Source organism: Roseibium aggregatum, assembly GCF_017309185.1.
Taxonomy (GTDB): domain Bacteria; phylum Pseudomonadota; class Alphaproteobacteria; order Rhizobiales; family Stappiaceae; genus Roseibium; species Roseibium aggregatum_B.
Window position 1 is genome coordinate 344628 of the sequence record NZ_JAEKJZ010000004.1, and the last position, 57671, is coordinate 402298.

49 protein-coding genes, 1 tRNA gene and 1 riboswitch (2 of these 51 cut by a window edge) are annotated in these 57671 nt (G+C 61.8%); of the genes, 29 read left to right on the forward strand and 21 right to left on the reverse strand.

What is annotated here, in order from left to right:
* The 4 genes from glmM to serA all read left to right on the forward strand — a co-directional run.
* Positions 1 to 500, forward strand: the end of a protein-coding gene (glmM, locus tag JF539_RS19270; RefSeq protein ID WP_207142332.1) for a phosphoglucosamine mutase. Its footprint begins 844 nt before the window's first position; only the last 500 of its 1344 coding nucleotides appear in the window; its start codon lies beyond the left edge, outside the window; its stop codon occupies positions 498 to 500.
* Positions 501 to 951: 451 nt separating this feature from the next.
* On the forward strand, positions 952 to 1746 hold the full coding sequence (locus tag JF539_RS19275; protein ID WP_207142333.1) for an outer membrane protein: 795 nt from the start codon (positions 952 to 954) through the stop codon (positions 1744 to 1746).
* A 155-nt stretch (positions 1747 to 1901) separates the two neighbouring features.
* Entirely contained in the window at positions 1902 to 3080 is a 1179-nt protein-coding gene (locus tag JF539_RS19280; RefSeq protein WP_207142334.1) for a phosphoserine transaminase, read from the forward strand.
* Positions 3081 to 3420: 340 nt separating this feature from the next.
* Positions 3421 to 5007, forward strand: coding sequence for a phosphoglycerate dehydrogenase (gene serA / locus JF539_RS19285; protein WP_207142335.1), 1587 nt, complete (start codon positions 3421 to 3423; stop codon positions 5005 to 5007).
* A gap of 161 nt (positions 5008 to 5168) precedes the next feature.
* On the opposite strand, the gene JF539_RS19290 is transcribed toward serA, so the two are convergent.
* The gene (locus JF539_RS19290) at positions 5169 to 6065 is read right to left on the reverse strand and encodes a DMT family transporter (RefSeq protein ID WP_207142336.1); all 897 of its coding nucleotides are present in this window, start codon (positions 6063 to 6065) and stop codon (positions 5169 to 5171) included.
* Between the two features lie 155 nt (positions 6066 to 6220).
* Between JF539_RS19290 and JF539_RS19295 the strand changes: the two genes are divergently transcribed.
* From JF539_RS19295 to JF539_RS19315, 5 genes are all read left to right on the forward strand, one after another.
* Positions 6221 to 7510, forward strand: coding sequence for an MFS transporter (locus JF539_RS19295; protein ID WP_207142337.1), 1290 nt, complete (start codon positions 6221 to 6223; stop codon positions 7508 to 7510).
* Positions 7511 to 7689: 179 nt separating this feature from the next.
* A complete protein-coding gene (locus JF539_RS19300; protein WP_207142338.1) occupies positions 7690 to 8982 on the forward strand; it encodes an adenylosuccinate synthase in 1293 nt (430 codons plus the stop codon).
* A gap of 261 nt (positions 8983 to 9243) precedes the next feature.
* Positions 9244 to 11031, forward strand: coding sequence for a hypothetical protein (locus tag JF539_RS19305; protein WP_207142339.1), 1788 nt, complete (start codon positions 9244 to 9246; stop codon positions 11029 to 11031).
* 78 nt (positions 11032 to 11109) lie between these two features.
* Positions 11110 to 11216, forward strand: a riboswitch (TPP riboswitch).
* Positions 11217 to 11360: 144 nt separating this feature from the next.
* Positions 11361 to 12116: an ABC transporter permease gene (locus JF539_RS19310; RefSeq protein WP_207142340.1), complete on the forward strand. Its 756-nt coding sequence runs from the start codon at positions 11361 to 11363 to the stop codon at positions 12114 to 12116.
* Positions 12117 to 12139: 23 nt separating this feature from the next.
* Positions 12140 to 13081 carry an ABC transporter substrate-binding protein gene (locus JF539_RS19315; RefSeq protein ID WP_207142341.1) on the forward strand — a complete coding sequence of 314 codons (942 nt, stop codon included), beginning with the start codon at positions 12140 to 12142 and terminating at the stop codon, positions 13079 to 13081.
* 7 nt (positions 13082 to 13088) lie between these two features.
* Here JF539_RS19315 and JF539_RS19320 read toward each other — a convergent pair whose 3' ends face one another.
* The gene (locus tag JF539_RS19320) at positions 13089 to 15326 is read right to left on the reverse strand and encodes a CHASE2 domain-containing protein (protein ID WP_207142342.1); all 2238 of its coding nucleotides are present in this window, start codon (positions 15324 to 15326) and stop codon (positions 13089 to 13091) included.
* 337 nt (positions 15327 to 15663) lie between these two features.
* Between JF539_RS19320 and ppk2 the strand changes: the two genes are divergently transcribed.
* Positions 15664 to 16674, forward strand: coding sequence for a polyphosphate kinase 2 (ppk2, locus tag JF539_RS19325; RefSeq protein WP_207142343.1), 1011 nt, complete (start codon positions 15664 to 15666; stop codon positions 16672 to 16674).
* Between the two features lie 258 nt (positions 16675 to 16932).
* Here ppk2 and JF539_RS19330 read toward each other — a convergent pair whose 3' ends face one another.
* Positions 16933 to 17940, reverse strand: a complete 1008-nt coding sequence (locus JF539_RS19330; protein WP_207142344.1) for a hypothetical protein — start codon at positions 17938 to 17940, stop codon at positions 16933 to 16935.
* A 786-nt stretch (positions 17941 to 18726) separates the two neighbouring features.
* On the opposite strand from JF539_RS19330, the gene JF539_RS19335 reads away from it, so the two are divergent.
* A complete protein-coding gene (locus tag JF539_RS19335) occupies positions 18727 to 20232 on the forward strand; it encodes a caspase family protein (protein ID WP_207142345.1) in 1506 nt (501 codons plus the stop codon).
* Positions 20233 to 20485: 253 nt separating this feature from the next.
* Here JF539_RS19335 and rpoH read toward each other — a convergent pair whose 3' ends face one another.
* Positions 20486 to 21370, reverse strand: a complete 885-nt coding sequence (gene rpoH / locus JF539_RS19340; RefSeq protein ID WP_207142346.1) for an RNA polymerase sigma factor RpoH — start codon at positions 21368 to 21370, stop codon at positions 20486 to 20488.
* A gap of 178 nt (positions 21371 to 21548) precedes the next feature.
* The gene (locus JF539_RS19345) at positions 21549 to 22574 is read right to left on the reverse strand and encodes an RluA family pseudouridine synthase (protein ID WP_207142347.1); all 1026 of its coding nucleotides are present in this window, start codon (positions 22572 to 22574) and stop codon (positions 21549 to 21551) included.
* Between JF539_RS19345 and JF539_RS19350 the strand changes: the two genes are divergently transcribed.
* Complete coding sequence (locus JF539_RS19350) at positions 22573 to 22929, forward strand: hypothetical protein (protein ID WP_207142348.1); 357 nt, start codon at positions 22573 to 22575, stop codon at positions 22927 to 22929. The two genes, JF539_RS19345 and JF539_RS19350, sit on opposite strands and share 2 nt — an antisense overlap.
* Before the next feature lie 119 nt (positions 22930 to 23048).
* Positions 23049 to 23124 (forward strand) — tRNA-Glu (locus tag JF539_RS19355).
* 145 nt (positions 23125 to 23269) lie between these two features.
* Here the strand turns inward: JF539_RS19355 and JF539_RS19360 are convergent.
* The 13 genes from JF539_RS19360 to JF539_RS19420 all read right to left on the reverse strand — a co-directional run bounded on the left by JF539_RS19360 (position 23270) and on the right by JF539_RS19420 (position 37251).
* Complete coding sequence (locus JF539_RS19360) at positions 23270 to 24673, reverse strand: FAD-dependent oxidoreductase (RefSeq protein WP_207142349.1); 1404 nt, start codon at positions 24671 to 24673, stop codon at positions 23270 to 23272.
* Between the two features lies 1 nt (position 24674).
* Positions 24675 to 25289: a cysteine hydrolase family protein gene (locus tag JF539_RS19365; protein WP_207142350.1), complete on the reverse strand. Its 615-nt coding sequence runs from the start codon at positions 25287 to 25289 to the stop codon at positions 24675 to 24677.
* The gene (locus JF539_RS19370) at positions 25282 to 27345 is read right to left on the reverse strand and encodes a hydantoinase/oxoprolinase family protein (protein WP_207142351.1); all 2064 of its coding nucleotides are present in this window, start codon (positions 27343 to 27345) and stop codon (positions 25282 to 25284) included. Before JF539_RS19370 ends, JF539_RS19365 begins: the two co-directional genes overlap by 8 nt.
* On the reverse strand, positions 27342 to 29081 hold the full coding sequence (locus tag JF539_RS19375) for a hydantoinase B/oxoprolinase family protein (protein WP_209017452.1): 1740 nt from the start codon (positions 29079 to 29081) through the stop codon (positions 27342 to 27344). Before JF539_RS19375 ends, JF539_RS19370 begins: the two co-directional genes overlap by 4 nt.
* Entirely contained in the window at positions 29078 to 29944 is an 867-nt protein-coding gene (locus JF539_RS19380; protein ID WP_207142353.1) for an isocitrate lyase/PEP mutase family protein, read from the reverse strand. The genes JF539_RS19375 and JF539_RS19380 overlap by 4 nt, the downstream gene beginning before the upstream one ends.
* Positions 29941 to 30447: a 3-isopropylmalate dehydratase gene (locus tag JF539_RS19385; RefSeq protein WP_207142354.1), complete on the reverse strand. Its 507-nt coding sequence runs from the start codon at positions 30445 to 30447 to the stop codon at positions 29941 to 29943. Before JF539_RS19385 ends, JF539_RS19380 begins: the two co-directional genes overlap by 4 nt.
* On the reverse strand, positions 30444 to 31727 hold the full coding sequence (locus tag JF539_RS19390) for a 3-isopropylmalate dehydratase large subunit (RefSeq protein WP_207142355.1): 1284 nt from the start codon (positions 31725 to 31727) through the stop codon (positions 30444 to 30446). Before JF539_RS19390 ends, JF539_RS19385 begins: the two co-directional genes overlap by 4 nt.
* Positions 31724 to 32428 carry an ABC transporter ATP-binding protein gene (locus JF539_RS19395; protein ID WP_207142356.1) on the reverse strand — a complete coding sequence of 235 codons (705 nt, stop codon included), beginning with the start codon at positions 32426 to 32428 and terminating at the stop codon, positions 31724 to 31726. The genes JF539_RS19390 and JF539_RS19395 overlap by 4 nt, the downstream gene beginning before the upstream one ends.
* Positions 32421 to 33167 carry an ABC transporter ATP-binding protein gene (locus JF539_RS19400; protein ID WP_207142357.1) on the reverse strand — a complete coding sequence of 249 codons (747 nt, stop codon included), beginning with the start codon at positions 33165 to 33167 and terminating at the stop codon, positions 32421 to 32423. The genes JF539_RS19395 and JF539_RS19400 overlap by 8 nt, the downstream gene beginning before the upstream one ends.
* A complete protein-coding gene (locus JF539_RS19405; RefSeq protein WP_207142358.1) occupies positions 33160 to 34143 on the reverse strand; it encodes a branched-chain amino acid ABC transporter permease in 984 nt (327 codons plus the stop codon). Before JF539_RS19405 ends, JF539_RS19400 begins: the two co-directional genes overlap by 8 nt.
* A 3-nt stretch (positions 34144 to 34146) precedes the next feature.
* Entirely contained in the window at positions 34147 to 35019 is an 873-nt protein-coding gene (locus JF539_RS19410; protein WP_207142359.1) for a branched-chain amino acid ABC transporter permease, read from the reverse strand.
* An 88-nt stretch (positions 35020 to 35107) separates the two neighbouring features.
* Complete coding sequence (locus tag JF539_RS19415) at positions 35108 to 36340, reverse strand: ABC transporter substrate-binding protein (RefSeq protein WP_207142360.1); 1233 nt, start codon at positions 36338 to 36340, stop codon at positions 35108 to 35110.
* 59 nt (positions 36341 to 36399) lie between these two features.
* Positions 36400 to 37251: a GntR family transcriptional regulator gene (locus JF539_RS19420; protein WP_207142361.1), complete on the reverse strand. Its 852-nt coding sequence runs from the start codon at positions 37249 to 37251 to the stop codon at positions 36400 to 36402.
* Between the two features lie 100 nt (positions 37252 to 37351).
* Here JF539_RS19420 and JF539_RS19425 point away from each other — a divergent pair, with 100 nt between their 5' ends.
* Together JF539_RS19425 and JF539_RS19430 are read left to right on the forward strand one after the other, a co-directional pair.
* Positions 37352 to 37912, forward strand: a complete 561-nt coding sequence (locus JF539_RS19425) for a tautomerase family protein (protein ID WP_207142362.1) — start codon at positions 37352 to 37354, stop codon at positions 37910 to 37912.
* 155 nt (positions 37913 to 38067) lie between these two features.
* Positions 38068 to 38496, forward strand: a complete 429-nt coding sequence (locus JF539_RS19430) for a group II truncated hemoglobin (RefSeq protein ID WP_207142363.1) — start codon at positions 38068 to 38070, stop codon at positions 38494 to 38496.
* Between the two features lie 51 nt (positions 38497 to 38547).
* On the opposite strand, the gene JF539_RS19435 is transcribed toward JF539_RS19430, so the two are convergent.
* Entirely contained in the window at positions 38548 to 39027 is a 480-nt protein-coding gene (locus JF539_RS19435; RefSeq protein ID WP_207142364.1) for an Lrp/AsnC family transcriptional regulator, read from the reverse strand.
* A gap of 142 nt (positions 39028 to 39169) precedes the next feature.
* On the opposite strand from JF539_RS19435, the gene JF539_RS19440 reads away from it, so the two are divergent.
* From JF539_RS19440 to JF539_RS19480, 9 genes are all read left to right on the forward strand, one after another.
* Positions 39170 to 40624, forward strand: a complete 1455-nt coding sequence (locus JF539_RS19440; protein ID WP_328809271.1) for an aminotransferase class V-fold PLP-dependent enzyme — start codon at positions 39170 to 39172, stop codon at positions 40622 to 40624.
* Positions 40625 to 40842: 218 nt separating this feature from the next.
* A complete protein-coding gene (locus tag JF539_RS19445) occupies positions 40843 to 42330 on the forward strand; it encodes an NAD(P)-binding domain-containing protein (protein ID WP_207142366.1) in 1488 nt (495 codons plus the stop codon).
* 2 nt (positions 42331 to 42332) lie between these two features.
* Positions 42333 to 42824 carry a hypothetical protein gene (locus JF539_RS19450; protein ID WP_207142367.1) on the forward strand — a complete coding sequence of 164 codons (492 nt, stop codon included), beginning with the start codon at positions 42333 to 42335 and terminating at the stop codon, positions 42822 to 42824.
* Positions 42821 to 43405: a peroxidase-related enzyme gene (locus tag JF539_RS19455; RefSeq protein WP_207142368.1), complete on the forward strand. Its 585-nt coding sequence runs from the start codon at positions 42821 to 42823 to the stop codon at positions 43403 to 43405. The genes JF539_RS19450 and JF539_RS19455 overlap by 4 nt, the downstream gene beginning before the upstream one ends.
* A 14-nt stretch (positions 43406 to 43419) precedes the next feature.
* Positions 43420 to 44514, forward strand: coding sequence for an NAD/NADP-dependent octopine/nopaline dehydrogenase family protein (locus JF539_RS19460; RefSeq protein ID WP_209017453.1), 1095 nt, complete (start codon positions 43420 to 43422; stop codon positions 44512 to 44514).
* Positions 44515 to 44591: 77 nt separating this feature from the next.
* On the forward strand, positions 44592 to 45698 hold the full coding sequence (locus JF539_RS19465) for an ABC transporter substrate-binding protein (RefSeq protein ID WP_207142370.1): 1107 nt from the start codon (positions 44592 to 44594) through the stop codon (positions 45696 to 45698).
* A gap of 235 nt (positions 45699 to 45933) precedes the next feature.
* Positions 45934 to 46935 (forward strand): ABC transporter permease, encoded by a 1002-nt coding sequence (locus tag JF539_RS19470; RefSeq protein ID WP_207142371.1) that lies wholly within the window; start codon positions 45934 to 45936, stop codon positions 46933 to 46935.
* Complete coding sequence (locus JF539_RS19475; RefSeq protein WP_207142372.1) at positions 46932 to 47717, forward strand: ABC transporter permease; 786 nt, start codon at positions 46932 to 46934, stop codon at positions 47715 to 47717. The genes JF539_RS19470 and JF539_RS19475 overlap by 4 nt, the downstream gene beginning before the upstream one ends.
* 2 nt (positions 47718 to 47719) lie before the next feature.
* Entirely contained in the window at positions 47720 to 48826 is a 1107-nt protein-coding gene (locus JF539_RS19480; RefSeq protein ID WP_207142373.1) for an ABC transporter ATP-binding protein, read from the forward strand.
* A gap of 271 nt (positions 48827 to 49097) precedes the next feature.
* Here JF539_RS19480 and JF539_RS19485 read toward each other — a convergent pair whose 3' ends face one another.
* The gene (locus JF539_RS19485) at positions 49098 to 50576 is read right to left on the reverse strand and encodes an aldehyde dehydrogenase family protein (protein ID WP_207142374.1); all 1479 of its coding nucleotides are present in this window, start codon (positions 50574 to 50576) and stop codon (positions 49098 to 49100) included.
* Position 50577: 1 nt separating this feature from the next.
* Positions 50578 to 51684: a mandelate racemase/muconate lactonizing enzyme family protein gene (locus tag JF539_RS19490; protein ID WP_207142375.1), complete on the reverse strand. Its 1107-nt coding sequence runs from the start codon at positions 51682 to 51684 to the stop codon at positions 50578 to 50580.
* 121 nt (positions 51685 to 51805) lie between these two features.
* On the opposite strand from JF539_RS19490, the gene JF539_RS19495 reads away from it, so the two are divergent.
* From JF539_RS19495 to JF539_RS19515, 5 genes are all read left to right on the forward strand, one after another.
* Positions 51806 to 53281, forward strand: a complete 1476-nt coding sequence (locus tag JF539_RS19495; RefSeq protein ID WP_207142376.1) for a PLP-dependent aminotransferase family protein — start codon at positions 51806 to 51808, stop codon at positions 53279 to 53281.
* A gap of 119 nt (positions 53282 to 53400) precedes the next feature.
* Positions 53401 to 54600 carry a mandelate racemase/muconate lactonizing enzyme family protein gene (locus JF539_RS19500; RefSeq protein ID WP_207142377.1) on the forward strand — a complete coding sequence of 400 codons (1200 nt, stop codon included), beginning with the start codon at positions 53401 to 53403 and terminating at the stop codon, positions 54598 to 54600.
* Between the two features lie 184 nt (positions 54601 to 54784).
* A complete protein-coding gene (locus JF539_RS19505; protein ID WP_207142378.1) occupies positions 54785 to 56101 on the forward strand; it encodes an NAD(P)/FAD-dependent oxidoreductase in 1317 nt (438 codons plus the stop codon).
* A 100-nt stretch (positions 56102 to 56201) separates the two neighbouring features.
* On the forward strand, positions 56202 to 57242 hold the full coding sequence (locus JF539_RS19510; protein ID WP_207142379.1) for an ABC transporter substrate-binding protein: 1041 nt from the start codon (positions 56202 to 56204) through the stop codon (positions 57240 to 57242).
* 181 nt (positions 57243 to 57423) lie between these two features.
* Positions 57424 to 57671, forward strand: the 5' portion of a protein-coding gene (locus JF539_RS19515; protein ID WP_207142380.1) for an ABC transporter ATP-binding protein. The gene runs 841 nt beyond the window's last position; only the first 248 of its 1089 coding nucleotides appear in the window; it begins with the start codon at positions 57424 to 57426; its stop codon lies beyond the right edge, outside the window.

A 57671-nucleotide genomic window follows, 5' to 3' on the forward strand; every position in this document is an offset into this window, starting at 1 on the left:
TCGTCGCGACGGTGATGTCCAACCTGGGACTGGAACGCTATCTTGAAGGCCTCGGCCTCGGGCTGGCGCGCACGAAAGTCGGCGACCGCTATGTGGTCGAGCATATGCGGGCCCATGGCTACAATGTCGGCGGGGAACAATCCGGACACATCGTTCTCTCGGATTTCGCCACCACCGGGGACGGGCTGATCGCGGCGCTACAGGTTCTGGCCTGCGTCAAGGATCAGAACAAGCCGGTTTCCGAAGTCTGCCGCCGGTTCGATCCGGTGCCGCAGATCCTGAAGAATGTGCGCTACAGCGGCGGCAAACCGCTGGAGCTGGATCAGGTCAAGTCGGCCATCGAAGACGGCGAAGCCCGTCTTGGAAAATCCGGCCGGCTCGTGATCAGGCCCTCCGGTACGGAGCCCTTGATCCGCGTCATGGCCGAAGGCGACGACGCCGAACTGGTCAATCAGGTCGTTAACGACATTGCCGGTGTGGTTGCCTCGGCGGCAGCCTGAACATTCAACACATAGCTGTCACGGACCCGAAAGTGGCGGTCGCGCTTGCCGGTTGATCTCATGCGGTCTTCCGGACAGCGTGCCGCCAGGCGATGACGCGTGCGTGGAACGCCGGGCGCGGGAACGGTGGCGGCGGTCTCCGGTTTTCGTATGTATCTGGCCGATCTTGCACTTTTGCGCTTGCGGAATGAAAAACCCGTGACGGACCGGTGCCCGGCCGGAACCTCACCCAGGCGGAGATACCAACCAAGCGGCTGGCCGAAGCCCGGAATACCCCGATGGTTGATTTTAATACATTGTAAACAACTTGCCTTGTTAAGACATTTTTAAGGTAAAAAAACAGGGTTAAAGAACAGAGTTAAGTCAACATTAATGAATCCTCGTCAGTATGCTTTCGAGTTTAACGTGTCCGTATTGGGGAATCGGGCGCTCAAGAAACGAGGACGAAGACATGGACAATTTATTCAAGCGTTTGTCTTTGACCGGCTTTGCTGTTGTGCTTTCCACTGCGGCCATCGCCGCGGATCTGCCCGCTCCGGTCATTGAACACATCCCGGAAGTTCCGGCCGTCGGCGGCTGGTATCTGCGTGGCGACATCGGGTACAAGATCTACAGCACGCCCGACCTGAAGTACGGCACCCTGGACTTTTACGACGAAGAGATGGACGGCACCTTCATGATCGGGGGCGGCGTCGGCTACAAGTTCAACAATCACTTCCGGACCGATTTCACGATCGACTACGAATTCCCGGCTGAAGTCGAAGCGAAAGCCTTCTGCGGAACCTGCGGCACGGCTTATTCGATCGAAAAGGCGGACATCGACGTCTGGACCTTCATGCTGAACGGCTATGTGGATATCGGAACCTGGAACCGGTTCACGCCTTATGTGGGTGCCGGTATCGGGGCGTCCTATGTCACCACCAAGGACATCACCTTCGACAATGGCGGCGGTGTGACGGGCACCTACGGCGGCGACAGCAAGTGGAACTTTGCCTGGGCGCTCATGGCCGGTGCCTCTTATGACATCACGCAGAACTTCGCACTCGACGGCGGCTACCGGTACCTGAATATCGGTGATGCGCATTCCGCGAAATTCGCAACAGGCGGTCAGAACACCCGGATCGAATACGAAGATCTGCAGGCGCATGAGTTCCGCATCGGCGCGCGCTACACCTTCAATTCAACGGCCGCGCCGGCCGGCCCGGTCTATTACGAGCCGCAGGGCCCGATCAGCAGCAACTTCTGATCCAGCTGGGATCCTGGAAATCTCGAAGGCCGGTCGTTCGACCGGCCTTTTTCGTGTGCGCGGCGAATTGATTTGACCGACGCCTCCCAAACTTCTATCCCCATAGGTGGGCCACCCCTCCCCAACGAGGGGCAACTATCTGTGAGGGTAGATACATGACAGATCTCACCGCAAAGCCGGACTTGCGTCCGGCCAATCCCAATTTCTCTTCAGGTCCCTGTTCCAAACGTCCCGGGTGGTCGTTCGACCAGCTCTCCGGCGCGCCGCTCGGCCGGTCGCACCGGGCAAAACCGGGGAAGGCCAAGCTGGCCGAAGCCATCGACCTGACACGCAAGGTTCTCAAGGTTCCGGACGATTACCGCATCGGCATCGTTCCGGCGTCGGATACCGGCGCGGTCGAAATGGCGCTCTGGTCGCTGCTCGGCGCGCGCGGCGTCGACATGCTCGCCTGGGAAAGCTTCGGTTCAGGCTGGGTGACCGACGTTCTGAAGCAGCTCAAGCTGGCGGATGCCCGCGTCCTCGAGGCCCCCTACGGCGCATTGCCGGACCTGAAGGCCGTCGATTTTTCCAATGACGTCGTCTTCACCTGGAACGGCACCACCTCCGGCGTTCGCGTTCCGGACGGGGACTGGATACCGGCCGACCGCGAAGGCCTGACGATCTGCGACGCGACTTCTGCCGCCTTCGCGCAGGATCTGCCTTTCGAGAAACTCGACGTTGTCACCTTCTCCTGGCAGAAGGTGCTGGGTGGGGAGGCCGCCCATGGGGTTCTTATCCTGAGCCCGCGCGCGGTGGAGCGCCTGGAAAGCTACACGCCGGCCTGGCCCCTGCCGAAGATCTTCCGTCTGACGAAGGGCGGCAAACTGATCGAGGGCGTCTTCAAGGGCGAGACCATCAACACGCCGTCCATGCTTTGCGTCGAGGATTATCTCGATGCGCTGAAATGGGCAGACGGTCTCGGCGGTCTGGACGCCCTGCGTGCACGGGCCGACGCCAATCTTCAGGTCCTTGCCGATTGGGTCGGGCAAACCGCGTGGGCGGATTTTCTGGCCGTCGATCCGGCAACCCGGTCGAACACGTCCGTCTGCCTGAAGGTCGTCGATACGGACATCCTTGCCCTTGACGGTGACCGGCAAGCGGCTTTCGCGAAGGCTATCGTGTCGGCTCTGGACGCGGAAGGGGTCGCCTATGACATCGGCGCCTACCGCGACGCGCCGTCCGGCTTGAGGATCTGGGTCGGGGCGACGATTGAGACCGGCGACCTGAAAGCCCTGACCCATTGGCTCGAATGGGCTTTCCGATCCGAAAAAGCGAAACTGCTTCAGGCCGCCTGAGCATTTTCTTCAAAGCCTCGGGCGATAAGTCTGAAGCCTTTGATGTTGAAAAGCAGCTCCCTCGGCAAGGCGCGCCGCGACGCGCGATGCGGTGTAACGGGCAGGCGGCGCAACGCTGCCGATGGGCTGCTTTCCATCACCCGAAGGGCCGGTCTCCCTTGCCCGCTGACGTCGTCGGGTCGTGCTTGTGGTGGGAAACACCACGGCGCGCAATCCGCCTCGTCAGCAGACAAAGCTGATCCGGTCAAAGACTAAAGACTTATCGCTCGAGGCTCTGGACGACACGACACCTCCGGGCGGACATCGCCCGGTCTGAACGCGTATTCAAAGGAGAATGACAATGGCTCCCAAGGTCCTGATTTCGGACAAGCTTTCGCCCGCCGCCGTGCAGATTTTCAAAGACCGCGGCGTGGACGCGGATTTTCTGCCGGATGTCGGCAAGGACAAGCAAAAACTTCTGGACATCATCGGAAACTACGACGGACTGGCGATCCGCTCGGCCACCAAGGTAACCGAAAAGGTCATCGCCGCGGCCGACAATCTGAAAGTGATCGGCCGGGCGGGCATCGGCGTCGACAACGTCGATATTCCAAAGGCGACCGCGCGCGGCATCATCGTGATGAACACGCCTTTCGGAAACGCCATCACCACCGCCGAACACGCACTGTCGCTGATGATGTCTCTGGCCCGGCAGATCCCGGCGGCGGATGCCTCGACGCAGGCCGGTAAATGGGAAAAGTCCCGTTTCATGGGGCGCGAGCTTACCGGCAAGACCCTCGGCCTCATCGGTTGCGGCAATATCGGTTCCATCGTCGCCGACCGGGCGATCGGTCTCAAGATGAAGGTCGTGGCTTTCGATCCTTTCCTGACCCCGGAGCGGGCGGTAGCGCTGGGGATCGAAAAGGTCGATCTCGACGCGCTCCTGAGCCGGTCCGACTTTGTCACGCTGCACACGCCGCTGACCGACAAGACCCGGAACATCATCAGCGCGGATGCTCTTGCCAGGATGAAAACCGGAGCGTTCCTGATCAATTGCGCGCGTGGCGGACTGGCGGATGAGGCGGCGGTCCGCGCCGCGCTCGATGAGGGCAAACTCGGTGGCGCCGCGTTCGACGTGTTTGTCGAGGAGCCGGCGAGAGACAACGTGCTCTTCGGGGCGCCGAATTTCGTTTCAACGCCGCATCTGGGCGCTTCGACCACGGAAGCCCAGGAGAATGTCGCTCTCCAGGTCGCGGAGCAGATGTGCGACTATCTTCTGGAAGGCGCCGTGCACAACGCGCTCAACATGCCGTCGATCTCGGCGGAGGAAGCACCCAAGCTCGCCCCCTTCGTCCAGCTCGCGGAACAACTCGGATCCTTCGCGGGGCAGTTGACGGAAACGGGTATCGAAGGGGTCCGGCTGGAATATGCCGGCGCGGTCGGCGAGATGAACGTCCAGGCGCTGACGGCGGCTGCGTTGACGGGCCTGCTGACGCCGCTTCTGCAGACGGTCAACATGGTCTCCGCACCGATCCTGGCGAAAGACAGGGGGATCAAGGTGGAGGAAGTCCGCCGGGAAAAGGAAGGCGCTTACGAAACCTATATCCGGCTTACCGTCGTCACCGAGCGCCAGGACCGATCGGTTGCCGGCACGGTCTTCGCCGACGGCAAACCCCGGATCATTCAGGTCAAGGGCATCAACATGGAAGCCGAGCTCGGGCCTCACATGCTCTATATCACCAATGAGGACAAGCCGGGTTTCATCGGACATCTCGGCATGGAACTCGGCAACAGCGACGTGAACATCGCGACCTTCAACCTCGGCCGTCTGACACCGGGTGGCGACGCGATCTGCCTGGTCGAGGTGGACGGCGAGGTGCCTGGCGCGGTCATGGCGCGGCTGGAAGCCGTTTCCCATGTGAAACAGGTGAAGGCGCTGCGGTTCTAGAGCCGGTCGCATTTGAACCGCAACCGTGCCCGCGAGCGCAGGCCTCCTCTCTCACGGGTGAGGGGGCCTGGCAGCGCCAGAAGCAGTTGCCTTTTCTGCAAGAGCCAGGGCACCAGGCCATGCCCGTGGTTGCCTCCGCGCTGGTCCCTCTTGCCGAAGGGTCATACCGGTCTTGCACCGATGCGCCGCAGAACACGTCCATCGAGAACCACAAGACCGATCAGCAGCACGGCAAAGCCGCCAAGCTGCAAGGGGCCGAGTTTTTCGCCCAGGATCAGCCAGCCAAAAAATAGCGCGCTGGCAGGCACAATGAGCGTGACCAGAGAGGCATTGGTCGCGCCTGCTTCGCTCAGCAACCTGAAATAGATCAGGTAGGCAAATGCGGTGGCGACCACGCCGAGCGCAACGACGTTCAGCCAGGCCGTCGCGCTTGCATCCCCGAGCGACCAGCCTGAGGAGGTGGCGAGTGCCACGGGCAGCATGATGAGGCTGGATCCCATCAACTGGCCGGTGGCCGCCACTTGCGGGGGCAGGGACTTGAAGCGTCTGGCGAAAGTCGCCGCGCAGGCGTAGGACGTGGCGGCGCCCAGGCAGCAGAGCTGTGCCCAGAGCGGGTCGGTTGCGAGTCCCGAGAGGCTGCCCGACAGCATGATCGCCACACCGGCGACGCCGAGGACCACGCCGGCGACCCGGTGTGCCTGGAGGCTTTCCTGCCGGGTCAACAGGCTTGCCACGATAACGGTAAAGACCGGTGTCGTCGCATTGAGAATGGACGCCAGGCCCGCCCCGATCTGGGTTTGGCCAAGAAACAAAAGCGAAAACGGGACGGCGTTGTTCAGGAAGCCCATCGTCAGAAAAGCGAGGGCATGTTGCGTTTTCAAGTGCCTCAAAAGGCCGCGTAACCGGAGAATGGCAAGAAGCACAAGACAGGCGATGGCCACTCGGAAAAACACCAGGACGAAGGGCGGGATCTCGGCAACGGCGACCTTGGCGAACAGGAAGGCGCCGCCCCAGATGAAGCCAAGCACAATCAGCATGATCCAATTTCGAAGCGGCATCGGCGGTCTCTCGATTTCCGGAAAATCGGGTTAGCACGGGGATGTCGCATTCGATACCCGAAATGCGAGCAAACGCGCCTTGCGCGAATTTTTCAGTCCGGCAAGAGTAGACGCATAGAAACGCCGTCTTTGCGGCAGCAGGAAGTCTTGTTCCCATGCCAAATGCTTTTCCGCCCGCTCAGAGCGCCTCTCTCGCCGGGCGTCTTCCGCCACTTCTGCTGGCGGCCGGCTGTCTGCTCGGCGCCAACGGTCTGGCGATGACCATGATTGCGGTGAGAGCGCGCGCGGAAGGCCTGCCGGATGCGAGTATCGGCCTGCTCGGGTCGTTTTATTACGCCGGCCTGACCGCCGGTGTCCTGGTGACGCCGTTCCTGATCGCCCGAGCCGGGCACAACAGGGTATTCGCCGCACTGGCCTCGATCAGCGCCATCGCGATCCTGGCAATCGCGTTTGCGCCTCCCGGCTGGCCATGGATGGCGGCACGCTTCGTCAGCGGCGCGACCTCCTGCGGAACGGTGATGGTGCTTGAAAGCTGGCTGAACTCCATCGCCAGCAACGCTTCGCGCGGCCGGATCCTGTCGGTCTACAGGATCGTCGATCTGGCGTCCGTCATGGGCGGTCAGTTCATTCTGCCGGTTTTCGGCGCCTCCGGATCGGATATCCTGATGGTTCTCGCCATGTTCTTCTGTTTCGCGCTAGTACCCATCGCGCTGGCGCGGGAAGGTAATCCGCCGGCGCCGCCTACCCGGTTTGTCAATCCGCTGATTTTGTGGCGGGTGTCCCCGGTCGCCATGGTCGGTATTTTCACCATCGGCCTGACCAACGGCGCCTTCCGCATGGTGGGACCGATCTACGCGGAAACCCTGGGCCTCGGTCTGGAGACGGTTGCCGCTTTCATCGCGCTTTGGGTTCTCGCGGGGGCCGTCTTTCAGTATCCGGCCGGCTGGATGTCCGACCGGATCGACCGCCGTCTGGTTCTGATTGTCTTCACGATTGGCGCCGGCCTGGCCTGTCTTTACATCTCGGGGTCCGCATCGCAGTCGGACCTGTTTACCGGCGTCTTTCTGTTTGGCGGCTTTGCCCTGCCGCTTTATTCGCTGTCGGCGGCGCATGCCAACGACCATGCGGGGTCAGACCAGTTCGTCGATGTCGCCGCCGGCATTCTGATGGCGTTCGGGACCGGCGCGGTGATCGGGCCGTTCATCGCCTCGCTTCTGATGGGTCAATTCGGTCCGCAAGCGTTCTTCATCTACACCGCGTCGCTCCATCTGGCGCTGGTTCTCTTCATTGTTGTCAGGATGACGCGACGCGAGGCAGTGCCCGCAAGTCAGCGCCGCCGCTTCGTCTGGTTGCTCAGGACGTCGCCGATGATCAACAGGCTGGCGCGGGGCGAAAAGGCGGAAGAAGCGAAGGCCGCCAAAACAAAGACAAAGACCGGAGTATAATCCTGATGAAAAAAGAAGCGTGGCGGGCCTGATTTTCCGTGCTGAGACTCGCGCGTTCCGGGAAACCTGTCTATAGTCCGCGCCGTTTGCCCCGGCCGCATCGCCGGGGCTTGTCGTGTTGGCGCCCCCGGTCGCGGAACCGGTGGGGCGAAGCTGCTTTCAAGGGAGCAAAGATCTAGATGGCGAATGTGGTTGTTGTCGGTTCGCAGTGGGGGGACGAAGGCAAGGGCAAGATTGTCGACTGGTTGTCGGAACAGGCCGATGTCATCGTAAGATTTCAGGGCGGACACAACGCAGGTCATACGCTGGTCATCGACGGCGTCAGCTACAAGCTTTCCCTCCTGCCGTCCGGCGTCGCGCGTGAAGGCAAACTGTCGATCATCGGCAATGGCGTTGTCCTTGACCCTCATGCTCTTGCCGAGGAAGTGAAGCGGCTGGGAGATCAGGGCGTGGTCGTTACGCCGGAGACATTGCGCGTGGCGGAAAACGTGACGCTGATCCTGTCGCTGCACCGTGAGCTCGACGCGCTCCGGGAAAACTCCAATACCGGCACGCGCATCGGCACAACGAAACGCGGGATCGGGCCGGCTTACGAAGACAAGGTGGGCCGGCGCGCGATCCGCCTCATGGATCTGAAGAACCTCGCCACCCTGCCGGCGAAAATCGACCGTCTGCTGACCCACCACAATGCCTTGCGCCGCGGCCTCGGCCAGGAGGAGATTTCAGCGCAGGCGATTTACGACGAACTGGCGAGCGTTGCCGACAAGGTTCTGCCCTATATGGACAAGGTCTGGTATCTGCTGGACGAGCAGCGGCGCCAGGGAAAACGGATCCTGTTCGAGGGCGCCCAGGGCGCGCTGCTGGACATCGACCACGGGACCTACCCCTTCGTGACCTCTTCCAACACGGTGGCCGGCCAGGCCGCGACCGGCTGTGGTTTGGGACCAGGCTCCATCGACTATGTGCTGGGCATCACCAAGGCCTATACCACCCGTGTCGGCGAAGGTCCGTTTCCGACCGAGCAGCAGAATGAAGTCGGCGAGTTTCTCGGCACGCGCGGGCACGAATTCGGTACGGTCACCGGCCGCCGCCGCCGGTGCGGCTGGTTCGACGCGGTGCTGGTCCGCCAGACGGTCTGCACCTCCGGCATCAACGGGATCGCTCTGACCAAGCTGGATGTTCTGGACGGCCTGGACGAAATCAAGATCTGCATCGGCTACGAGCTGGATGGCGAAAGGATCGATTACCTGCCGGCCTCGCAAGGGGCGCAGGAGCGGGTCAAGCCGATCTATGAAACGCTGCCAGGCTGGAAGGAATCGACCGAAGGCGCCAGAACCTGGGCGGAGCTTCCGGCCCAGGCCATCAAATACGTCCGCCATGTCGAGGAGCTGATCGGGGCGCCGGTCGCCATTTTGTCCACCAGTCCGGAGCGGGACGACACAATTCTTGTGCAGAATCCGTTCCAGGATTGAGATCCTTGGCATTAAAGGAACACTATTAAGACCTAAGAAGGCGCGTTGCGAATCGCTTAGCGGCTCGCTGCGTGCTTTCCGGACACGTCATTGAGGCTTGTCCGATAGATTTGTTGTAGAAAAAGAAAGCTGCAAGCTTCGTATCCGCACGAGATTGAGAAGAAAGAGTACTGATCTTTAAAATCTTGCTATAAGCCAGAGGATGATTTCAATTCTCAAGCCCGACGCGCGGAACCTTGCAGTTGGCCAGTAGGCAGGAAGATGGCTGATTACTATTCAATCCTGAAGAAAACGATCACGTCTTTGCCGGAAAGCAACGGCGCGGCGCGCAGGAGCGTTTACAGCCGCGCCCGCAACGCGATCGTCAATCAGCTCAAGGCCTATGAGCCGCCCTTGTCGCCTTCGGAAATCACCGCGGAGCAACTTCGCCTGGAAGAGGCGATCCGCAAGGTTGAGGCGGAGGCTGCCCGGGAAAGCCTGGGTCTGGGACCCGTGTCCCCCAAACCGCAGTCGGCGCCGCCCGAACCCGCCGCGGCTGAAGAGCCGACCGTTCAGGCCGAGGAGCCGCGTCACCAGGCGCCGGAACCGGAGTATCAGGACGCCGTAGAGACCGCCGCCGCGCCGGTCGAGGAAGAACCGGCGCCGTCTCCGCTCAAGGAAACCCTGTCGGAGGCCAGTGCCCTCGGATCGGCGGCGAACCAGGCCGTTCAGAACGCCAAGGAGGCCGTGGAACCGGAAAGCGGGAACGCGTTCGCGGCATCCCCCCAGACGCGCCAGGAGCCGGCCTTTTCCGCCGCAGCGCCAGAAGGTGACGGCCCTTACGCGGCCGAACCGGAACAAACAGGCGCGGTCGGCTCAGCGGTCGCTTCCGATGAAATCGCCGCGCCGGATCCGGACCGTGCGGGCCGCAAGCCGCGCCGGACCAAGACCAAGAAGCCGTCCGCCGGCGAAGCCTTGCGCGGCGACAGCTCCTCGAGCAAATTTCTGCCGATCGCACTCGCCGGACTTCTGGTACTGGCAATTGTCGCCGCCGCCGCCTATTTCCTGTTGCCGGCAGCGGATCAGATCGCGGTCAACCGGCAGGAAACGCCCGCAACCGGGGAAACGCCCGAGACGCAATCGCGAGCTTCCACACAGCCTGACCGGGTTCTGTCAGGGCAGGATCCGGATGCCGGGGCGGATGACGATCCGGACAGCTCGAAAAATACGGACCGCCTGCTGGACGATGGCAATGACGAGGTTGTCGCGCCGGATGCACGGACGGTGACGACGACCACCATCACGCCGGACGCCTCCGGCGAGGCACCGGAAGCGCAGCCGGCCCCGATTGCAGCGGAGCCTTCGGCAGCGACGGATGTCGAAAATGCGCTGGAGCCCGAAGTCCCGGCGATTGTCGCCGCCGACCCGGCGCAGGCCGCGGACGCGCTGGCGGGACAGGAAGAAAATCTTGCATTGGCGGTGCCCGAGCAGACCCTGCCGGCAGCCCCGGCGGCCGTTTCGTCGTCGGGTGCGCAACGCTCCATTCTCTACGAGGAAGGCGAGGAGGCCGGAGGCTCAGGGACGGCTGCCGAAGGCGCCGTTGTCTGGGAGCTTGACGAGGAAACCACGCTTGACGGCAAGGCGCAGACCGTCCTCAACGCTTCCGTTGAAATCCCCGAGCGGGACGTCAAGGTCGATATCCGGATCAAGCCGAACGAGGATACGTCCCTGCCGGCCAGCCATCTTGTCGAGATCAAGTATGAATTCCCGCAGGAATTCGCGCCCGGCGACGTGGTCAATGTGCCCGGCCTCGTCATGAAGCCGACGGAAGAGGCGCGCGGCGACGCCCTGATCGGCGCGTCGGTCAAAGTCTCTCCGGGCTTTTTCTGGATCGCCTTGTCCAGCCTGCCGAACGAGCGTCAAAGAAATCTGGCCCTGCTGCGCGAGCGTGGCTGGATCGATATTCCGATGCTCTACGAAAACGGCAAGCGCGGCATCCTGACCCTCGAGAAGGGCAGTGTCGGCGCGGATGCGGTGGAGAAAGCGATTTCGTCGTGGCAAGCCGGCTAAACAGTTCGCCGGGGAGCCGCAAAGATATAAGCTGAAAACCAATGCCTTGCCTTTTTTCGAAAGGCAGGGCATTGTCGTTTCCGGTCCGAGGGGTGCTCCTGTGACAGGAGCTGAGATGGTGAAGAGCCGAACCCTTAGAACCTGATCCGGGTCATGCCGGCGAAGGGACGGAAACCTTAGCCTTTTCCCGGATCTCCAATGTCACTTTCGGCGTGTCCGAAGACGGGAGATCCTATGCGTTCGCACCTGCCTTTGCAGCGGTGTCTTTGCTCGAAGAGACACGTTGCCACCGATGAGTCGGCTTATGCGCCCCGTTTTCTGGAGGCGTCATGAAAGCCGCGCTTCGGATCTTCGGGAAATTTCTGGCCGGAACCGCCTCGGTTTTCGGTGTCTGGTGGCTGCTGGTCGTCCTGCTGCAGCCGCCTGCCTATATGCTGCCCGGACCGGTCGAGGTCCTGCGCGGTTTCCCCGACAATGCCGCCTTCCTGCTGCATCATGCCGGCATCACGGCCTATGAGACCGTGCTCGGCTTCGCGCTCGGCGTTTCCTGCGGAGCCTTGCTGGCGATCTCCGTCTGGCTTTTTCCGCTGGCAGGGCGCGTGGTAATGCCGGCGATCCTTGTTTCCCAGGCCCTGCCGGTGTTCGCGATCGCGCCGGTTCTGGTGCTTTGGCTCGGCTTCGGCATCTCGTCCAAGATCGTCATGGCGGTTCTGGTGATCTTCTTCACCGTGACGTCGACGGTCTATGACGGTTTGCGCCGGACCGACGAAGGGCTGATCGATCTGGCCCGGCTCTACGAGGTTCCCCGGCATAGGGAACTCTGGCTGTTCCGTCTGCCCGCCGCCCTGCCGGCGCTGGCATCCGGACTGCGCGTGGCGGCCGTCTTCGCGCCCATCGGCGCGGTGGTCGGCGAGTGGGCCGGCGCCAAGGGCGGGCTTGCCTTCATCATGCTTCAGGCCAATGCGCGCGGAAACGCCGATCTCCTGTTCGCCGCGGTAATCCTGCTGGCCCTCATGGTGCTGGCGATGCGCTACGCCGTCGAATATCTCACCCGCCTGCTCGTGCCCTGGCAGGCCGAAACCTGATGTTTTCATATTGGAGGATGACTATGAAGAAGACGCTCCTGTCGCTTTCCCTTGCCGCCGGCCTGGTGGCCGCAAGTCCGGTTCAAGCCGCCGAGAAACTGACGGTGCTTCTGGACTGGTTCACCAACCCGGATCATGCGCCCGTCATCACTGCCGTGACGAAAGGGTTCTTTGAGGCCGAAGGTCTTGAGGTCGAGCTGGTCGAGCCCGCCGATCCGGCGATGCCGCCGAAGCTTGTGGCGGCCGGGCAGGGCGATATCGCGATCTCCTATCAGCAGACGCTGCACGCGCATGTCGACGAGGGCCTGCCCGTGATGCGGATCGGCACGCTTGTCGAAACGCCGCTGAACTCCCTCATCGTCCTGAAAGATGGACCGATCAAGGAGCTGAGCGATCTGAAGGGCAAGAGTATCGGCTTTTCCGTCTCCGGTTTCGAGGACGCCATGCTTGGCCAGATGCTGCGCTCCGTGGGGCTGACCATGGACGATGTCGAACTGATCAACGTGAACTTCGCTCTGTCGCCGGCGCTGATGTCCGGCCAGGTGGACGGGGTTATCGGCGGCTACCGGAATTTCGAGCTCACCCAGATCGAGCTTGAGGGTAAGGAAGGCAAGGCGTTTTATCCGGAAGAAAACGGCGTGCCGGTCTTCGACGAGCTCATCTATGTGGTCAACAGGGACAAGGTCGACGACCCGCGGTTCAAGAAGTTCCTGGCCGCTATCGAAGCGGCGACGATCTATCTGACCAATCACCCTCAGGAGGCCTGGAGCGCCTTTGTCGAGGCCTATCCGCATCTGAACGACGAGCTGAACAAACGGGCCTGGACGGACACGCTGCCGCGCTTCGCCAAGCGTCCCGCCGCCCTGGACCGCGGCCGCTACCAGCGGTTCGCGGAGTTCCTCGCGGAAGCGGATCTGATCGGCAAGGTCGTGCCGGTGGAGACTTACGCGGTCGAGATCCGGTAAAGCGCTTTCAAAAATGCAGCGTCGTGTCCTGCGCGGCGCTGCGGACGTCTTCTTCCGTCTGCATGTCGTCGAGCATGTCTTCGAAACGGCCGTAAAAGTCCATCAGGGACGGGGCGATGGTCCTGGCCTTTTCCAGGTTCTCCCTGGACTGGCGGATATGACCACCCTTGAGCGCGCGCAGCATGCGCCCGTGAACAATATCCAGCTCCTTGAATTCGCGCGATGACTTGACGGCCTCGTCGCCGATGAGCGCGAACAGTTTCGCCGGTTCGCTCTTGCCTTTCAGCGGGATTTCGCCCGCCTCGAGGAAGGCGAATTCCGGGACCTTGTCGCGGGTGTCCTCGGACACCAGAAGTTCCACGCCGACCGGCTTGCAGCTCGATTCGATGCGCGAGGCGGTGTTCACGGCGTCTCCGATTACGGAATAGTTGAACCGCCGCGCGGAGCCCATGTTTCCGACGCAGGCCTCGCCGCTGTTCAGACCGATGCCGATCCTGACGAACTGGGTTTTCAGTCCTCGGGCCTTGAACCCGAAGGCGTCGCGATCGTTGAGTCCGTCCATGACCTTCAGCATGGTCAGTCCGGCGCGGCAGGCTTTTTTCGCATGGTCCGGGGTCGTCAGCGGCGCGTTCCAGAACGCCATGATACTGTCACCGATATATTTGTCGATCGTTCCGCCTTCCGCCTGGATGGCATCGGACAGCGGCGACAGCAGCGTGTTCAGAAACCTTACCAGGTCCTCGGGCTCCAGCTCTTCCGAAATCGGCGTGAAATCGCGCACGTCCATGAAGAGGATGGTCATGTCGCGGATTTCCCCGCCGAGGGAAAGCTGTTCCGGCGCGTCCTCGAGCCGGGTCACGAGATCGGGTGACAGATACTGGCTGAAAGCCTGACGGACGAAGTGTTTTTCCCGCTCCGTCAGGACATAGAGCAGGGCGGTCGTGGCGGCGAAGACGCAAAAGGAGGCAACGCTCGGGTAGATCGGGTCGACCAGAAGGCCTTCGGTCCAGAAGAGATAGATCGAGCCGCCGACCAGCCCGGCAGCGATCATGGCGCCCAGGATCGCGGTGACGATGCCGCCAGTGGCGGGCAGCGCCAGAATGACGAAGGCGCCGACGGCGAAGGTCGCGATGATCTCCAGCCCGTCCGCCCAGTCGGGCCGCGACAGGAACTGGCCGTGGATGATCTGCTCCAGCGCCTGGGCGTGGATGGAAACGCCGGGAACGAGTTCGCCGAGTGATGTCGCGCGGATGTCTCTCAGACCGGCGGCCGAAGCTCCGACGAGCACGATGTGCCCCTCAAGCACCGCCGCCAGGTCCCGCGAGTTGTCCGGCTCGAACAGATCTCTGGCCGGAACATACCGGGCGGGGGTGTCCTCGTTGTAATAGACCCAGAGCTCGCCCGACGCGGTGGTAGGGACCTCGAACGCGCCGATCTTGACCGCCGTGACCGCCGAGGTGCCGCCGGAGGCCTCGCCGCTGGCGCCGGTGGCGCGCACGATCAGGTTGCTTGCCCCCTGCGCCACGCGCAGGGCCTCCGACGACAGGCTTGGAAAAAGGCCGCTGCCGTCGCTTTCCAGAAGCGGGACGCGCCGGACGCTGCCCTCCAGATCATCCCTGGAGACTGAGATCGAGCCGATGCCGCTGGCGGCTTCCTGAAAGATGTTCAGGTTCGGAACCGCCCCTGGAAAAGGCGTCAGGAAACCGGTCGGGTTTTCTCCGGCGAAGGCAATGCCCGCTTTCTTGAGCGGGGCACGCTGCGACGGCTTGTCGGTGATCGCGAAGCCGAGCACGACCGGGCCTTCGGCGATGGCTGCCGAAAAGGCTGTGTCATGGTCCGGCAGGCCTTGAAAGCTTTTCAGGATGTCGTGCGGAACGGTGCCCGCCAGCAGATCGCCGAGCTGCGCCGGCGAGGTGCGATCGGGTTCGGAGAAAACCACGTCGAAGACGATGGCGGCGGCTCCCAGGTCGGTCAGCCGCCGGACCATCTCGGCGAGTTTCGTGCGCGGCCAGGGCCATTGGCCGATCTCGGCGATGGAGGTCTCGTCGATGTCGACGATGCGGACCGGAGCCGGTTCGTGCGCACGTGGCTTCATGCGTTGGTAATAGTCGAAGGTCAGTTCCCTGAGCGCCGTGAGGAAACCGGGGTCCACGTACCGCAGGCCCGTCGAAAAGGTCAGGACGAAACAGGCGACAATCGCCACGAGGCCGCGTTTGGAAAGCAGGGTTTTGAAAAGCTGACGCATCGGCCACCGTTCGCGAAAAAGATGCCGTAGCGTAATGCCAACCGTAACCAATAGGAACCTCGGCGGCGGCAGCGCATGTCCCGTACGATTGTCCGGTCCACGTCGGGGCATTTAACGCACCATGAGGGTGGCGAATACGGTCGGATAGGGTCCTGTTAAGCTGCACCTGCTATGAAAACCCTCGGAGATGCAGAATTCACCGGCTTCCGTTGTTTTAGGTCAATGCGAAACGAGCGCTTTTGGTCTTAGGGTTTACTTACCTGCGTTCTGAGCAACCGGTGATTTCCAGCAGCTCAGGCGTGTCTCAACGAAGGCTCCCCAATTGAAGGAAGAATTAATGGACCAGAAAGCGAAATCCGCCTCTGCATCGGAACAGAAACCGGTCGAGTCCGGCACCGGAGCTGCTCCTGAAAAAAACGCGAAGAAAACCCCGCGCAAGGCCGGAGCGAAGCAGCCTGTTCCACATCCGGCGGTCCACAAGAGCCATTCGTTGTTGTTGCATGAGCGTTCGATCGCCAAGGGCAACAGGTCGCAACTGCCTGAAAACTATCCCTACAAGCGGCGCATGAACCGGGCGCAGTATGAGGCGCGCAAACAGGAGCTTCAGATCGAACTCCTGAAGGTCCAGAACTGGGTCAAGGACACCGGTCAGCGCATCGTCGTCATCTTCGAAGGCCGGGATGCCGCCGGCAAGGGTGGCACGATCAAGCGGTTCATGGAACATCTGAACCCGCGCGGTGCACGCGTCGTCGCGCTTGAAAAGCCGACCGAAGAAGAAAAGGGCCAGTGGTATTTCCAGCGCTACGTGAAGCATCTGCCGACCAAGGGCGAGATCGTCCTGTTCGACCGCTCCTGGTACAACCGCGCGGGCGTCGAGAAGGTCATGGGCTTCTGTTCGCCGGCCGAATACATGGAGTTCATGCGCCAGGTGCCGGAATTCGAGCGCATGCTTGTGCGCAGCGGGATCAGCCTGTTCAAGTTCTGGTTCTCGGTGAGCCGGGAAGAGCAGTTGCGCCGCTTCCAGGCGCGCAACAGCGATCCCCTGAAGCATTGGAAGCTGAGCCCCGTCGATGTCCAGTCGCTGGACATGTGGGACGACTATTCCGAGGCGAAGGAGAGCATGTTCTTCTACACCCATACCGCGGACGCGCCCTGGACCGTCGTCCGTTCCGACGACAAGAAGCGCGCGCGCCTGAACTGCATGCGCTATTTCATCCGGGCGCTGTCCTATCCGGGCGCCGATACCGAAATCAATCTCGACTCGGACCCCAAGATTGTCGGGCCGGCGGATACCTTCTATCAGACGCTGGCGGACTTCGACGCCAGCCGGCAGTTCAAGGTCGAATAGGCGTCCGGCGCTGCCGGGCTCTTTCGGGGGGCAGACGGGTCCCGGGGAGCCAGCGGGATCGACGGAAGCGGCCTGGCAGGTCTCCGTCTCATAGCAACCTCAACAAATAGGGTCTTATTTGTTGAGGTTGGTATTAGCCGAAAGGGAGGACGGGAAGCGGGCGTTCATTGCGGTTTAAGTGAATGACCGCAATGGACAATATACAAGATCTTTCGCACTTTCGCTTGATTCCGGTTTGGCGAGTTCAGCAGGTGCTCATCAGCACTTCCGCATGACGTTCATTATTACGTCGCGCTGTGCATTGCTCCTGGCAGCAATGAGTGAGGGGTTGGCCCGGTCGTGTTTCTTTTTTGCTGATATGGCCTTCTCCACCTGACCTTTGGCGGTATCCAATACAAAACCGCTCGTCGTACCGACGATCTGCTCCATCTGGTCAGGATCGATTGTCTTCTTAGCCTGCCTATAGGCCTCCCTGTATTGTTGAAGCCTTTTCCCTGCGAAGTGGCTCACCCCCTCACCGGCAAGACCTGTCAGTACATCAAGGCCGATCTTGGTTAGAGTTTCAGAGGCCGGCTTTTTTTCAACAGATCCTGCACCAACCGTAAATGCTGCCCCCTGAATCATTCCAAGGCCGACCATGATGCCCTTACCAATGCCTTCCACTTTGCCGACACTGGCCGCAGCACCCCAGCCAAATCCGACCAGTTGACCGAGTGATTCAATCGCAGCTGCATCAAATTTTCCGGTGTCCTGATATTTGGCAACACCTTTGCCACCCGCTCCAATTGCTGCGGCGCCAGCGCCAACCAAAGATGCCCCGCAGCAGTTGGCGTAGATCATCACGATTGTAAAGCCGGTGTCTCGCGCAAATTTTGCCATTTCGATGTTTCGGGTTGTACGGTCGATGGCAATTTTCTGATATTTCGCTATTGTGCCAACGTAATTTTGATGTATGCCGCGCATCTGTCTTGTTGATGACATGTAATAAACAAGATCATCGAATGCCCTTCGCCCGCTCGATTTTCGAGTTACATGAAAGAAATCCAAAGAATCTTTAAATTCTCTATTTGCGAGCTCTTTGGCTTTTTTAATGTCGCAATCAATTACCGGCATTGTACCGCTCAGTGGTCCAAGCTTCTCCTGCCGTAAATTGGATTTGGAAGGCAACGCGCTCATAAATTCATAGGCCAATATAACGCGCTCAACCGCCTCTGGATTAAACTGCCAACGCTCGCCGTAGGAATCTCTGTATGTCTCAAAATGCATTTGCCGACTTAGCCTCCCTTGAAAGTGAATCGGCGTATCTGGTGGAGCAACTCAGCAACCGCAGCAGCACCACCCATCAGTTTGTCGCCTGAGGTATGAGATCCGGCCCGCATCGCGCTTGTGTTTATCCAAAACGGAAAGACTTCTAAGAAATGCGCCTGGTCTCCCGAACAGGCTAGTCTTATGAAATAGACGGCTAATACACCTTCATATTGAGATTGATGCGAATATCGCCAGATCCCCGAATGGTATAAGATGGTCGATCCCGTCCCTTTTTGCTTCCAGCGACATAATATACGAGCAAAACGCTCAACTTAGACCCTTTGCACTTCCCGGTCCTTTGGGTGAATCTGCGTTTTTTCGTTCTAAATCGACCAAGTTCTGGTTTTTTATTTATAATCAGTCGCGGGTATCCCCTATCCCGGCATGTCTTCTCATCGTAATTCAACCACTGAAATTCCATCTCACCGCCACTTTTGACACTTCTGCGCCAGTTTCTTGTTTGCTGCGCATGAACACTGGCCACATCGATGAATAAAAAGCCGGCGGCGACAAGAATGCCTGTACAAACCGAGGCGAAATTTCTTTTTGCGAAAATCATGTAATCAACCCCTTTAATAAAAATGCCTAGACCGAGGAAGATCTGGTAGTGGTGCGGATTGAGAAGTCCGGCTACAGGCTATCAATTGAATCAGTTTGGTCAACAATATTTATTCGTGAGGCCAGTTAACTTGCCTCACTTTTCGTTACTTGATAGTGTAACTGCAATTTTATCACCGATCTATGGTGAGCGACATTTTGAAAGTCCGGACAGATTGTTTCACAATCGTCCGCAAGCGAACACAAGCTTGGAATCCAGCCATGAGAAAACCAGTGCAAGTCCATGCGACGATCTCAGCTGCGGTTGCGGCACTGTTTCTTATCTCGGCTGTCATACTCAGTCCGGCCTTTGCGAAGGCTTCGCGTGTCGCTCTCGTCATAGGCAATTCAAAATACGAAAATGGACAAAACCTCGCCAACCCACGAAACGATGCCGAGGGCATTTCAAATGCTCTGACGCAATTGGGCTTCAAGGTTTTTTCGGGCTATGACTTGAAACGCAAAGATTTTGTGTCGTTGATCGGCGAGTTCGCGAGGGCTTCGCGTGTGGCGGAAGCCGCTGTTCTTTATTACGCCGGGCACGGGCTTGAAGTCGGCAACGCCAATTACCTGCTCCCGGTGGATGCTGAGCTTATGGACGAAGCGGATTTGGAGTTTCAGACGATTAGCCTGAACAGCGTGATAGGTTTGATGGAGAGGGAAAAACGGACCAATCTGGTGATACTTGATGCCTGCCGGGACAATCCGATGGCACGGAATCTTTCTCGGAGCATGGGAACCCGTTCGACCAGCATCGGACGCGGACTTGCGCGTGTCGAAACTGGTATCGGCACGCTCATCGCCTACGCCACGCAACCAGGCAATGTCGCACTTGATGGCGAAGGCCGTCATAGCCCCTTCACGTCGGCGCTCCTCCGCCATATAGGCACACCTGACATCGATGTTGAGATCATGTTTCGCCGTGTGCGGTTCGAAGTGATGGAAGCGACGCAAGGACAGCAAGTGCCATGGAGCAGTTCCTCACTCATTGGCTCATTTCAGTTTCGAGATCAAAAGCCGGCACCGAACGCTCAAGAAACGATTGCGGAAATTTCACCTCCTACCCCGGATGATGGATCGGCCGACGATGCGCAGGCTGTAGAAAACGCTGCGCCGGCGCAAACGGATGGAGCCAACCGTGACGTTGTCGAGCAAACGGAAACCGGCGGTGGAGCTGAGGCCGAGCCAATACAAGTCGCCACCGCGAATCCGGACGCTCAGGTCCAGTCTGACCCCTCTGAGTCACCGCCGCCAGTGCTGTCCAATCGAGAAATCGCCAGATCTATTCAGTTGGAACTGAACCGTTTGGGCTGCCAAGCTGGAACAGAAGACGGCATCTGGGGGCGCAACAGTCGAAGAGCTCTTCAAACACTGAGCGAGCACACTCCCGAGATCGATATTGTTGCGCTGGAGCCGACCGCGAACCTTCTGCACGATCTGGAAAATCTGGACGGACGGGCCTGTCCCCTGACTTGCAGTGCCACCGAGGAGCTGCGCGAAGGAGCCTGTGTTCGCAAAACATGCCCCAGCGGTCAGCGTCTGTCGTCTAGAGGGGCGTGTTATGTGCCCAAAGCTACCAACACACGCCGTCGCCCAAGCTCGAATTCCAGATCAAACTGCTTCAAATACAACGGCCAAACTTACTGCGATTAACAAGAAACAGCTTAGAGAAAAGCTGATTTCCCTATCGGAGTTCGCTAAAGGAAGCTCTGGGCTGAAAGCTACCGTTTTCTTGAACCGTCTGAATGTCGGCTTTGACGCCGCTGCGCACTAACCCGACGTCCTCTCCGCCCTCTTTCCGGGCACTTGTTCAAACCGCGCCCCAACACCTCCCCACGCGTGCAAAACAAAAAGCGCCGGAGCCATCGCCCCAGCGCTTTGTCGGCAGTCTGAAATGTCCAGGACGTTAGACCGCCGGCTGTTCCGTGGCGCGGGCGCTGTTGCGGACCGCTTTCTGGACCTTTTCGAAGGCGCGCACCTCGATCTGGCGGACGCGTTCACGGCTGACGCCGAATTCGCCGGAGAGGTCTTCCAGGGTCATCGGGTCTTCCGACAGGCGGCGGGCCTCGAAGATCCGGCGTTCGCGGTCGTTGAGCACGTCCATGGCGTCGCTCAGGAGCTTGCGGCGCATGTCCAGCTCCTCCTGATTGGCGAGCAGGGTCTCCTGGCTTTCGCTTTCATCGACGAGCCAGTCCTGCCATTCGCCGGCGTCCGCCTCAGCGCGCACGGGTGCGTTCAGGCTGGCGTCGCCGCCAAGACGGCGGTTCATGGAGATCACTTCCTCCTCGGAGACCCCGAGGCGGGTGGCGATTTCCGCGACCTGATCCGGCTTCAGATCGCCCTCGTCCAGCGCCTGGATCTTGCCCTTCAGGCGGCGCAGGTTGAAGAAAAGGCGTTTCTGGTTGGCGGTGGTGCCCATCTTGACGAGGGACCAGGAGCGCAGGATGTATTCCTGGATCGCCGCCTTGATCCACCACATGGCATAGGTCGCGAGCCGGAAGCCCTTGTCCGGTTCGAAGCGCTTGACCGCCTGCATCAGGCCGACGTTCCCTTCGGAAACGACCTCGCCGATCGGCAGTCCGTAGCCCCGGTAGCCCATCGCGATCTTGGCGACGAGGCGCAGGTGGGAGTTCACCAGCCGCTCGGCGGCTTCCGGGTCCTCATGCTCCTTGTAGCGCTTGGCGAGCATGTATTCTTCTTGCGGCTGCAGCATGGGAAACTTGCGGATTTCATCCAGATAGCGGCTGAGACCGCCTTCCCCGGCTGTAAGCGTCGGTACGTTCTGGGCCATGTCATGCACCCCCTTTCATCGGGTTTGCACCGGTCCGCCCCGGGCCGCTCCGCCGTGTTACGCAAGCAGGCTTGTTCAAGGGGAAACCGGCACACAAACTGTGTCCGTGTCGGCACACAAGAGACCCTAATATAGGTTCATTTCGGTCAATTGCATGGCTGAAAAAGGGAAACGCATCCTAAAATTTTTGTAATGTCGACAATAATGTTGCGAAATCTTCCGGGTAAGGGCTCTCGAAGCGCAAAGTTTTACCGTTGATCGGGTGCTCGAAAGCCAGCAGTCCGGCATGCAGGGCCTGGCGCGTGAAGCCGGCGACAACGCCTTTCAGCGGCTCTTCCAGCCGGTTGATCTTGGTCTTGAAACCCGAACCGTAGTCGTCGTCGCCAATGAGCGGATGGCCGATATGGGCCATGTGCACGCGGATCTGGTGGGTGCGGCCCGTCTCCAGCCGGCATTCCATCAGGGCGGCGAGAGCATCCTCGGAATGACCGCCGAAACGTTCCTTCACCTGCCAGTGGGTGATGGCGCGGCGGCCGGCGGTCTTGACGACGGCGATCTTCTGCCGGTTGGTCTGCGAGCGGGCGAGATTGGCGTCGATGGTGCCTTTTAGGCCGGACGGCGCGCCCCAGACGAGAGCGGCATAGGCGCGTTCCAGCGGGCCGGTGCGGCCGTGATCGGCGAATTGGGCGGCGAGCCCCTGGTGCGCCCGGTCGGTCTTGGCGACCACCAGAAGGCCGGAGGTGTCCTTGTCGATCCGGTGCACGATGCCGGGCCGCTTGACGCCGCCGATCCCGGACAGGCTGTCGCCGCAATGATGGATGAGCGCGTTGACGAGGGTTCCGGTCCAGTTGCCGGCGCCCGGATGGACCACCAGGCCGGCCGGCTTGTCGATGACAATCAGGTGCTCGTCCTCGAAAACCACCGAAAGGGGAATGTCCTCACCCTTCGGCTCCGGGTCTTCCGCTTCGGGTAAAACGAGCACGAGTGCGTCGCCTTCATTGACCCGGTATTTCGGCTCCACTATTTTCGCGCCGCCGACGGTGACGTCTCCGGACTTGATCAGGGACTGAATCCTGTTGCGGCTCAAGACCTCCACGTGGGAGGCCAAAACCGCGTCGAGCCGCTTTCCGGCATCGTCCGCATCGACCGTCAAACTGAAATCCGTGTCCAGACCGGCCGGATCTTCTTGGGAATTATCTGTCATGTCACAACCTGAATACGGGGAAGAGGGCCCGGAAGAGGCTCCGCTCGATCCGGCCACCCAACGGGTCCAGGCGAAGCTGAAGCGCCTGTTGTTCGGGTCGTCCCTGATCATGTTAGCTGGTTTCATCGCTGTCTTTGCAGCAATTCTCTACAAGATCAATACCTATGAGGCCGATCCCTCGGAAGCCGCCTTCGCCGCGACGGTCGCGGTCGGGCCGGACGCGGAGGTGCTGCAGGCCACCCTCTCGGATGGGCTGCTGCTGGTGCTCGTGCGCGAGGGCAGCGGGACCGCGCTTTTGCGCTTCGACCCCAAAACCGGCGTGCGGATCGGGCGCACGGATTTCGTCGCGCGGTAAGGCGTTGCCGGTATCAACAGCTATGTGACGAAAAAATGAAGAAAGGGGCTTGCGTCTTTCCGCGCGCAGCCTTATACGCACGAACCTCGGCTTGAGACAGTGCTCTCATCCCGCACCGCGCGCCCATCGTCTAGCGGTCTAGGACGCCGCCCTTTCACGGCGGAAACACGGGTTCGAGTCCCGTTGGGCGTGCCAAGTTCTCCTTCGCACAATCACACAAAGACGCAGATCTGCTTGTCAGATTTTCGAGCGCGATGCGCCGTCCTGTGCATTTCTGCAGGATCAGCCTTCAAGTTCTATCGATGAACAGGAGGTCTCCACCGCAGGCGTCAGGCTACGGTCAGCGCAGACCGGCGCAATAGGTTCCGGCGAGAAATCCGAAGGCGATGGCGGTGAGGAGGCCGTTACCGGAGAGATAGCCGGAGACATCCGGGCCGGACACGCCACAGGCCGCGCCGCCGCCCGCGAAAAGATTGGGAACCGCTGCGCCGTTCCGGTCGAGGACCCGCGCCTTGTCATCGATCCTGAGGCCGCCCTGGGTGTGAAACAGGGCACCGGTTACCTTGACCGCGAAATAGGGGGGCGCCAGGCTTGGCTTTGCCGTGAAGTCGCGGCCGAGCGGATCGTCGGTGATGCCAGCCTGAAACGACGCGATTTCGCTCAGCGTTTCGCCCAGGGCGGTTTCCGGCGTCGCCGTTATCCGGGCCAGCCCCGCGATGTCGTCCGCTTGCCGAATGGCGCCGGCCTTGACCGCCTCCTGGTAGTCCGGAAAGCCGAGCGCGAATGCGTGAATGCGTTCGTCGTAGATGTTCCAGGCGATGCCGCCCGGCTGCTTCAGCACATGGACCGCCTGTTCGGAGTAGCCACCGTTCTCGTTGGAAAAGCGCCGGCCTTCCGCGTTCACCTGGATGCCGCCCTCCATCATCAGCGCCCACGATATGAGTATGCCGTGCGGATGGGCCAGTGACCCATGACCCTGGTAGCCGCTCAGGTGCTTCAGATCCGCTCCGAGCGCCTCGCCCCAGAGCAAGGCATCGCCCTTGTTGCCCTCGTGGCCGTAATAGAGCCCGCCGGCGATCTCCGGGATATGTTCGGCGACAAGATCGCTGTCCCCGCCAAAGCCGTTGCAGGCCAGTATCAGCGCCTTGCAGCCGAGGATTTCGGTGGCGCCGTCCGGCCGCGCGATTTCCACCGCGACGATCCGGTTGTCCGCGTCGGCGTAAAGACGGTCGACCGGGGCTTCGGTCACGACGGGAATGTCCGCCTGCTCTGCAGCGCTCAGGAGGCGGGCGAGCAGGGCGGCGCCGGTCTTTTCGGGAACAGCGTGCATGCGGTGGCGCGTATGGCCCGGATAGAGAAAGTCGTCGAGGACGATCCAGTCGAGGCCGCAGGTGTCGGCCAGCCATTCCAGGGCCGGGCCGATGGTCTCGCTGGCAAGGCGGGTGAGGTCCGGGTCGGAGAGGCCTTTCGACTTTGCCAGGATATCTTTGGCAAATCGCTCCGGCGTATCGTCGGCGACGCCGATTTTGCCTTGAAATCGCGTTGCGGGTGCAGGCACGAAACCGGAGGACATGGAGGTCGAGCCGGAGGGGGAGGCGTCCCGTTCCAGAACGATGACGTCGGCGCCTTCCGCTTTCGCGCGCAGGGCTGCGGTCAGACCGCAGGCGCCCGCGCCAATCACGACGACGTCCGCCTCCGCATCGATGCGCGGCGGCGCTTCCCGGGAAATGCCGCCGTGGCTCATCTCAGGCTCCGGTGATCTTGCCGAGCGCCTCGGCGCAGGTCATCACCCTGGAGACCGTGCCAAGATCGCCGATGGAGCGCTCGTGGGTTTCCTTCGAAAAGGCCGCGCAGCCGTCGGAAAGGACCGCGGTCTTGAAGTCGCGCACATGGGCGTCGCGCACCGTCGAGGCGACGCCGCCGTTGGTGACGATGCCGCAGAAGATCAGCGTGTCGATGCCCGCCTTCTTCAACACCCACTCGAGCCGCGTCATGTAGAAGGCGGAGTAGGCGACCTTCTCGACGGAAATGTCGGCCGGCTGCAGTTCGTCGACCAGCGCATGGCCCCAGGCGCCGGGCGCGAAATCGCCCTTGCCCAGGAAGGGGCGCAGCTCCTTCAGGTGCGGCGAAATGAAGGGTTCGCCGCCCTTGCCCGGAACAAGCGTGAAATGGGTCGAGACGACCCAGCCGCCTTTTTCCCGCAGCGCATTCGCAAGCGGCAGTACGCGTTCAGGCAGCGCGGCGATCTCCGCATTCTTTTGACCACCGCGCGAATAGGCGCCGTCCGGATGCAGGAAGTCGTTCTGCAGGTCGACGATCAGAAGGCCGGTGCGGGCCGGGTCCAGAACCAGTTCAGACATGGGTGGCTTCCGCCCGTTCGATAACGAGATTGCCATAGGCGTCGACACGGCCCTTGAGACCGGGATCGACGAAGATGGTCGTGTCGGATTGCTCCAGGAGGGCCGGACCGTTGATCTCGGCCCCGATTTCCAGGCTCAGCCGCTCATAGACGATTGCCTCGTGCCATGCGCCGTCGCAGTAGACGGCTCGCTCGCCGATGCGGCAGTCCGTTTCCGGCTTGCCTTCGGTGGGGGCGAAAACCGCCATGTCGAGTTCCGGGCGGCGGCCGATGACCGCGATGCGGTAGTTCATCACCCGCATGGGAATACCGTCGAGCAGGCGGCCGTAAGCCTCCTTGTAGGCGGCTTCGAACGCCTCGCGGATCGTGTCTCGGGTCAGGCCGGTTTCCGGCACACTGACCGGTACGCTCACCGTGTGGGTCTGACCGAGATAGAGCATGTCGAATTCGTAGATCCGGTCGACGCCGGCAAAGGCGACGCCGGCGCTGGCCAGCAGGGTTTCCGTGTCGTCCGCGACCTGCAGCATTTCACTGCCAAGCTCCGCCGCATCGATCTGGTCGAGCAGGCGGTTGACGGTCTGGACGCGGTCGTGGCGCATGTCGGCGACGACGCAGCCGAGCGCGGAGGTCACGCCCGGGAAACGCGGCACCAGCGCCGAGCCGAGGCCGACTTCCTTGATCAGGGCGCCGGTGTGCAGCGAACCACCACCGCCGAAGGGCATCGCCGCGAATTTCGACGGGTCGTGGCCCTTTTCGATGGAGACAAGCCGGATCGCGCCGGCCATCTTGGCGTTGGCGAGTTTCAGGATCGCTTCGGCGGCATCCTCGATGGAAAGTTCCAGAGGGTTGGCGATATGCGTCTTGATCGCCTGACGCGACGCCTCGATGTCGAGGCGCGCCAGCTTGCCGCCGATGGGCCGGTCCGGGTTGATGCGGCCGAGCACGACATTGGCGTCGGTCACGGTCGGCCGGTCGTTGCCGAGGCCGTAGCAGACGGGGCCGGGGTCGGAGCCGGCGGATTCGGGTCCCACCTGCAACAGGCCGGACTTGTCGACCGAGGCGATGGAGCCGCCACCCGCGCCGATGGTGGTGATCTCGATCATCGGCGTGCGCACGACCATGCCGAAGTCGATGGCCGTTTGCGCCGCGAGCGCGGCCTCGCCCTCTGCCACGAGGGAGACGTCGAAGGAGGTGCCGCCCATGTCGCAGGTGATGATGTTTTCAAAGCCCGCGGCTTTCGCGATTTCCGTGGCAGCGATCACGCCGGCCGCCGGGCCGGACAGGGCGGTGCGAACGGGATAGCGCTTGGCCGTGTCGATGGACATGACGCCACCGTTCGACTGAACGATCAAAATGTCGCCGCCGAAGCCTTTTTCCGCCAGACCCTTTTCCAGCCGGTCCAGATAGGACGAGACGACCGGCTGCAGGTAGGCATTGAGCGTTGCCGTCGAAAGGCGTTCGAACTCGCGGATTTCCGGCAGGATTTCCGTTGCAGCCGTGACATAGGCATTCGGCCAGACGGAGCGCACGGCCTCAACGGCGATCTTCTCGTTGTCGTTGTTGGCGTAGCCGTTGACGAAGAAAACGCAGACCGCCTCGCAGCCCGCTTCCGCCAGGGCGGCGGCCTGCATCTTGACGTCGTCTTCCCGCACGGCCTGAAGCACTGATCCGTCCGCCAGCACGCGCTCGGCGACCTCGACCCGATCCGGCCGTTCGACCACGGGCGTGAAGCTGCCCTTCAGACCCCAGGTGGTCGGCCGGTCGCGGCGGCGCATTTCCAAAACGTCGCGGAAGCCTTCCGTGGTGATGATGCCGGTGCGAGCCCCCTTGCGCTCCAGAAGGGCGTTGGTGCCGACGGTCGTGCCATGGACCACGGTGGAGATCAGGCCGAAGTCGTCGACCTTCCGCCCGATGCCCTCAACGAAGCCTTTCGACTGGTCGCCACGGGTGGAGGGCACCTTGGTGGTGGTCACCGTGCCGTTCGCTTCATCCAGAATGAAGACGTCGGTGAAGGTACCGCCGACATCGACGCCGATGACGTAAGCCGGTTTGCTCATTCTGCTGCCTCAATGGAACGCATGTTGCGGGTTGCCGCGCCGTCGACGGAGCCGTCGTCCGCGAGCACGACGCTATAATCGCTCTCGGCCTTTTGCGGGCTGACAAAGCCGAGACGCACGTCCTGCGCGACGCTTTCCGGATCACGGGTCCTGGGATTGCCGTAGCCGCCACCGCCGGGCGTCTCCAGGCGCAGCTTCTGGCCACGATCGATATGAACGCCAACGATTTTGGAGATCATCGGCGGTTCGTGAAAGCCATCGGCCTGTTCGTACTGGAACCGGTTGGTGGCCGCCGGTCCGCCGCCGACAACGCCGGCCGGAGCGTATTTGCCGCGCTCGCCGAAGAGGAAGACGTCGGCCTCCTGTTCCATCAGCTCGATCTCATAGGTCGCGCCGAGGCCGCCGCGGTTCTCACCCGGTCCGCCGGAATCGGGCCGGAGCGCCCACTGGGTGAAACGAACCGGATAGGCGGCTTCCAGAATTTCGAGCGGCGGGATGGTCGCGGTGGAAATCGGCGCGTTGCCGTGGTTGAGGCCGTCGCCGCCCGCATGGGCGCCGTGGCCGCCGCCGAAGAAGGAGAACATGACCCAGCGCTGACCGTTGGCCCGGTGACCGGCCAGCGACAGGGCGTTGATCGTGCCATAGGCGCAGGCCATGGCGTCCTTCGGCGCGATCTGGGCAATCGCCTCGAAGACCACGTCGATCAGCCGCAGGATTGTTTCGGTGTAGCCGCCGACCGGCTTGGGGGCCTTGACCGAAAGCAGGGAATCCTCGTCGATCCGGAATTCCACGGGCTCCAGCACACCCGCATTGGCCGGCACGTCGCCAAAGATGTGTTTCAGCGCCACGTAGCAGGCGGCGATCGTCGTCGACCGGGAAATATTGACAGGTCCGGCGCAGGCCGGCGACGAGCGGGTGAAATCGAGGACCATGCGGTCGTTCTCGATCGTGAGGTCGAGCGCGATCTTCAGCGGTTCGTCGCGGATGCCGTCATTGTCGAGGAAATCCTCGGCCGAGACCGTGCCGGCAGGCAGGTCTCTTATCTGCGCACGCATCATCTCGGCCGCGCGCGCCTTCAGTTCCACGAGACACGCGCCGACGGTGGCGTCAGTGTATTCGTCAAGCAGCGCGTTCATGCGCTTCTCGCCGAGCTCGAGCGCGTTGATCTGGCCGTTGAGGTCGCCGTAAAGCGATAGCGGCAGGCGCGAGTTGGCTGACAGGATGTCGACCACATCCTGACGGAATTCGCCCCGGTCGTAGAGCTTGACCGGCGGGATCAGCATGCCTTCCTGGAAACACTCGGTCGCGGCCGGATTGTAGTTGCCAGGTACGTTACCGCCGACATCATGCCAGTGGCCCACGGAGGCGAGGTAGCAGAACACCTTGCCATCCCGGAACACCGGCTTGACCAGCCGGAAATCGGAGAGGTGCGTGCCGCCGTCATAGGGGTCGTTGAAAATCCAGACATCGCCTTCGTGAACGCCACCCTGACGCGCGGCCTTGTCGATGACGGCCTTTACGGCAAAGGCCATGACGCCGACGAAGATCGGCAGGCCCGACTTGCCCTGCACCAGCGTTTCGCCTGAAAGGGCGTCGTAGATGCCGTGCGAAGCGTCGTGGGCTTCGGCGATGATCGGGTTGAAGGCGGAGCGGAAGAGCGTCGCGTCCATTTCGTCGGCGATCTGTTCCAGACGGCCTTTCAAAATGGCGAGCGTGACCGGGTCCAGCGCCATCAGTTGGTCTCCTCGTCGTATTTCCTGCCCTCGGTCAGGAGGCCGGGCGTGCCGATCAGGTCGTTCAGACCGGCGAAGTCGAACATGCGGTCGCGGAAGGACTCGTTCGAACCGTTGGCAATCAGATTGGCGTAATAGTCTCGGGCGGTGGCGGCGGTGGCGCGCACGATGCCGCCCGGAAAGATCACGAAGCGGAAGCCGAGGTCTTCGAGACCGGAGGCGTTGACGATGGGGGTCTTGCCGCCCTCGACCATATTGGCCATCAGGGGAACGCGACCGGCGAAACGGGCGACGATCTCCTTCATCTGCTCCAGCGATTGCGGGGCCTCGATGAAGAGCATGTCGGCCCCGGCCTCGACATAGGCTTCGGCGCGCTCGAGCGCATGCTCGAAGCCTTCCACGGCAATGGCGTCGGTCCTTCCGATGATAAGCGTCTCCTCGGATGCCCGCGCGTCGCAGGCCGCGCGAATCTTGCCGGCCATTTCCGATTTCGAGACCAGCGACTTGCCGTCCAGGTGGCCGCAGCGTTTCGGCAGCGTCTGGTCTTCCAATTGCAGAGCATTGGCGCCCATCCGCTCGAAAACGCGCACGGTGCGCTGGACGTTGAGGGCGTTGCCGAAGCCATTGTCCGCATCGACGACGATGGGGAGCGAGATCCGGTCCCGCAGCACCGCGACTGTGTCGGCGACCTCGCTCATGGAGACGAGACCGATGTCAGGACTGCCGAACCGCGTATAGGCGATCGACGCACCGGAGAGATAGACGGTCTCCGCGCCCGCCTGCTCGGCGATGAGGCCCGAGAGCGCATCGTAGACACCCGGTGCGAGCAGGATGCGATCCTCGCCCAGTCTTTTCTTCAGGCTCATTGGCCTGTCTCCCTTTTCCGCTCTTCAGCGAAGCGTTTTTTCAGATGGGGAACCAGCCCGCCGTCGGCGAGCATCCGCTTCAGATTGTCCGGCAGGGGTTCCAGCTTTATGGTTCGGTCCTTGGTGGCAAGTCTGAGTTCGCCAGCATCCAGATCGAGGTCTACGGTGTCGCCGTCTTCGACCTGGCCGAGATCGTTCGCGATCAGCACCGGCAGGCCGAGATTGATGGCGTTGCGATAGAAAATCCCGGCGAAGGAGCGCGCGATCACCGCCGCGACGCCGAGATGTTTCAAAGCCTCGGCCGCCTGCTCGCGCGACGAGCCCACGCCGAAATTTGTTCCAGCGACGACCACGTCGCCCGGCTTGACGGTGCTCGCGAAGTCCGGTCGCGCGGCTTCCAGGCAATGGGCTGCCAGCATGTCGATGCCGCCCTTCATGTATTGCCCCGGCGCAAGCTGGTCGGTATCGATGTCGTTGCCGAAGAGAAAAACGCGCCCGCTCATGATGCTTCTCCTGCATCGGAAAGAAAGTCGCGCGGGTCGGCGATCTTTCCGGCAACGGCGGAAGCGGCCACTGTCAGCGGCGATCCGAGCCATACCTTCGAGGAGGCCGCGCCCATGCGGCCCTTGAAGTTGCGGGCGGTCGAGGAAATGCAGGTGACGTCCTCGCCGAGCCTGTTGGTGCCATAGCCGGCGCAGATGCCACAGGCGTTTGGCAGGATCTTCGCGCCGGCGTCCTCGAACACCTTCATGATGCCTTCTGCTTCTGCCCGATCCTGATCTTGTCGGGAGGAGGGGGCAACCTGTAGGTCGACGCCGGATGCGACCTTCCGGCCACGCAGGATTGCGGCGGCGCGCCTGAGGTCCTCGTATTTCGCACCGGTGCAGGCGCCGATATAGGCGACGTCGACCGGGGTTTCCGGCGCGTCCTCGACCGGGCCGGAATTCGCCGGGGAATGCGGAGCCGCCACCTGGGGCGACAGCGTTGCCGCGTCGAAGACGTGATGCGCCAGAAGCTCGGCTCCGGAGTCGGTATGGAGGTCCGACCAGTCGGCGGCGTTCTGGCCTGTGTCGCGCAAGAAAGCCGCAGTCGTCGCGTCCGGTGCGATCAGACCTGCCTGCGCGCCGAGTTCGGCGGCCATGTTGGACAGTGTCATGCGCTCCTGCATGGAGAGTGCTGCGATCGCCTTACCGGTGTATTCCACCGCCTGGTAGCGACCGCCGTCCATGCCGAGCTTGCCGCAGAGGGCCAGCATGATGTCCTTTGCCGTGACGCCGTCCGCAAGCCTGTTTTGCCACTCGATCAGGATGGTGCCCGGCACCTTGATCCAGATTTCGCCGGTGGCGAGCACGCCGGCCATCTCGGTGGCGCCGATGCCGAACATGTAGGCGCCGAAAGCCCCGCCGGTCGGCGAATGGCTGTCGCCGCCAACCACGAACATGCCCGGCTTCAGATGCCCGCGTTCCGGCAGAACCACATGGCAGATGCCTTCGCCGTCGTGGAAGGCGACCTTTCTGTTTTTCGCCCACTGACGCGTGAGTTCGAGAATACGCGCGCCCTCGTCGGTATCGCCTGGAACGAAATGGTCGGAGATCAGCACGACCTTCTCGCGGTCCCAGAGGCCGACGCCGAGGTCGTTGAGGATCGGTTCCACCCGGCGCGGCCCGCCGCTGTCGTGGATCATGGCAAGGTCGACCTTCGCGGTCACGACCTCGCCCGGGGTGACGCTCTTGCGTCCTGCCGCGCGGGCGATGATCTTCCGGGCAAGCGTCGAAGCCATCATGCCAGCCCCAGGTAGGAGCGCTGCAGCTCAGGATCGTCCATCAGCTCCGAAGCCTTGCCGGACAGGCGGATCTCGCCGTTTTCCATGACGAAGGCACGGGTCGCGATTTCCATCGACTGGAGGACGTTCTGTTCCACCAGGAGGATGGTCAGGCCGTCCGAATTCAGGCGCTTGATCAGGTCGAACATTTCCTCCACGAGGAGCGGGGAAAGACCGATGGAGGGTTCATCGAGGATCAGAAGCTCGGGCTCGGCCATCATGCCCCGGCCGATGGCGAGCATCTGCTGTTCGCCGCCGGACAGCGTGCCGGCCTTCTGGGCAAAGCGTTCCCTCAGCCGGGGAAACACCTCGACGACGTGCTCGAGGTTGCGCGCGCGATTGGCGCGGCCACGCCGGTAGGAGCCGAGTTCCAGGTTTTCCCGGACACTCAGGTTCGGAAAGACATGGCGGCCTTCCGGGACATGGATCAGTCCCCGGTCAACGATCGCCTGTTCTCCAAGCCCCTGTATTGCCTCGTCCTTGAAGCGAATGGTGCCCGACCAGGGTTTGACGAGGCCCGACAGCACGGCGGAGAAGGTCGTCTTGCCGACGCCGTTGGAGCCGAGCAGGGCGACGATTTCGCCGGCCGCGATATCCAGATCGATGCCGCGCAGGACCTCGACCGCGCCGTAGCCGCTGCGGATCTGGCTGACCTCAAGCATGGTGGGCCTCCCGCTTCGCGATACGCTCCGCCATGCCCTTGCCGAGATAGGCTTCGACGACCAGCGGATGACCGACCACATCGGCGGGCGTGCCTTCGGCGATCAGGGCGCCCTGGTTCAATACCCAGGTGTGTTCGGACAGGCTCATGACGGCCTGCATGACGTGTTCGATCAGGAGGATCGTCACGCCTTCCTCGCGCACGGCACGAATGACCGGGATGACATCGCGAATTTCCGACGGGTTCAGACCGGCGAGAACCTCATCGAACAGGATGAGCTTCGGATCGGTGGCAAGCGCGCGGGCGACTTCCAGCCGCTTGCGGCCGGCCACCGTCAACGAGGCGGCGTCCATGTCGAGCCGGTCGCCAAGACCGACCTTGCCGGCCACGTCTTCCGCTTTTTCGAGCGCGTCCGCGCGGGACTGCACGTGCAGATGCGCGCCGACGGCGATGTTCTCCCTGACCGTCTGGCCGGCGAAAGGCTGGACGATCTGGAAGGTGCGGACCATGCCGCGCTGGGCGATCTTCTCCGGCGGCAGGCCGGTGATGTCCTCACCCAGGAAATGCACGCTGCCGGCATCCGGCTTGTGAAAACCCGTGATGAGGGCGAAGAGGGTTGTCTTGCCGGCGCCGTTCGGGCCGATCAGGGAGGTGATCCTGCCTTCCGGCACGCTCAGGCTTACATTGTTGGAGGCCTTGACGCCGCCGAAGGATTTGACGAGACCGCGGACCTCAAGCATGACCGCCCTCCGTGGCTTGCGCCTTTGCGGGAGCGGGCTTCGGCCACAGGCGCCGGACAAGTCCGGCGAGGCCGCGCGGCATGAACAGCACCATGATAACGAGGACGATACCGTAGATCACCAGGCTGATGCCCGGAAGGTCACCGATCAGTTCACGGGTCGCCTCGGAAATGAGGTGCAGACCGATGGCACCGAGCAGAGGGCCGAACAGGGTGCCAAGCCCGCCGACGATCGGTACCAGAAGGCTCTCGATCGAAATCGCCGGACCATAGGCGATATAGGGGTCCAGATAGAGAAAATACTGGGCATAGAAGACACCGGCCAAACCGGAGAACAATCCGGAGAGCATGATGGCGCCCATCTTCACCTTGAAAGCCTCGACGCCGAGCGCTCTCGCGGCATCCTCATTGTCACGCACCGCCATGAGCTGAGCCCCGAACCGGGATTTGCCGATCCACCAGACGGTCGCGAAGGCGGCGAGCGTCATCACCCAGATTACCCAGAAAAAGCCCTGCTTCGAGGCGAACTGGAAGTTCGCCGCGCTCTGGTCGAGCGGAATCAGGATGCCGACGCCGGCACCGGTGAAGGGCACGGAGTTGGACAGGATGCGGAGCACTTCGGCGAAGGCCAGGGTCACGAGCGCGAAATAGGAGCCGCGCAGCCCGTACCGGAAGGTCGCGAAACCGATGAAGGCGGCGACCAGCATGGCCATGACACCGCCGGCAACGAGCCCCAGCCAGGGATTGATGCCGAGCTGCACCTGAAGAACCGCGACCGTGTAGGCGCCGGTGCCGAAATAGGCGGCATGACCGAAGGAGAACTGGCCGCCGTACCCGCCGAGGATATTCCAGGCCTGGCCGAGCAGGGCGGCATAAAGAACCATGATCACCAGGTTGAGCGTGAACTCCGAGGAAATCACGAAGGGAGCGAGGCCGATGACGGCGAAGACGAGGCCGAGGAGAACGAGCTGTTTCATGGCCTACACCTTGTGTCCCAGGAGGCCGGTCGGCCGGAAGATCAGCACGAGGATGAAGATCAGGAAGATGCCGATCTGGCCGAGGCTCTCGCCCAGGAAGAGCCCGCCGAGCGCCTCCACGACACCGATGATGAGACCGCCGATCAGCGCGCCGACGAAGGAGCCCATGCCGCCGAGAACAACGATGGTGAAGGCGATCAGGACGAAGCCGTGACCCACCTGAGGATTGACGTAGTAGCTCGGCAGCAGCAGGCAGGCGGCGACGCCGAGGCAGCCGATGCCGAGACCGAAGCTCATGGCGAAGACATGTTCGGTATTGATGCCGACCAGCTTCGCGCCCTTGCGCTCCTTGGCGAGCGCCCGGATCGCCTTGCCGAGATCGGTGCGGGCCATCAGCAGCCAGAGCAGGGTCGCCGTTATCAGCGCGCCGGCGAAGGCAATCACCTTGGGCAGGGGCAGGAAGGCGCCGAGGATCTCGACGACCTCGAAGGAATAGGGCGTGTCAATTGCCCGGGTGTCGGACTTGAAGACGAACAGGGACAGGTTCTCGATGACAATGGAGAGGCCAAGGGTGACCAGAAGAATGTTCTCGTCCCTCCCGTGGCTCGCCTTGCCGATGATGCCGCGCTGGAGCGCGTAGCCGAGGGCGAACATCAGGGGCGGAACGATCAGAAGGGCCACGTAGGGATCGATGCCGAGCGTGGCATTGAGGAAGTAGACGGCATAGAGACCAACCATCAGCAAGGCGCCATGGGCGAAATTGATGATGTGAAGGACGCCGTAGATGAGCGTCAGACCGAGCGCGACCAGGGCATAGAGCGCCCCGGTGGTCAATCCGTTCAGCACGGATGGAATGATAATGGCGAGGTCAGGCATGGCCGTTCGACTTCAGAAGGAAAAGGGGGCGCCGGGCGGTGATGCGTCCGGCGCCAGGACGATGGGGTTCAACGTGCTTTTTCTTTTTTTATTTCATCGGAAACACGGTCTCGGCCGAGGCGAATTCTTCCGGGAAGATCACCTCGATATCGCCCTTGAGCACCTGGGTGTTGACCGGCTGAGCGCCTTCGTTCTGGCCGTTGACCATTTTGGTCGGACCGTAGGGCATGAAGGACATGTCCATGGTCGAGGACGCCAGTGCCGCGTTGACCGCTTCCTTGTCGGTTGTTCCGGCGCGTTCGAACGCATCGGCCAGACCGAGGACGGCGTTATAGGCCAGGAACACTTCGTAGGTGTAGATGAGGCCTTTGTCTTCCGCCGCCTTCTTGCGTTGCAGAGCGACGTCCGACTTGGGATTGAACCAGTGGTTACAATCCATGATGTATTCGGCCGCTTCCGGGAATTCCTTGACGAACTTGTAGTTCGATGCCGCGCCGCCGAGCACGGAATAGATGCCCATGGCTTCGACGCGCTGCTGGCGCATGGTGCGGGCAAGCAGCACATATTCGTTGTAGTAGTTGGCCGGGATGATCAGGTCGGGCTTCTTCGACTTGATCTGCAGGACGATGTTGGTGAAGTCGCGCGTCGGGTTGGCGTGCTTGATCACCTCGACGACCTCGATGCCCTTTTCGGGGAGCTTTTCGGACAGGAGGTTGGCCGTGCCCGTGCCGAAGAGCGATTCCTCGTGGATGATCATCGCGGTCTTGGCGGGTGAGCCGGCCGCCTTGTTGATCGTGTCGAGGTTGTCGACCGCGAACGCGGCGATCTTGCCGTAGCCGGGGCCGAAACGGAAGGTGTTGGAAAGCCCGCGGTTGACGATGCTGTCGGAGACGCCGACATCGACAATGTGAGGCGTATTGGTCTTTGCCGCTTCCTGTGAGGTGGCGAGCGAAATCGCCGAGGAATAGCCGGCAACGAAGCCGTCGACACCGGCTTCCGCCATCTTGGCGACTTCCGCCGCGCCGATGTCGGGCTTGCCCTGGCTGTCGGCCAGAACCGCCTCGAGTTTCGCGCCGCCAAGCGACTTGATGCCGCCGGCCGCGTTGATGTCGGCGATCGCCATCAGCGCGCCTTCGCGGCACTGCGTTCCGGAGAAGGCGATGAAACCGGAGACCGGGTGGATCAACCCGACCTTGACGGCGGCCGGCTGCGCCCGCAGCACGGCCGGAAAGCCGGTCACGCCGAGCCCGAGGGCGGCTGCTCCGGTGGTTTTCAGAAAATCGCGGCGCTGAATTCCATGTGACTGTTTCTTTTCGGTCATGAAGACCTCCCCTGCTGGACCTTTTTCGGTCGTGTGTTCCCGGGTTCCCGTCTGGTTTGTTATCCGCCGTCGGCCGGGACCGTCGGCGCGCTTGTCGCTGTCCACCGGGGGCCGCTTTCCTCGCGCACCCGCCGCATGGACATTTCGAAATGGTAGAGATCGGGGCGGTAGAGCACCCGGATGTATTCGACCGGGCGTTCGAGCCGGTCGCGAACAACGCGACGCACCTCGATCAGCGGCGCGCCCGCATGGATCGACAGGGCTGTGGCCACTTCCGAGTCCGCCAGTGTCGCCGAAATCGTCTGCTGTGCCGAGGAGACATCGACACCGGCGCGCTCCAGCAGGTGGAGCAGCGGCTTGACGTCGAGGTCGGCGCGCTCGAATTGCCGGCCGATGTCGGCTGGCACATAGGTTACCAGGAAGGACATCGGCTGCTCGTCCAGCCAGCGCACGCGCACCGCCCGCTGGACTTCCGTTCCTGCCTCAAGGTCGAGCGCCTGAGCGATGTCCTCGCTCGCCGGCAGGTATTCGAAGTCGAGTACCTGGGCCCTGGTTGCCACACCCATGAGGGAGACGTTTTCCAGCCAGCCGTCGATGGACGAGGTTACCGCGGGGGCGGGCGGGCGCTTCACGACCCTGGTGCCCCGGCCGCGCTCGCGCACGACCAGGCCCGCGTCGGCCAGTTCATTCAGGGCGCGCTTGGCTGTGATGCGGGAAACACCGAACTCGGTGGTCAGGTCCTGTTCGCTGGGGACGAGATCGCCTTCCGAAAGCTCGCCACCATAGATGCGGTTGCGCAGGATCAGGAAGATCTGGTGATAGAGCGGGACGTGTCCGGACGGATTGAGCCGCGCCTGCGAGCGCCGCTCCGGTTCCTGGTCCACGTCCATCTGATCCGCTTTCGTGTTCACCACACTTCCCCGACCGATTGATTTCTTCAAATGGTATGTGATTATATCATTATGTCAACCCGGGTTGATATAGAGACATATCATTTCATGGAGCGCTCTCATGCCGGTCATACGTGTCACGCTGATTGAAGGGTATCCGGATGAAGCCAGGCTCCGTCTCGGAGAGGCGCTGACCGCTGCAGTTCGCACGACTATCGCCGCGCCGCTTGACGGCATCACCGTGGCGATCGAGGAACTGAAACCGTCAAACTACATGCGTGGCGGCCAGTCGCGCACGCCCGGCAAGGCTCTCACCGATCCGGCAAGCCGTATCCGGGAGTTCCTGGAAACGATGGAGGCCCGGGATCTGGACAAGGCCAAAACCTTCCTGGCGCCGGACTTCAGGATGACGTTTCCTGGCGGGGTGGAGTTCGGCCGGCTGGAGGAGCTGATCGCCTGGGCCGGGCCGCGCTACAATTTCATGCGCAAGACCTATGAGCGCTTCGACACCTGCTCCGGCGACGAGGGCGCCATCGTCTATTGCCACGGAACGCTCTCGGGCGAATGGCCTGACGGCTCGGCCTTTTCGGATATCCGTTTCATCGACCGTTTCGAATTCTCGGGAGATCTCATCAGCCGGCAGCAGGTCTGGAACGATCTGGCCGAGAGCGTGAAAGACTAGATACTTTTCAGGTGGCTGCGGCTCCTTGAAAAGTCGCAGGCGGAGGTTGCTGCGGACATCCGGTTCTGGGGCCGGGCGGCGAGATGCCGTATGGACGAAAGCAGAGAGAACCGGGAGTATGTCCCCTGCGTCAAAAACGAAATGTGGAGCGGACAATGGACGGCGATGGAAAGACCGAAACCCTCTTTGAACGGATGGGCGGCTCCAAAGCCATCGGCAGGCTGGTGGACCTCTTCTACCAGCGCATGGACAGCTTGCCCGAAGCCAAAAGGATCCGCGCGATGCACGCGGAGGATCTCGGTCCGACACGGGAAACCCTGAAGCGGTATTTGAGCGAATGGACCGGCGGGCCGAGGCTCTATTCACCGGAAAAGGGTCACCCGCGGATGCGCCGGCGTCACATGATGGTCCCGATCGGCGAAGACGAGCGGGACTCCTGGTTGTTGTGCATGCGCGGCGCGCTGGAACAGGCCGTCGCCGACCCGCAGGCTCAGGCGGACCTTTACGAGAAAATGTCCGGTCTGGCGGATTGGATGCGCAACACACCCGGCAATCCTCATGATCTGCGCAACAGGCAGTCCTGAGTGGAAGCGGGTGCCTCGGAGCCAGGTCGAAGAGGGGCGGCGATGTTGCCGCTATTGCCCGCCGCCTTTCTGGAACGGGATCGGCCGTTGTTCCTCGATTGCTTCCATGGCGAAGTAGGACGTGACGTTTTCCAGCTCAACTTCCGAGATCAGGCGCTGGTAGATCGCGTCATAGCTCGCCATGTCGCGGGTCACCACCTTGATCAGGTAATCGTAATCGCCGCCGATCCGGTAAAAATCGATCACGTCGGGGATTGAGGAAACATGATCCCGGAAGGTCTCCAGCCAGGTCAGTGAATGATGGCGAGTCCTGATCATCATGATGACCACAAGACCGGCTCCCAACTCCTCGCGGTTCAGCAGCACCGTCCGTTTACGGATGGCGTTTGCGGCTTCCAGAGCCTTGAGCCGCCGCCAGCAGGCGTTCTGGGACAGTCCGACCCTGTCGGCGAGTTCCCGCTGGGACTGTGCAGCGTCGCGTTGAAGTTCCGCGAGTAACCTGCAATCTAATTGATCTAGTTTTATCGCCATTTGAATATCATATGATCGAATTTCTGGGTTTTCTTCCTAAAGAAATGTGATGAATTTCCGTGATTTGAATGTCAATAATCTTTTTATGAGTAATTTACCAAACCTCGCCGAAACCGTTCCGTGCCCTGAGCCAGAAGAAAGTGTGCTGGACACGTTCCGGACGTGGCTGCGTCAACCGAACCTTGTTGAAGACCTGCGGTCGGGATTGATCGGCGAGGATGCGGTTGTGCCTGGACCTTACGGTCCGAAAAAACTCGTCTACGCGGATTATGTCGCTTCTGGCCGGGCGCTGGCCCAGGTTGAGGATTTCATCCGTCACGAGGTGCTGCCCTATTACGCCAACAGCCACACACAGGCCTCCTATTGCGGGGCCTTCGTCACCCGGCTGAGAAACCGGGTCCGCGCGGAAATCGCCCGGATCGTTGGCGCGGACGAAGATTATTCGGTGGTTTTCACCGGCTCGGGGTCGACGGCCGGGCTGAACCGGATCGTCATGCTGCTGAACATTCCGTCTCTCGTGGCTGCGGGCGGACGCGCCGTGGTTCTGATCGGGCCTTACGAGCATCACTCCAATCTGCTGCCGTGGCGGGAAAGCGGTGCGGAGGTCATCGAAATACCCGAAGGCGCAACCGGTGGACCGGACCTCGAAGCGCTTGAGAAGGCGCTGCGCGAAAATGCCGGGGTAGATCTGCTCGTCGGAGCCTTCGGAGCGGCATCGAATGTCACGGGGATCCTCACCGACGACAGGGCCGTGACCCGGCTTCTAAAGACCCATGGCGCTTTGGCGATCTGGGATTACGGCTGCGCCGCTCCCTATGTGCCGATGAGCATGGGCGCCGATGGGGAGACGGACACGGCCAAGGACGCTCTTGTCTTCTCACCGCACAAATTCCCCGGCGGGCCGGGCGGGTCCGGTATCATGGTCGTCCGGGACTCGATTGTCCGCCGCCGGACGCCGACGCTTCCCGGGGGAGGCACGGTGTCCTTCGTTTCTCCGTGGGATCATGTCTATTCCGAAAGCCTGGAAAATCGCGAGGAGGGCGGCACGCCGAACGTTCTCGGCGATATCCGCGCCGGCCTGGCGCTGATGGTCAAGGATGCGATCGACGCGGACTGGCTTGCCGCGCGGCAGCGGGACCTGCGGGCCCGCGCTCTCTGCGTGTGGCGAGACAATCCGCATATTCAACTGCTTGGCAAACAGGGTGTCGAGGCGCTGCCGATCTTCTCGTTTCAGGTGCGCGACGGCAACGGCGAACCGGTTCATCACCAGCTTTTCACGCGCATGCTGTCCGACATTTACGGCATTCAGGCGCGTGGGGGATGCGCCTGCGCGGGATCTTATGCCCATGCGCTGCTGGATATCGATCCGCAAGCCTCCGCCGGCTTGAAGCAGGCCCTGGATGCGGGGTCGGAGATCGAAAAACCGGGATGGGTCCGGTTGAACTTGTCACCACTTATGCGCGATGAGAAGGTTGATTTCGTCGTAAGGTCGGTAGATTGCCTGGCCCGTGAAAGTGCATCTTATACCAAAGACTATGTGGCCGATGTCTCAAACGGCCGGTTTTCCGCTAAAATTCCCGACAGGGCCAAGGCCTGAAAATGTTATCGCCGTTAAGCAATTTCTCTTGTTCTTTGCCCTTCGCATCATGGTATCCGCCGCTGGCCGCATTCGCGCCGCCGGTGGGAGGCTTTTCCTCCGAGGCTCTACCAACCCGGGTTTGGCGCGCCGCGCGTATGCTTTTCCTTTCGACAATTTGCATCCGCTTCGGGATGGCTGACTGAAACGCTAGTACAGGTGAAGAAAAGGACCGAGTAATGTCTGACACGAGTGCCCCGCTACCTTTGGATGGAGCAGGTCTGGATACCCTGGAAAAGCGGTTGTGGGAGAACCTCGAATACCTGTGCTATCCCGGCAAATCCTGGGTTCCGCCAAAGACCGTCGGCGGGGAAGCGGTGACCGATGTGGTCGTTATCGGCGGTGGCATGTGCGGCATGCTTGCCTGGTTGGCGTTGCGCACCGGCGGTATCGACAATGTCCGCGTTCTCGATCGCAGTCCGGAAGGTCTCGAAGGCCCTTGGCTCAACTACGCCCGCATGGAAACCCTGCGCTCGCCCAAGAGCCTGACCGGCCCCAGCTTCGGTCACGGCATGCTGACGTTCCAGGCCTGGTACCGGGCCCAGTTCGGGACAGTGGCCTGGAACGAGCTCGACAAGATCCCCCGTCCCATGTGGATGGACTATCTCAAATGGTACCGGAAGGTGCTTGAGGTGCCGACGGAAAACGGCGTTTCGCTCGACCTCGTGGAGCCGGAGGGAGACCTTCTGCGGCTTCACCTGAGCGGCGCGCAGTCCGGCTCGATCCTGACCCGCAAGCTGGTGATGGCGACCGGCCGCGACGGAACAGGCGTACCGAACATACCGGGCTTCATGGACGGTATCTCGCGCAAGTACTGGGCGCACAGCGCCGACGAAATCGATTTCGATGCATTGAAAGGCAAGAAGGTTGCGGTCATCGGTGTGGGTGCGTCGGCTGTCGATAACTCCGCCGAGGCGCTCGAGCATGGGGCCGCGGAAGTGCGCCATCTGATCCGGCGCAAGGAAATGCCGACCGTCAACAAGATGATGGGCATCGGCAGCTACGGCTTTACCGCCGGCTACGGCGCCATGCCGGACGAATGGCGCTGGCGGTTCATGAACTATTCCTTCGTCACCCAGACGCCGCCGCCGCACGGATCAACACTGCGGGTTTCCCGGCACAAGAACGCCTATTTCCATTTCGGCCTGCCTGTCGGCAAGGTGGAGGAAACGGGAGAGGGGCTGAAGATCCACCTCGGCGAGGATTCGGTCTACGAGGCGGACTTCCTCATCCTCGGCACCGGTTTTTCCGTCTATCCGGAGGCGCGAGCCGAGTTCGGCCCGGCGGCGATGGAGATCTCCCTGTGGCGTGACGTCTACACGCCGCCGGAAGACGAGCAGAACAGAGACCTTGGCGCGTTCCCCTATCTGAACGGCGATTTCACCTTCCGGGAAAAGACGCCGGGCAAGGCGCCGTGGCTCGCCAACGTCTATTGCTTCAACTACGGCGCGACCGCGAGTCTTGGAAAAGTATCCGGCGACATTCCGGGCGTTTCGGAAGGGGCTGCCTGGCTCACCAAGTCGATCGCAGGCAAGCTTTACAGTGAGGACCTTGCCCGGCACTGGCAGGATTTTCAGGACTACAGCACACCGGAGCTGGACGGCAGCGAATGGACGCCGACGCCTTTGCCGCAACATGGCAGGGAAGAAGTCGAGGCCGCACAGTGAGCATGGAAACCTTGACGAAGAGCACGCTTCTGGACCTTGCCGGCATTGCCGGGGGCAGCCCCATCGCGGCGGCGCTGGAAGGCCGGAGCAATATTGTCGCCATGACGCAGACCACAGAGGACGCGGTGCTGAAGCCTGTCGACGCGGGAAGCTGGTCGCATGATGTCAGGGCGGCGCTGGCCGCCCGGATCGCGGCCCTCAATGGAGAAGGCGCCCTGGCGGATCGTTATTGCGGGCTGATCGCGGATCCCGAGGTCGCCGAACTGGCGGATCCGCTGAAGTCCGGCAAGGTTCAGGGCATGGAACATGTCTGCGACTTCATGGACAAGGTGGCGGCACAGACCCGCGACGTTGATGCGGAAGACATCAGGACCCTGCAGGAAAGCGGTGTCTCCGATGCCGACATCGTCCGACTGTGCGAGATCAACGCCTTCATGTCTTACCAGGTGCGCGTTCTGGCCGGTCTCCGGCTGATGAAGGAGACCGGGGCATGAGCGATGTCATCCGCAAGTTTACCCGCAATGTTCCTGACTGGCGGCCGAGGGTCGAGCCGGTCAAGCTGGAAGAGGCTAGCCAGGAACAGCTCGACGCCCTCAAGGTGACGCCCTCCAACACCAAGGTCTCGGCCTATGTTCTGACGCTCGCCCACGATGTGGAGACGCTGAAGGTCCGCTCGCCGCTCTTCAACGGCATCATGTACGACAAGGGCGGGATGTCCCGGGACGAGCGCGAACTCGGCGCGATTGCCGCCTCCATGGTCAATCACTGCATCTATTGCGCCGCTGTCCATGCCGACCGGCACGCCAAGATCGCCAAGGACACCACGGTTACCGACGAACTCTTCGCCAAGGGTCTCAAGGCCGATCTGTCAACGCGCGACCGGGCCATCTTCGATTTTGCCCATGCGCTGTCCCAGACGCCGTCCGAGGCGACGCCCGAACAGATGTCGGCCCTGCGGGACGCGGGTCTCGACGAGGCGGAAATTCTTGACCTGATCCTGTCCACCGCCCTGTTCGGCTGGGCCAACAGGCTGATGCATGTGCTCGGCGACCCGGTCAGAAAGGTCAGCGCATGACGGCGGGGGTTCCCTTGAAAGTCGGTATTGCCGGAGCTGGATCGATTGCCTTCGGTACGGCCGCGCTTTTGAAGCAGATGGGCCACGAGCCCATGTTGTGGTCGCCGTCGGGCGAGGGTACGGCGGAGCTGCGCTCAGCCGGAGACCTGACAGCCGCCGGTGCGATCGAACTCACTTTCACCCCCGGGATCGCTTCGGACGCCAAAGAGCTTGCGGCGTCAAGTGACGTCATCGTCGTGGCGGTTCCGGGCTATGGCCACAAGGCGATTATGGACGCGCTGGCGCCGCACCTAGCCGCCGGTCAACCCGTCATCATTTCCTCTCATGCCTCCTTCGGCGCGCTCTATCTCGCCGACCGGCTCGCGGCACGCGGTGTCGAGTTGCCGATCACGGCCTGGGGAACGACGGCGGTGACCGGCCGCCGGCAGGGCGGAACCAGGGTGCAGGTGAATACGGTGCGCTCGCTGATCGACATGTGCACCATTCCGGAAAGCTCAACCGACGCCGGCAAGGCCCTTTGCGAGCGCCTTTTCGGCGAAAGGTTCAATTTGCGCGACGGATTGCTGGCGATCACGCTGTCCAACCTCAATCCCCAGAACCACATGGGTATCGCGCTTGCGAACATGACCCGGATGGAAAAGGGCGAGGCCTGGGGGCAGGGCGAGAACGTGACGCCGAATGTCGGCCGTCTGCTCGAGGCGCTCGACAAGGAACGGCTGGCGATCGCCGAAAAGCTCGGTCTGGCCGTGCGGACCATCTTCGAGCATTTTCATCTGTCTTTTCATGTGCCGGTGGCTTCCATTAGTGACATGAACCAGGAAATGCACAAGATGGGCCGGGGTGGTACGGGACCTTCGACAGGCGACAGCCGTTATGTGACCGAGGACGTCCCGTTTGGACTGGCCGTCACGGTCGCCCTGGGCAAAATGGCCGGCTGCCCGGCCGTTCTGCACCAGGCCGGGGTGGAGATCTTTTCGGCCATGTACGGCCGCGACTTCTTCGCCGAAAATGATCTCCTGCCAGCCATCGGGCTGGAGGAGATGACACTGGACGACTTGCGTCAGGCGGTTTCGACGGGCTGCCTGGGGGAAGGGGGCGAGCGGGCCTGACCCGCTTCAGCCGAAAGAGGGGACTGTTCCGCCAAACCATAAAACACCATTGCGCGGACAAAACATGGAGACTGGAAATGACGAAGTTTAAGCTGAACCGTAGAACGTTCCTTGGAACCGCCGCAGCGACCGGGGCCGTTCTGGCTTCGCCGGCTTATCTGCGCCGGTCCTACGCCGCGGGCGGAGAAGTCAATATCTGGACCTACGCCAATTTCGTTCCGGAAGACTTCAAGAAGCAGTTCGAGGATGAGACCGGTATCAAGGTCAACATCCGCCTGGTCGACGACCAGGGCAAGCAGTTCAACCTGCTGGCGGCCGAAGCCTCCAACCCGACGGTCGATATCGTGACCGTTGCCGGCCACCGTTTCCTGCAGTTCATCGACAGCGACCTGCTGGCGCCGCTCGACACGGGCCGCCTGACCAACTGGGGCAACATCAACCCGGTCTACTCCGAAAGCGACTGGGCGACGATCAACGGCAACAAATGGGGCGCACCGATCCTGTCCGGGATGGAAGTGATGGCCTACAACACCGACGTCGTCGATCCCGAGGAAGCCAAGACCTGGGATACGATGTTCTCCGACAAATATGCCGGTCAGACCGCCTATGTCCTTCAGGACATGATGTCCATCGTCATGCTGAAGATGGGCTATGACGGCAACATGGTCGCCTATATGGACGATCCGGAAAAGGCCGCCGCAATCGTCGCCGAAGCGCGCGACTACCTGATCGAGAAGAAGCCGCTGGTGCGCAAATACTACGACGGCGGCGCGGAAGTGCAGCAGATGTTCGTCAACCAGGACATCGTCATGGCCTGCGCGTGGAACGGCCCGATCGCGGCCCTGATGAACGACGGCTTCCCGGTCGCCATGAGCATTCCGAAGGAAGGCAGCTACGGCTTCGTCTACACCTACAACGTCGCCAACAACGCGCCGAACGCGGACAACGCCTACACCTTCCTGAACGCCATTCTCGGCTCCGGCGAAATCGGTGCGGCGATGACCAAAGCCTCCGGCTTCATCTCCACCTACAAGGATGCCTCCCAGTATCTCACGGATGCCGAAAAAGCCTCCACGAGCTTCCCGGAAGAAGAGCTTGCGAACATGAAGTTCTTCCGCGCGGAAGCCAACAAGATGAAATACGAGCTGGTCGATCCGGCGGTGGAAGAAATCAAGGCCGCCTGAGTTTTTCAGGCTTGACCGGTTCTTCCGCCGGTTGAGAAAAACCGAGCCGGTCCGGAGGCGCTGCTTGCCTCCGGACCGGCCCTGAAAACCGGCTTCCGAGATGTCCGCACAAGCGCCCGGCCCGGGAGGGACGGCCGTCGCGCAAGGCTGGTATCTTTTCAGGTCGCCGGGCAGTCGTTTGCGCAAGCCGATACCGGCCCTCAGGCCCGCGCTTGCCATTTTCGAAGGAAATAAAATGTCTGGAAAGGTTCCATCGGGCGCTGCCGCACTGGCGGGAAAGCGCAGTGCCGAGAACCAGACGAATGATGGGCGCTCTTTCTGGGGAGCACTTGCCGGGTCGGACCTCTATCAGGCATTCTCCGACGCGCTCCTGAGCTCGCCGCGGCGCCAATTCGCCATCCTGCTCACGTTTCCGCTGGTCTGGGTCGTGACCCAGCATCTCGGACCGATGCTGCAGATGCTTTACGTCAGTTTTGTCGAAGCCTATCCGGTCGCCCCCGGCTACGAGCAAAGCTTCACCCTCGACAATTACGCGCGGTTCTTCGGCAGCGCGATCTTCGTCATGCCGTTTCTGCGCACGCTCGTCTTTTCCGCGACGCTGACTTTCGCGACGCTGATCCTGACCTACCCGGTTGCCTATTTCCTGGCGCGGCACGTCAAGCGCTCGAACCAGATGATCTTTCTGCTGCTGCTCCTGATCCCCTTCTGGGTCGGCGAGATCGTGCGTACCTACGCCATCATGATCCTGCTCGGCAACAACGGGGCCGTGAACCTTGCCCTCAAATGGCTCGGCCTGGTCGATCGGCCGATACCCTTCATGTACACGGGCTTTTCCATCTCGGTCGGCATCATCTATCTCAGCGCGCTCTATATGTTGCTGCCGCTTTATTCCGCGCTGGAGAAGCTGCCGCGCAGCTACACCGATGCCGCAGCCGATCTCGGGGCCGGTCCGTGGACCCGTTTCTGGCGGATCACGTTGCCGCTCTCCCTGGAAGGGATCTCCTCCGGCTCGACGCTCGTGTTTCTGATCGCGACCGGCTATTACGCAACACCGGTTCTGCTCGGCGGGCCTTCAACCACCGTTTTCGCGGAAACCATTGCCGGCTTCTTCCATGCCGCCGGAGACGAATGGCCGACCGGGGCTGCCTTCGCCTGCCTGATGTTCGTGACCGCCCTTGCGATCAGTTTCGCCTTCGGACGTCTCATGACCCGACTTCAGAAGGGAGTGCGCAAATGACCCGGCACACGCGCCTTGTGATGTCCATGATCTACTGGGCATTCGTGCTTTATATCTTCGTGCCCCTGGCTCTCATGGTCATGATGGGGTTCAAGGACAGCAAGTTCATCGGCTTCCCGATCCGTTCCTGGACGCTTGAATGGTACATCGGCGTCTTCGGAAATTCGGAGGTCATGTCGGCCTTCGGCTATTCGATGGTCATCGGTATCACCTCCACGCTCATTTCGCTTTTCGTCGGCGTCTGGATTGCCGTGCTTCTCAATGGGCGGGGCTTTGTCGGCAAAGGTGTGATTTACGGTCTGACCCTCTTGCCGGCGCTGATCCCCGGAATCATCTCGGCGATTTCCTTCCGCATCTATGCGCAGCTCTGGGGCGTGCCGCCCGGAACCGGCGCCATCATCTGGTGCCATGCCGTGCACAACGTGCCTTTCGTGGTTCTGATCGTCTCGGCCCGGCTCGGTACCTTGCCGAAGAGTTATCTGGACGCGGCCCGCGACCTCGGCGCCGATCCGCTGATCGCCTTCATGCGGGTGACGCTGCCTTATCTGCGCCCGGCGCTGATCGGCGGGAGCGTGTTCTGCATGCTGATCAGTTTCGACGACTTCGTCCGCTCCTTCTTCCTGGGCGGATACCAGCCGACGCTTCCGGTGCTCATCTTCGCCAAGCTGCGCTCGGGCATGTCGCCGGAAATCAACGCGATCGCGACGGTCGTTCTGGTCCTGACCGCCCTGCTCGGGATCTGGGCCGAACGAACCACGCGCCGGCTGAAAAAGGGATACTAAGAATGGAAAACCTGCAACAAGACACGTCCCAGGAAATTGTCCGGCTCGACGCGATCAACAAGCGGTTCGGCGACACGGAAGCCCTGAAAAGCCTGACCATGTCAATCCGGGAAGGGGAGTTCGTGACCTTTCTCGGTCCGTCGGGCTGCGGCAAGTCGACCACCTTGCGCATTCTGGGCGGCTTCGAGACGCCCACCTCGGGCCGGGTGATCGTCAACGGCGAGGACGTCACGAAGCTTCCGCCCAACCGGCGCAAGGTGAACATGGTGTTTCAGGACTATGCGCTGTTTCCGCATATGACGGTTCGCCGCAACATCTCCTTCGGCCTGGAACTCAAGGGCCTCTCCAAGAGCCAGATCGTTCAGCGCTGCGACGAGCTGATGGGCTTTCTGGAGCTGTCGGCCTATGCGGACCGTCTCCCCGATCAGCTGTCCGGCGGCCAGCGCCAGCGCGTGGCGCTCGCCCGCGCGCTCGCTCCCGATCCGGCGCTGCTGTTGCTGGACGAGCCTCTGGGGGCGCTCGACGCGAAACTGCGCGGGCAGGTTCAGGCCGAGCTGAAATCGATCCAGCGGCGGACCTCGAAAACCTTCTTCTTTGTTACCCACGACCAGGACGAGGCGCTGACCATGTCCGACCGCATCGTGGTGATGAACAAGGGCGTGGTCGAGCAGGACGGTACGCCGGAAGAGCTCTACTTCCATCCGTCCTCGCGCTTCGTCGCGGAATTCGTCGGTGAAACCAACCTGATCGAAGGTCACGTAGATACCGTCAGCGGTTCCGACGTGACGCTCGACTGGCGGGGGCTGAAACTGGCCGGACGTCCGCCGGTCTCCGGTGGATTGGAGGCGGGCAGCAACGTTGCCGCCTCGATCCGACTCGAAGGCCTGAAGCTGTCGCTCGACAAGCCCGAAGATCAGCCCAACTCGGTCTCCGTCCGCGTGTCCGGCCGCACCTTCAAGGGCAGCCGCACCGAGCTCGACCTTCAGGTGGAAAGCGCGCCGGAAATCTCGATGCGGGCCTATGTGGATACGGCTCTTGCCGAAGAACTCGGAGAAGCCCCCGTCTGGGCGAGCTGGTCGCAGGAAGCGATGGCGGTTCTCAGGGATTGAGACCTGGCGGATTGCACCGGGCCGACAGGGTGGTCGATGCCGGTGTAAATTCGCTTGTTGGGTTAGGTGAATTCCTCACTCTTGCTCAAGCATTTCGTCTTGCTCCAGTCTCCCCCTTTGAGGGGGAGACTGGAGCAAGGTGAATTGTTCCGGAAACTCAGACTTGCTCGTTTAGCCGGACGGCAGCTGACCAAGCAATGCCATGACGCCGGGCGCGGGTGCCGCTTGTCGAGTGCGGCGCCTGGTTTCGTTCGGCAGGCGGGGAGGGAAATTACCCGATCCGCGCGGCGACGCTTTTCACCTTGCAGTAGCTCTTGAGGCCCTCGAGGCCCTTTTCCCGGCCGAAGCCTGAGAATTTGTTGCCGCCGAAAGGCACTTCGATGCCACCGGCGAAATACTCGTTGATGTAGATCTGGCCGGCGTCGATCTCGCTCGCAAGCGAAAGAGCGTTGGAGATATCCTGCGTATAGATGCCGGCGACCAGGCCGTATTTGCTGTCGTTGGCAAGCTCCAGGGCATGAGCGGCATCCTCGGCGACCTGGACGGTCAGGACCGGTCCGAAAATCTCTTCCTGCACAAGTTCGTCATCGCAGGGGCGGTCGGCGACGATGGTCGGCTCGTAGAACCAGCCCTGACCGGTTTCCGGATCGGCCGTGATCGCGCCGCCCGTCAGGATTTCGGCGCCGCGCTCGCGTGCACGGTCAATGAAGCCGGCGACCTTGCTCAAGTGTTCCTGCGAGTTGACCGGACCGAATTGCGGGTCCCGCAAACCATGGCCGATGGTCAGCGTCTTTGTGCGCGCGACCAGTTCTTCAAGGAAACGGTCGCGGATGCCGCGTTCGATCACCAGGCGCGAGCCCGCGGAGCAGATTTGGCCGGCATTCTCGAAGATCGCGCCGAGAACGCCGGTGAGGGTCTGTTCCCAGTCGCAATCGTTCAGCACCACGACGGGTGACTTGCCGCCGAGTTCAAGCACCACGCGTGTTATGTTGTCGGCCGCCGAGCGCATGACCTTCTGGCCGGTGACGACCGACCCGGTGAAAGTGACCTGATCCACGTGCGGATGTGTCGTGAGCGGGGCGCCGACCTCGGCGCCCGTACCGGTGACCACATTGCAGACCCCGTCGGGCAAGCCCGCTTCGCTCAGGAGTTCCGCCAGAAGCAGCGCCGTGAAAGGGGTCTGCTCCGCGGGCTTGGCGACCACCGTGCAGCCGGCCGCGAGCGCCGGGGCAAGCCCTCTTGCGGTGGTGGAAATCGGGAAGTTCCACGGAATTATGTGTGCGGTCACGCCAACCGGCTCATAGACACTGTAACCCAGGTAGCCGTGAGGCAGCGGAAAGGTGTCGCCCTGAAGCTTGTCGCAGGCTCCCGCGTAGTATTCGAAAGAGCGCGCCGCGCCGTTCACGTCTCCAAGCGCCTCGTTCAAAGGCTTGCCGCAGTCCAGGGTCTCGACGATGGCAAGACGCTTCGCGTTGGCGCGGATGAGTTCGGCGGCCTTCAGCAGGATGCGCGCGCGTTCGGCGGCAGGCGTTTTGCGCCAGACGGTTTCAAAGGCCTCGCGCGCGCTTGCCACGGCCGCATCGACATCCGTCGCGTTGCCGGCGGCAAATTGTGCGAAGACGGTGCCGCGCCCGGGATCGAAGCTGTCCATCATCCGGCCGCTGCTGCCTTGAACGAAACAGCCGTCGATATAATGGCCCATGGGCAGACCGGTTACGGGCTTGCCGGCCAGAATGTCCTGAATGTTCATCTCAGTCGTTCCATGTGCTGATCTGGTACGCGGACTTTGCAAGCCATTCGGGATTGATCTCAACCCCCCAGCCCGGCGCGTCGGTGACGGTTGCCTTGCCGTCGACGATTTCATAGGGGTCGTTGACAAAGATCTGGTCCTGCCAGGGATAATAGTCGAGACCCTCGATGGAAAACTCGAGATATTTCCCGGCATTCGGGATGGCGCGCAGAAGGTGCATCGTGAACAGCGTCACCATGGACATGTTGGCGGCGTGCGGGGTGACCGGCATGCCGGCGGCCTCGGCCATGCGGGCGACCCGCAGCGTGCGCGCGATGCCGCCCAGGTAACAGACGTCGGGCTGAAGCACATCGACGATCCGCCGGTCGATCATCGCCTTCCAGTTCGCCAGCATGCAGTCCTGCTCGCCGCCGGTGATGTCGATATCGAGGGCGTCGGTCACTTCCTTGGTCTGCTCGAACTCCCAATAGGGACAGGGCTCCTCGTAGTGGGAAATGCCGTTGTCCTGGAGCATCCGGCCGACCTCGATCGCCTTGTCGGGCGAGTAGCACGAGTTCGCGTCGACCAGAAGCGCGACGTCGTCGCCGAGTTCCTTGCGGATCAGCGGGACGATCTCTTCCGTCCGCCCGGGCCATTCGTCCTGATTGCGGCCCACCTCCGCGCCGATGCGGAACTTGAAGGCGTCGAAGCCGTTCTCGTCGCGCAGCCGCTTGAACCGGTCCGCTTCGTCGCGAGGCGTGATGTCGCGCTTCATCGAGGAGGCGTAGGCACGGAACTGCCCGGGCGTTCCGCCGATGAGTTCGCAGACCGGGCGCTGCTCCACCTTGCCGCGCAGATCCCAGAGCGCCGTGTCGACACCGCCCATCGCGCGCCTGAGATAGGCCCCCGGGAACTTGTGCTCCCGGTCACGGACGACATCGAGCATCTCGTCGATCTCGAAACAGTCCCAGCCCAGAACGTAAGGCGCGACCTGCCGGTGCAGGACCTTGGCGGTGATGTCGGCGCAATAAGGTGCGACCTGTCCCCACCCCTGTGCGCCGTCGTCGGCCGTCACCCGCACGAAGCAGATGAATTCATTCGTGAAAGTTTCGATTTTTTTCAGTTTCATGGGGTCCGGAACGTCCTGGTGAACTTGTGCTTTCCAAGCATTGCGCGATAATTGGCGTATCAGACATATCCATTTCGGAACTCTTTCCAGACCAATTCGAGTCCGGCAAAAGGACGGAATCATGAAACATTCGGCAGGTGCGCTGCTGTTTTCCATCAAGCTCGACCGCGAGGCACGCAAGGGGGTCGGGGTCCAGCTCTATATGGCGTTGCGCGATATCATCCTTTCGGGCGGACTACGCGCGGGCGACCGGCTTCCGGCGACGCGAATCCTGGCGCGGGAACTCGGCGTGTCGCGCACCACGGTGATCGACGCGCTCGACCGGCTCGTGGTCGAAGGCATGCTGGTGTCGCGTGTCGGGGCCGGCACATTCGTCAGCGATGCGCTTGAGGCGCAGCGCCCGGTCAACGAGGAGCCGAGGCCGGTGGAAAGCGGACGGAAGCCCCGGCTGTCCTACACGATCACCCATGCCGCTTCCAGCTACGCCCGGCGAACCTGGTTGCCGCATGAGGCGCGCGCCTTCATTACCGCTCTTCCCGCGCTCGACGCGTTTCCGATGACCCATTGGGCACGGCTTTCCGCCAGGCATTTGCGCGGCTCACCGAGCGCCGTAATGGGCTATGGTGAGCCCAAGGGGCTGCGGGCCCTGCGCCGGGCCATTGCGACGCATCTCAGCGCGCTCAAGGGGATCAGGTGCAACGAGGAACAGATTTTCATCACCTGCGGAGCGCAACAGGGGTTCGCGCTCATCGCAAGATTGCTGATGAATCCGGGTGAGAAGGTCTGGATGGAGAACCCGGGGGCTTCCGGCGCGCGCAACGCCTTTCTGGCAGAAGGTGCGGAGCTGGTCCCTGTCGACGTAGACGAAGAGGGCATGGTCGTTGGCGACGGCCTTTCGAAATCCCCCCACTTTCGGCTTGCCTTCGTCACCCCGACCCACCAGCAGCCGCTCGGTCACGTCATGTCCCTGGCGCGGCGTTTCGAGCTGCTGCGCGCAGCCGACGAGGCTCAGGCGCTGATCATCGAGGACGATTACGATGGCGAGTTCTATTACGGCAGCGCCCCGCAACCGACCCTTTACAGCACCGACACGACAGGGCGGGTGCTTTATGTCGGGACCTTTTCGAAGTCGCTGTTCCCATCGTTGAGGCTCGGTTTCATTCTTGTTCCCGAACGGATGGTGGACGCATTCGATCAGACCTTTTCCGCCTGGGCGAGCGGGCCGTCGACGGCGACCCAGGCGATCGTCGCCGACTTCATGGACGAAGGCTATTTCGCAACGCATATCCGGCTCATGCGGCGGCTTTACAAGGCAAGGTACGAGGCCTTGAAGGACGCGGCGAAAACCCTGCCTGAAACGGTCCGGCTCGACGACACGGCAAGCGGCTTTCATGCGGCTGCTTATCTCTCACCGGAAATCGATGCGCAGGAGGTCGTCGCCCAGGCGGCGAAAAAAGGTGTCATTCTTGCCCCGCTGTCGCGCTACTGCCTGGCGCCCACCGGTCTGAACGGCCTGGTCTTCGGTTTCGGCAGCGCACCTCCGGAAGAGCTGCGGCAGGGCGTTGAGGTCGTGCGGGATCTGCCCGCCTTTCGATAAATTGGTCTGTTTGAAATGTTAAATTGGATATCTTAACCGGTCCATTCGTCCCCTAGTGTCTCGGCGGATTTCATAATTTTGGGACATTGCCTTCGGGCTCCCTCCGGAGAAGACTGAACATGCCAGTGATCGATCGTATCGAACTCTATTTCGTGAAGGCTCCCCTGCCGGCTCCCTTCGCGCCCTCCTGGATGCCGGGCCTGGTGCGGGAAGCGATCACTTTCTATCTCGTCCGCTTCGTGACCGACGAAGGCGTCGAGGGCTGGAGCGCGTTCACGTCCGGAGGACGCGAGCGGGCGGGCCTCGGCGATACGCTGGCGAACCTGTTTCTGGGCGAGAACCCGGAGAATATCGACCGGCTTTGCGAGCGCATTCACATCATGGCCGTGGGCGGCAGCTTCAACTGGTGGCTTGAACCGGCCTTTTGGGACATCAAGGCCAAGATGGCGGGCCTGCCGCTCTACAAGCTTCTGGGCGGAACGCACGACCGCCTGAAACTCTACGCCTCCGGCGGAGAGCTCAAGGACACCGGGGCGCGTCGCGAGGAAGCGGAAACCCGCTACGCCGAAGGTTTCGAAACCATGAAGGTCCGCGTCCACGATTTCGACGAAAAGGTCGACATCGAACATATTTCGGATATCGCGCTCCACATGCAGGGCCGGATGAAGATCTCCGTGGACTGCAACCAGGCCTTCCGCCTGACCCAGTTCGCGGAAGCGCCGCAATGGTCTCTGGAGCGGGCCAAGCGGTTCGTTGATGCGGCGGCCGATGTCGGTCTTGCCTGGGTGGAGGAGCCGCTGTTCGGGGAGTGGCATGAGGAGATCGCCCGTCTCACGGCCTATTCGCGGGTTCCCATCGCCGGCGGAGAACTGCACGTCATGGGCGCGCCGGAACTGATCAGAATGGCGAAGATGGGGTGCTACAACATCTATCAGCCCGACGCGATGTTCGCAGGCGGGGTGAAGCAGGGTCTGGACGTGGCGAAAGCCTGCCGCGATCTGGGTCTCAAGTTCACGCCGCATACCTGGACCAACGGTTTCGGTCTGATCGTCAACGCACATGTGCATGCGGCCTCCGGCTTCGCCGACGAGACGCTGTTCGAATACCCGCTGGCGGAACCGGGCTGGGTTCCGGAAGGCCGGGATGCGATCATCAGGGAGCCGTTTCATCACGACCGGGGCTGGTTCAACATGCCTGAGGCGCCGGGTCTCGGTTTCGAGATCGATCATGAAAAACTTGCCAGATATGGTCGTTGCTTCTTCAAGGCAAGCCGCCGGGAAGTCCACTGGATGCCTCAGGCGCTGGCGGAGATCGTTTAGGGCAGGGGTCTTGGGCACGGTAAAGCGAGTGGTTCAGCGTTGTTCCACGTCTCGTTGCAGATGCCGGATTGGTCTGGACCTTTTGTCAAATTGGATATGAGTCGTGGACCAATACTGTTCTAGCTTTTTTCTGCGGTGCTCGGTGCGTCCGTCTTTTTCTCCGGCGCACGTTTAGGGGAACGGAATGGCTGTCGTTGATCTTTCGAAAATTCGTCGTACTCCCTTTTGGTACGATCAACTGACGGACGCACCCGAGTTACCGGTCGAAGTGCCGCAAACGGTCGACGTGGTGGTGATCGGCGCGGGATATACGGGACTGAGCGCGGCGATCGCAACGGCGCGCGGTGGGCGCTCGACCCTCGTGATCGATGCGGAAGATCCCGGGTATGGCTGCAGCAGTCGCAATGGCGGCCAGATCAGCACCAGCGTGAAACCTTCGCTGGAAAAGCTTGCCGCGAAATTCGGTGATGAAAAGGCCCGTGCGATCCGCGGCGAAGGGGCCGCGGCCCTGAACTGGCTGGGCAGTTTCGTCGAGGCCGAAGCGCTGGACTGCGACTTCCGGCGCTCCGGGCGCTTCCATGCCGCCCATACACCCGCCCATTATGAGGAACTGGTGCGCGACGCGGACAAGATGCGGCGCGAGGAAGGCATTGAAACCTTTGCCGTGCCGCGCAGCGAGCAGCGCAAGGAACTCGGATCCGATTCCTATTTCGGCGGTGTGGTATTTTCCAAACACTGTTCCGTGCATCCCGCCAAGCTTTTGCGCGAATTTCTGCGCGTTGCCGTGTCTTCCGGCGCTGCGGTCGTCGGACGCTGCCCCGCGACCCGGATCGAAAAGACCGGGTCCGGTTTCAGGGTCCACACCGCCAAGGGGGTGGTTGAGGCCGGAAACGTGATTGTCGCCACCAACGGCTATACAACGAACATGGTTCCGTGGCTGCGCCGCCGGATCATTCCGATCGGCAGTTACATCATCACCACGGAAGAGTTGCCGCAGGACGTCGTGGACGAACTTTTCCCGACAGACCGGATCGCCAGCGACACCTGCAAGGTTCTCTACTATTACCGGGCCACACCCGACCGGAAGCGGATCGCGTTCGGTGGCCGGGTGCTTTCGGCCGAGTGCGATCCGGTTGAGGCGGCGCCTCATCTTTACAATCACATGTGCCGGATTTTTCCGACACTGAAGAGCTTCGGGCTTTCTCACGTCTGGAAAGGCACCGTGGCCTACAGTTTCGACGAGCTGGCCCATACCGGCGTTCACGACGGTGTTCACTACGCGCTCGGGTATTGCGGGTCGGGCGTGTCGATGGCGAGCTATCTTGGCATGAAAGCCGGCCAGAAGGTGCTGGGTCTGGCCGAAGGCCGGACGGCGTTCGACGATCTCACCCATCCGACGCAGCTCTTCTACACGGGCAAGCCCTGGTTCCTGCCGGCGGCGGTCGCCTATTACCGGTGGATGGACACAAGACAGTGGCAACGGGCCGCGGCGCGGGCCTGAAGGGCAGAGCTTATCGTGCGGACCTGGTCGCCCGGACGAAGAATATAACCTGACCGAAGTCGCGTTCCAGAGCGGCGATTGTTCGATAGGAGGACTATTGATGAAACTTAAAGCAACTTTCTCATTGGCGGCAGCGTTGCTTGCCACCACATCGATTGCCCAAGCGGACGATCTGACGATCGCCTCCTGGGGCGGTTCTTATCAGGAAGCACAGAGCAAGGCCCTGTTCGAACCCGCCGAAAAGGCCATGGGCATCAAGGTCAAGCAGGAAACCTACGGCGGCATGTCCGACGTCAAGCTGCAGGTTTCGACCGGTCAGGTGACGCTCGACATCGTCGCCAGCGGCTCCGGTTCCGCGGCGCGGGCCGGCGCGGAAGGCCTGCTTGAGGAACTCGACTACGACGTGATCGACGTGTCGAATTTCGGTCCGACGCTTTACTCCAAATACTGTGTCGGCGGCGATGTCTTCTCGACCGTCTATGCCTGGAACACGGAAACCTACGGCGAGGACGGACCGCAGAGCTGGGCCGATTTCTGGGATGTCGAGAAATTCCCCGGCAAGCGCGCTTATCGCAACAAGGTCGCCGGGGCCCTTGAGCCGGCCCTCATGGCCGACGGTGTTGCGCCCGAGGATGTCTACAAGGTCCTGGATTCGGAAGAAGGCATTGAGCGCGCCCTGAACAAGATCCGCGAACTGCGTCCGCATATCGACGTATTCTGGTCCTCCGGCGCGCAGCAGGCCCAGTTGATGAAGGACGGCGAGGTCGACATGACCACCGGCTGGAACGGCCGCTTCGACAACGCCAAGAAGGACGGAGCGAAGGTCGCCTATTCCTTCAATCAGGCACTCCTGGACTACGATTGCTTCGCCATCCCGAAAGGGGCTCCGAACAAGGACCTCGCCATGAAGTTCCTGGCCGAAGTCTCCAAGCCGGAATACCAGGACGACCTGCCCAAATACATCACCTACGGTCCGACCAACGCGGCGGCTTACGAAACCGGCGTGATTTCCCCGGAAACCGCGGCCGGCCTTCCGTCTTCGCCTGAAAATGCGGCCATGCAGCTTCCGATTTCCCTGGAATGGTATGCGAAGTGGGAAACCGTCGCTTCGGAAATGTACCAGGAAATGATGACCGAGTAGGGTTTCTTCCCGATCTCGGCCGAAGCCCGCTGCCGGGCGCCGGAGCACGGGACGTCCACTCGGTTCGAGTGGACGTCCGAGGCCCGATCGGCTTGAATGCGCCGGAGAAGAGCCCGCGCGCCGGAGGCGCTCGGGACATTCCGCGCCTGTCGTTTTCACACAATAACAAGGAGGGGCCCCTTTGCGGTCACATGACAGCGATGCGCTGCCGATTTCGATCAAGGGCGTCACCAAGACCTATGGACCGGTCCATGCACTGGACGATGTGTCGCTCGAAGTGAACAGCGGCGAGTTCATCACGCTTCTCGGCCCTTCGGGCTCAGGCAAGACGACCTTGCTGATGGTTATTGCCGGTTTCACGCGCCCGGACTGCGGCAGCCTGAAATTCGGCGACAGGGAAGTCATCCGCACGCCGCCGCATCTGCGCGA

What these genes read in the sequence shown, in the direction of transcription:
- JF539_RS19275 (WP_207142333.1), top strand. Translation starts at nt 952, where the DNA reads ATGGACAATTTATTCAAGCGTTTGTCTTTGACCGGCTTTGCTGTTGTG.
- JF539_RS19280 (WP_207142334.1), top strand. Translation starts at nt 1,902, where the DNA reads ATGACAGATCTCACCGCAAAGCCGGACTTGCGTCCGGCCAATCCCAAT.
- serA (WP_207142335.1), top strand. Translation starts at nt 3,421, where the DNA reads ATGGCTCCCAAGGTCCTGATTTCGGACAAGCTTTCGCCCGCCGCCGTG.
- JF539_RS19290 (WP_207142336.1), bottom strand. Translation starts at nt 6,065, where the DNA reads ATGCCGCTTCGAAATTGGATCATGCTGATTGTGCTTGGCTTCATCTGG.
- JF539_RS19295 (WP_207142337.1), top strand. Translation starts at nt 6,221, where the DNA reads ATGCCAAATGCTTTTCCGCCCGCTCAGAGCGCCTCTCTCGCCGGGCGT.
- JF539_RS19300 (WP_207142338.1), top strand. Translation starts at nt 7,690, where the DNA reads ATGGCGAATGTGGTTGTTGTCGGTTCGCAGTGGGGGGACGAAGGCAAG.
- JF539_RS19305 (WP_207142339.1), top strand. Translation starts at nt 9,244, where the DNA reads ATGGCTGATTACTATTCAATCCTGAAGAAAACGATCACGTCTTTGCCG.
- JF539_RS19310 (WP_207142340.1), top strand. Translation starts at nt 11,361, where the DNA reads ATGAAAGCCGCGCTTCGGATCTTCGGGAAATTTCTGGCCGGAACCGCC.
- JF539_RS19315 (WP_207142341.1), top strand. Translation starts at nt 12,140, where the DNA reads ATGAAGAAGACGCTCCTGTCGCTTTCCCTTGCCGCCGGCCTGGTGGCC.
- JF539_RS19320 (WP_207142342.1), bottom strand. Translation starts at nt 15,326, where the DNA reads ATGCGTCAGCTTTTCAAAACCCTGCTTTCCAAACGCGGCCTCGTGGCG.
- ppk2 (WP_207142343.1), top strand. Translation starts at nt 15,664, where the DNA reads ATGGACCAGAAAGCGAAATCCGCCTCTGCATCGGAACAGAAACCGGTC.
- JF539_RS19330 (WP_207142344.1), bottom strand. Translation starts at nt 17,940, where the DNA reads ATGCATTTTGAGACATACAGAGATTCCTACGGCGAGCGTTGGCAGTTT.
- rpoH (WP_207142346.1), bottom strand. Translation starts at nt 21,370, where the DNA reads ATGGCCCAGAACGTACCGACGCTTACAGCCGGGGAAGGCGGTCTCAGC.
- JF539_RS19350 (WP_207142348.1), top strand. Translation starts at nt 22,573, where the DNA reads ATGTCACAACCTGAATACGGGGAAGAGGGCCCGGAAGAGGCTCCGCTC.
- JF539_RS19345 (WP_207142347.1), bottom strand. Translation starts at nt 22,574, where the DNA reads ATGACAGATAATTCCCAAGAAGATCCGGCCGGTCTGGACACGGATTTC.
- JF539_RS19360 (WP_207142349.1), bottom strand. Translation starts at nt 24,673, where the DNA reads ATGAGCCACGGCGGCATTTCCCGGGAAGCGCCGCCGCGCATCGATGCG.
- JF539_RS19365 (WP_207142350.1), bottom strand. Translation starts at nt 25,289, where the DNA reads ATGTCTGAACTGGTTCTGGACCCGGCCCGCACCGGCCTTCTGATCGTC.
- JF539_RS19370 (WP_207142351.1), bottom strand. Translation starts at nt 27,345, where the DNA reads ATGAGCAAACCGGCTTACGTCATCGGCGTCGATGTCGGCGGTACCTTC.
- JF539_RS19380 (WP_207142353.1), bottom strand. Translation starts at nt 29,944, where the DNA reads ATGAGCCTGAAGAAAAGACTGGGCGAGGATCGCATCCTGCTCGCACCG.
- JF539_RS19385 (WP_207142354.1), bottom strand. Translation starts at nt 30,447, where the DNA reads ATGAGCGGGCGCGTTTTTCTCTTCGGCAACGACATCGATACCGACCAG.
- JF539_RS19390 (WP_207142355.1), bottom strand. Translation starts at nt 31,727, where the DNA reads ATGATGGCTTCGACGCTTGCCCGGAAGATCATCGCCCGCGCGGCAGGA.
- JF539_RS19395 (WP_207142356.1), bottom strand. Translation starts at nt 32,428, where the DNA reads ATGCTTGAGGTCAGCCAGATCCGCAGCGGCTACGGCGCGGTCGAGGTC.
- JF539_RS19400 (WP_207142357.1), bottom strand. Translation starts at nt 33,167, where the DNA reads ATGCTTGAGGTCCGCGGTCTCGTCAAATCCTTCGGCGGCGTCAAGGCC.
- JF539_RS19405 (WP_207142358.1), bottom strand. Translation starts at nt 34,143, where the DNA reads ATGAAACAGCTCGTTCTCCTCGGCCTCGTCTTCGCCGTCATCGGCCTC.
- JF539_RS19410 (WP_207142359.1), bottom strand. Translation starts at nt 35,019, where the DNA reads ATGCCTGACCTCGCCATTATCATTCCATCCGTGCTGAACGGATTGACC.
- JF539_RS19415 (WP_207142360.1), bottom strand. Translation starts at nt 36,340, where the DNA reads ATGACCGAAAAGAAACAGTCACATGGAATTCAGCGCCGCGATTTTCTG.
- JF539_RS19425 (WP_207142362.1), top strand. Translation starts at nt 37,352, where the DNA reads ATGCCGGTCATACGTGTCACGCTGATTGAAGGGTATCCGGATGAAGCC.
- JF539_RS19430 (WP_207142363.1), top strand. Translation starts at nt 38,068, where the DNA reads ATGGACGGCGATGGAAAGACCGAAACCCTCTTTGAACGGATGGGCGGC.
- JF539_RS19435 (WP_207142364.1), bottom strand. Translation starts at nt 39,027, where the DNA reads ATGGCGATAAAACTAGATCAATTAGATTGCAGGTTACTCGCGGAACTT.
- JF539_RS19445 (WP_207142366.1), top strand. Translation starts at nt 40,843, where the DNA reads ATGTCTGACACGAGTGCCCCGCTACCTTTGGATGGAGCAGGTCTGGAT.
- JF539_RS19450 (WP_207142367.1), top strand. Translation starts at nt 42,333, where the DNA reads ATGGAAACCTTGACGAAGAGCACGCTTCTGGACCTTGCCGGCATTGCC.
- JF539_RS19455 (WP_207142368.1), top strand. Translation starts at nt 42,821, where the DNA reads ATGAGCGATGTCATCCGCAAGTTTACCCGCAATGTTCCTGACTGGCGG.
- JF539_RS19465 (WP_207142370.1), top strand. Translation starts at nt 44,592, where the DNA reads ATGACGAAGTTTAAGCTGAACCGTAGAACGTTCCTTGGAACCGCCGCA.
- JF539_RS19470 (WP_207142371.1), top strand. Translation starts at nt 45,934, where the DNA reads ATGTCTGGAAAGGTTCCATCGGGCGCTGCCGCACTGGCGGGAAAGCGC.
- JF539_RS19475 (WP_207142372.1), top strand. Translation starts at nt 46,932, where the DNA reads ATGACCCGGCACACGCGCCTTGTGATGTCCATGATCTACTGGGCATTC.
- JF539_RS19480 (WP_207142373.1), top strand. Translation starts at nt 47,720, where the DNA reads ATGGAAAACCTGCAACAAGACACGTCCCAGGAAATTGTCCGGCTCGAC.
- JF539_RS19485 (WP_207142374.1), bottom strand. Translation starts at nt 50,576, where the DNA reads ATGAACATTCAGGACATTCTGGCCGGCAAGCCCGTAACCGGTCTGCCC.
- JF539_RS19490 (WP_207142375.1), bottom strand. Translation starts at nt 51,684, where the DNA reads ATGAAACTGAAAAAAATCGAAACTTTCACGAATGAATTCATCTGCTTC.
- JF539_RS19495 (WP_207142376.1), top strand. Translation starts at nt 51,806, where the DNA reads ATGAAACATTCGGCAGGTGCGCTGCTGTTTTCCATCAAGCTCGACCGC.
- JF539_RS19500 (WP_207142377.1), top strand. Translation starts at nt 53,401, where the DNA reads ATGCCAGTGATCGATCGTATCGAACTCTATTTCGTGAAGGCTCCCCTG.
- JF539_RS19505 (WP_207142378.1), top strand. Translation starts at nt 54,785, where the DNA reads ATGGCTGTCGTTGATCTTTCGAAAATTCGTCGTACTCCCTTTTGGTAC.
- JF539_RS19510 (WP_207142379.1), top strand. Translation starts at nt 56,202, where the DNA reads ATGAAACTTAAAGCAACTTTCTCATTGGCGGCAGCGTTGCTTGCCACC.